The 55668-nt window shown below is 55.0% G+C and carries 59 protein-coding genes, 1 tRNA gene and 1 other RNA gene (2 of these 61 running past the window's edge); 34 read left to right on the top strand and 27 right to left on the bottom strand.

Translation table 11 applies throughout. The annotated features are described in order from the left end of the window. From H7F20_RS12010 to H7F20_RS11995, 4 genes are all read right to left on the bottom strand, one after another. Positions 1 to 254: the start of a DUF418 domain-containing protein gene (locus tag H7F20_RS12010; RefSeq protein ID WP_185786420.1), read on the bottom strand. 898 nt of this gene lie to the left of the window's left edge; only the first 254 of its 1152 coding nucleotides appear in the window; it begins with the start codon at positions 252 to 254; its stop codon lies beyond the left edge, outside the window. A gap of 101 nt (positions 255 to 355) precedes the next feature. Further along, positions 356 to 1477, bottom strand: coding sequence for a helix-turn-helix domain-containing protein (locus tag H7F20_RS12005; RefSeq protein ID WP_185786419.1), 1122 nt, complete (start codon positions 1475 to 1477; stop codon positions 356 to 358). A 47-nt stretch (positions 1478 to 1524) separates the two neighbouring features. Beyond that, entirely contained in the window at positions 1525 to 3744 is a 2220-nt protein-coding gene (locus H7F20_RS12000; RefSeq protein WP_185786418.1) for a carbohydrate binding family 9 domain-containing protein, read from the bottom strand. 129 nt (positions 3745 to 3873) lie between these two features. After that, positions 3874 to 4566, bottom strand: a complete 693-nt coding sequence (locus tag H7F20_RS11995) for a DUF6090 family protein (RefSeq protein WP_185787192.1) — start codon at positions 4564 to 4566, stop codon at positions 3874 to 3876. A 743-nt stretch (positions 4567 to 5309) separates the two neighbouring features. On the opposite strand from H7F20_RS11995, the gene H7F20_RS11990 reads away from it, so the two are divergent. From H7F20_RS11990 to H7F20_RS11980, 3 genes are all read left to right on the top strand, one after another. Continuing rightward, a complete protein-coding gene (locus H7F20_RS11990) occupies positions 5310 to 6122 on the top strand; it encodes a DUF6090 family protein (protein ID WP_185786417.1) in 813 nt (270 codons plus the stop codon). Positions 6123 to 6196: 74 nt separating this feature from the next. Continuing rightward, positions 6197 to 7123 carry a mechanosensitive ion channel family protein gene (locus H7F20_RS11985; protein ID WP_185786416.1) on the top strand — a complete coding sequence of 309 codons (927 nt, stop codon included), beginning with the start codon at positions 6197 to 6199 and terminating at the stop codon, positions 7121 to 7123. A 45-nt stretch (positions 7124 to 7168) separates the two neighbouring features. Continuing rightward, positions 7169 to 8017 carry an alpha/beta fold hydrolase gene (locus H7F20_RS11980; protein WP_185786415.1) on the top strand — a complete coding sequence of 283 codons (849 nt, stop codon included), beginning with the start codon at positions 7169 to 7171 and terminating at the stop codon, positions 8015 to 8017. A gap of 105 nt (positions 8018 to 8122) precedes the next feature. Here H7F20_RS11980 and H7F20_RS11975 read toward each other — a convergent pair whose 3' ends face one another. Then, positions 8123 to 8869: an NIPSNAP family protein gene (locus H7F20_RS11975; RefSeq protein WP_185786414.1), complete on the bottom strand. Its 747-nt coding sequence runs from the start codon at positions 8867 to 8869 to the stop codon at positions 8123 to 8125. Positions 8870 to 9128: 259 nt separating this feature from the next. Between H7F20_RS11975 and H7F20_RS11970 the strand changes: the two genes are divergently transcribed. The 3 genes from H7F20_RS11970 (at position 9129) to cls (ending at position 11903) form a co-directional block, all read left to right on the top strand. Further along, complete coding sequence (locus H7F20_RS11970; protein ID WP_185786413.1) at positions 9129 to 9632, top strand: hypothetical protein; 504 nt, start codon at positions 9129 to 9131, stop codon at positions 9630 to 9632. A gap of 124 nt (positions 9633 to 9756) precedes the next feature. Beyond that, entirely contained in the window at positions 9757 to 10479 is a 723-nt protein-coding gene (locus H7F20_RS11965; protein WP_185786412.1) for an energy transducer TonB, read from the top strand. A 23-nt stretch (positions 10480 to 10502) separates the two neighbouring features. Further along, on the top strand, positions 10503 to 11903 hold the full coding sequence (gene cls, locus H7F20_RS11960) for a cardiolipin synthase (RefSeq protein ID WP_185786411.1): 1401 nt from the start codon (positions 10503 to 10505) through the stop codon (positions 11901 to 11903). A 5-nt stretch (positions 11904 to 11908) separates the two neighbouring features. Here cls and H7F20_RS11955 read toward each other — a convergent pair whose 3' ends face one another. The 4 genes from H7F20_RS11955 to H7F20_RS11940 all read right to left on the bottom strand — a co-directional run bounded on the left by H7F20_RS11955 (position 11909) and on the right by H7F20_RS11940 (position 15744). Continuing rightward, entirely contained in the window at positions 11909 to 12556 is a 648-nt protein-coding gene (locus H7F20_RS11955) for a hypothetical protein (RefSeq protein ID WP_185786410.1), read from the bottom strand. 104 nt (positions 12557 to 12660) lie between these two features. Next, positions 12661 to 14025, bottom strand: a complete 1365-nt coding sequence (locus tag H7F20_RS11950) for an MBL fold metallo-hydrolase RNA specificity domain-containing protein (protein WP_185786409.1) — start codon at positions 14023 to 14025, stop codon at positions 12661 to 12663. Then, positions 14022 to 14876, bottom strand: coding sequence for an ATP cone domain-containing protein (locus tag H7F20_RS11945; protein ID WP_185786408.1), 855 nt, complete (start codon positions 14874 to 14876; stop codon positions 14022 to 14024). The genes H7F20_RS11950 and H7F20_RS11945 overlap by 4 nt, the downstream gene beginning before the upstream one ends. A gap of 22 nt (positions 14877 to 14898) precedes the next feature. Beyond that, positions 14899 to 15744, bottom strand: a complete 846-nt coding sequence (locus tag H7F20_RS11940) for a universal stress protein (protein WP_185786407.1) — start codon at positions 15742 to 15744, stop codon at positions 14899 to 14901. A gap of 111 nt (positions 15745 to 15855) precedes the next feature. On the opposite strand from H7F20_RS11940, the gene trxA reads away from it, so the two are divergent. Next, positions 15856 to 16155: a thioredoxin gene (trxA, locus tag H7F20_RS11935; RefSeq protein ID WP_221898770.1), complete on the top strand. Its 300-nt coding sequence runs from the start codon at positions 15856 to 15858 to the stop codon at positions 16153 to 16155. A 6-nt stretch (positions 16156 to 16161) separates the two neighbouring features. Here the strand turns inward: trxA and H7F20_RS11930 are convergent, their stop codons facing one another. Then, complete coding sequence (locus H7F20_RS11930) at positions 16162 to 16620, bottom strand: doxx family protein (protein ID WP_221898769.1); 459 nt, start codon at positions 16618 to 16620, stop codon at positions 16162 to 16164. Positions 16621 to 16840: 220 nt separating this feature from the next. Here H7F20_RS11930 and H7F20_RS11925 point away from each other — a divergent pair, with 220 nt between their 5' ends. The 3 genes from H7F20_RS11925 to H7F20_RS11915 are packed head-to-tail and all read left to right on the top strand — an operon-like array spanning position 16841 to position 19893. After that, positions 16841 to 17941, top strand: coding sequence for an efflux RND transporter periplasmic adaptor subunit (locus H7F20_RS11925; protein WP_185786405.1), 1101 nt, complete (start codon positions 16841 to 16843; stop codon positions 17939 to 17941). Further along, a complete protein-coding gene (locus tag H7F20_RS11920) occupies positions 17938 to 19200 on the top strand; it encodes an FtsX-like permease family protein (protein WP_185786404.1) in 1263 nt (420 codons plus the stop codon). Before H7F20_RS11925 ends, H7F20_RS11920 begins: the two co-directional genes overlap by 4 nt. Positions 19201 to 19209: 9 nt before the next feature. Further along, positions 19210 to 19893 carry an ABC transporter ATP-binding protein gene (locus H7F20_RS11915; protein WP_185786403.1) on the top strand — a complete coding sequence of 228 codons (684 nt, stop codon included), beginning with the start codon at positions 19210 to 19212 and terminating at the stop codon, positions 19891 to 19893. A gap of 29 nt (positions 19894 to 19922) precedes the next feature. Here H7F20_RS11915 and H7F20_RS11910 read toward each other — a convergent pair whose 3' ends face one another. Both H7F20_RS11910 and H7F20_RS11905 read right to left on the bottom strand, forming a co-directional pair. Beyond that, positions 19923 to 20213, bottom strand: coding sequence for a chaperone modulator CbpM (locus H7F20_RS11910; RefSeq protein ID WP_185786402.1), 291 nt, complete (start codon positions 20211 to 20213; stop codon positions 19923 to 19925). A gap of 4 nt (positions 20214 to 20217) precedes the next feature. Continuing rightward, positions 20218 to 21108, bottom strand: coding sequence for a DnaJ C-terminal domain-containing protein (locus tag H7F20_RS11905; RefSeq protein ID WP_185786401.1), 891 nt, complete (start codon positions 21106 to 21108; stop codon positions 20218 to 20220). A 207-nt stretch (positions 21109 to 21315) separates the two neighbouring features. On the opposite strand from H7F20_RS11905, the gene H7F20_RS11900 reads away from it, so the two are divergent. The 8 genes from H7F20_RS11900 to H7F20_RS11865 all read left to right on the top strand — a co-directional run bounded on the left by H7F20_RS11900 (position 21316) and on the right by H7F20_RS11865 (position 28963). Further along, positions 21316 to 21398, top strand: a tRNA-Leu gene (locus tag H7F20_RS11900). A 374-nt stretch (positions 21399 to 21772) separates the two neighbouring features. Further along, positions 21773 to 23026, top strand: a complete 1254-nt coding sequence (locus H7F20_RS11895) for an FAD-binding oxidoreductase (RefSeq protein ID WP_185786400.1) — start codon at positions 21773 to 21775, stop codon at positions 23024 to 23026. Between the two features lie 123 nt (positions 23027 to 23149). Beyond that, a complete protein-coding gene (locus tag H7F20_RS11890; RefSeq protein ID WP_185786399.1) occupies positions 23150 to 24052 on the top strand; it encodes a MerR family transcriptional regulator in 903 nt (300 codons plus the stop codon). 19 nt (positions 24053 to 24071) lie between these two features. Beyond that, a complete protein-coding gene (locus H7F20_RS11885; RefSeq protein WP_185786398.1) occupies positions 24072 to 25532 on the top strand; it encodes an NAD(P)/FAD-dependent oxidoreductase in 1461 nt (486 codons plus the stop codon). Between the two features lie 8 nt (positions 25533 to 25540). Continuing rightward, the gene (locus H7F20_RS11880) at positions 25541 to 26380 is read left to right on the top strand and encodes a phytoene/squalene synthase family protein (RefSeq protein WP_185786397.1); all 840 of its coding nucleotides are present in this window, start codon (positions 25541 to 25543) and stop codon (positions 26378 to 26380) included. A gap of 2 nt (positions 26381 to 26382) precedes the next feature. Then, positions 26383 to 26832, top strand: coding sequence for a sterol desaturase family protein (locus H7F20_RS11875; RefSeq protein ID WP_185787150.1), 450 nt, complete (start codon positions 26383 to 26385; stop codon positions 26830 to 26832). 6 nt (positions 26833 to 26838) lie between these two features. Continuing rightward, complete coding sequence (gene crtD / locus H7F20_RS11870; RefSeq protein ID WP_185786396.1) at positions 26839 to 28311, top strand: 1-hydroxycarotenoid 3,4-desaturase CrtD; 1473 nt, start codon at positions 26839 to 26841, stop codon at positions 28309 to 28311. Beyond that, positions 28304 to 28963: a carotenoid biosynthesis protein gene (locus tag H7F20_RS11865; protein WP_185786395.1), complete on the top strand. Its 660-nt coding sequence runs from the start codon at positions 28304 to 28306 to the stop codon at positions 28961 to 28963. The genes crtD and H7F20_RS11865 overlap by 8 nt, the downstream gene beginning before the upstream one ends. On the opposite strand, the gene H7F20_RS11860 is transcribed toward H7F20_RS11865, so the two are convergent. The 3 genes from H7F20_RS11860 to H7F20_RS11850 all read right to left on the bottom strand — a co-directional run bounded on the left by H7F20_RS11860 (position 28940) and on the right by H7F20_RS11850 (position 32577). Beyond that, complete coding sequence (locus H7F20_RS11860; protein WP_185786394.1) at positions 28940 to 29530, bottom strand: DUF3291 domain-containing protein; 591 nt, start codon at positions 29528 to 29530, stop codon at positions 28940 to 28942. The genes H7F20_RS11865 and H7F20_RS11860 overlap by 24 nt on opposite strands. A gap of 143 nt (positions 29531 to 29673) precedes the next feature. Then, complete coding sequence (locus H7F20_RS11855) at positions 29674 to 30243, bottom strand: TlpA disulfide reductase family protein (RefSeq protein WP_185786393.1); 570 nt, start codon at positions 30241 to 30243, stop codon at positions 29674 to 29676. 63 nt (positions 30244 to 30306) lie between these two features. Further along, positions 30307 to 32577: an aconitate hydratase gene (locus H7F20_RS11850; protein WP_185786392.1), complete on the bottom strand. Its 2271-nt coding sequence runs from the start codon at positions 32575 to 32577 to the stop codon at positions 30307 to 30309. A gap of 386 nt (positions 32578 to 32963) precedes the next feature. On the opposite strand from H7F20_RS11850, the gene H7F20_RS11845 reads away from it, so the two are divergent. Continuing rightward, positions 32964 to 33443, top strand: coding sequence for a hypothetical protein (locus H7F20_RS11845; protein WP_185786391.1), 480 nt, complete (start codon positions 32964 to 32966; stop codon positions 33441 to 33443). A gap of 190 nt (positions 33444 to 33633) precedes the next feature. On the opposite strand, the gene H7F20_RS11840 is transcribed toward H7F20_RS11845, so the two are convergent. Genes H7F20_RS11840 through H7F20_RS11830 form a run of 3 tightly spaced genes read right to left on the bottom strand, consistent with a single transcriptional unit; the run spans position 33634 to position 36920 of the window. Then, positions 33634 to 34587: a MoxR family ATPase gene (locus H7F20_RS11840; protein ID WP_185786390.1), complete on the bottom strand. Its 954-nt coding sequence runs from the start codon at positions 34585 to 34587 to the stop codon at positions 33634 to 33636. 1 nt (position 34588) lies between these two features. Next, entirely contained in the window at positions 34589 to 36043 is a 1455-nt protein-coding gene (locus H7F20_RS11835; protein ID WP_185786389.1) for a peptidylprolyl isomerase, read from the bottom strand. Beyond that, positions 36027 to 36920, bottom strand: a complete 894-nt coding sequence (locus H7F20_RS11830; RefSeq protein ID WP_185786388.1) for a peptidyl-prolyl cis-trans isomerase — start codon at positions 36918 to 36920, stop codon at positions 36027 to 36029. The genes H7F20_RS11835 and H7F20_RS11830 overlap by 17 nt, the downstream gene beginning before the upstream one ends. Before the next feature lie 116 nt (positions 36921 to 37036). On the opposite strand from H7F20_RS11830, the gene H7F20_RS11825 reads away from it, so the two are divergent. The 3 genes from H7F20_RS11825 to H7F20_RS11815 all read left to right on the top strand — a co-directional run bounded on the left by H7F20_RS11825 (position 37037) and on the right by H7F20_RS11815 (position 39209). Continuing rightward, complete coding sequence (locus H7F20_RS11825; protein WP_185786387.1) at positions 37037 to 37489, top strand: SRPBCC family protein; 453 nt, start codon at positions 37037 to 37039, stop codon at positions 37487 to 37489. 61 nt (positions 37490 to 37550) lie between these two features. Then, positions 37551 to 38690 carry a class A beta-lactamase-related serine hydrolase gene (locus H7F20_RS11820; RefSeq protein ID WP_255444073.1) on the top strand — a complete coding sequence of 380 codons (1140 nt, stop codon included), beginning with the start codon at positions 37551 to 37553 and terminating at the stop codon, positions 38688 to 38690. A 3-nt stretch (positions 38691 to 38693) separates the two neighbouring features. Continuing rightward, positions 38694 to 39209: an SRPBCC domain-containing protein gene (locus H7F20_RS11815; protein ID WP_185786385.1), complete on the top strand. Its 516-nt coding sequence runs from the start codon at positions 38694 to 38696 to the stop codon at positions 39207 to 39209. Between the two features lie 6 nt (positions 39210 to 39215). On the opposite strand, the gene rny is transcribed toward H7F20_RS11815, so the two are convergent. From rny to H7F20_RS11795, 4 genes are all read right to left on the bottom strand, one after another. Beyond that, positions 39216 to 40784, bottom strand: a complete 1569-nt coding sequence (gene rny / locus H7F20_RS11810; protein WP_185786384.1) for a ribonuclease Y — start codon at positions 40782 to 40784, stop codon at positions 39216 to 39218. 127 nt (positions 40785 to 40911) lie between these two features. Next, positions 40912 to 41018: non-coding RNA, 6S RNA (ssrS, locus tag H7F20_RS11805), on the bottom strand. Positions 41019 to 41071: 53 nt separating this feature from the next. After that, positions 41072 to 41368 (bottom strand): cell division protein ZapA, encoded by a 297-nt coding sequence (locus H7F20_RS11800; RefSeq protein ID WP_185786383.1) that lies wholly within the window; start codon positions 41366 to 41368, stop codon positions 41072 to 41074. A gap of 17 nt (positions 41369 to 41385) precedes the next feature. Then, positions 41386 to 41676: a hypothetical protein gene (locus H7F20_RS11795; protein WP_185786382.1), complete on the bottom strand. Its 291-nt coding sequence runs from the start codon at positions 41674 to 41676 to the stop codon at positions 41386 to 41388. A 191-nt stretch (positions 41677 to 41867) separates the two neighbouring features. On the opposite strand from H7F20_RS11795, the gene H7F20_RS11790 reads away from it, so the two are divergent. Both H7F20_RS11790 and H7F20_RS11785 read left to right on the top strand, forming a co-directional pair. Then, positions 41868 to 43556, top strand: a complete 1689-nt coding sequence (locus H7F20_RS11790) for a M23 family metallopeptidase (protein WP_185786381.1) — start codon at positions 41868 to 41870, stop codon at positions 43554 to 43556. A gap of 127 nt (positions 43557 to 43683) precedes the next feature. Beyond that, positions 43684 to 44322, top strand: coding sequence for a hypothetical protein (locus H7F20_RS11785; RefSeq protein WP_185786380.1), 639 nt, complete (start codon positions 43684 to 43686; stop codon positions 44320 to 44322). Positions 44323 to 44355: 33 nt separating this feature from the next. On the opposite strand, the gene H7F20_RS11780 is transcribed toward H7F20_RS11785, so the two are convergent. Then, positions 44356 to 45507 (bottom strand): cysteine desulfurase family protein, encoded by a 1152-nt coding sequence (locus tag H7F20_RS11780; RefSeq protein ID WP_185786379.1) that lies wholly within the window; start codon positions 45505 to 45507, stop codon positions 44356 to 44358. Between the two features lie 113 nt (positions 45508 to 45620). Here H7F20_RS11780 and H7F20_RS11775 point away from each other — a divergent pair, with 113 nt between their 5' ends. Next, complete coding sequence (locus H7F20_RS11775) at positions 45621 to 46127, top strand: hypothetical protein (RefSeq protein WP_185786378.1); 507 nt, start codon at positions 45621 to 45623, stop codon at positions 46125 to 46127. Positions 46128 to 46149: 22 nt separating this feature from the next. Here the strand turns inward: H7F20_RS11775 and H7F20_RS11770 are convergent, their stop codons facing one another. Both H7F20_RS11770 and H7F20_RS11765 read right to left on the bottom strand, forming a co-directional pair. Further along, entirely contained in the window at positions 46150 to 46701 is a 552-nt protein-coding gene (locus tag H7F20_RS11770; protein ID WP_185786377.1) for a Smr/MutS family protein, read from the bottom strand. Next, a complete protein-coding gene (locus tag H7F20_RS11765; protein ID WP_185786376.1) occupies positions 46685 to 46885 on the bottom strand; it encodes a hypothetical protein in 201 nt (66 codons plus the stop codon). Before H7F20_RS11765 ends, H7F20_RS11770 begins: the two co-directional genes overlap by 17 nt. Before the next feature lie 102 nt (positions 46886 to 46987). Here H7F20_RS11765 and H7F20_RS11760 point away from each other — a divergent pair, with 102 nt between their 5' ends. From H7F20_RS11760 to H7F20_RS11745, 4 genes are all read left to right on the top strand, one after another. Continuing rightward, entirely contained in the window at positions 46988 to 47239 is a 252-nt protein-coding gene (locus H7F20_RS11760) for a DUF2752 domain-containing protein (protein WP_185786375.1), read from the top strand. A gap of 10 nt (positions 47240 to 47249) precedes the next feature. Next, on the top strand, positions 47250 to 47582 hold the full coding sequence (locus H7F20_RS11755; RefSeq protein WP_185786374.1) for a CCC motif membrane protein: 333 nt from the start codon (positions 47250 to 47252) through the stop codon (positions 47580 to 47582). Positions 47583 to 47645: 63 nt separating this feature from the next. Continuing rightward, a complete protein-coding gene (locus tag H7F20_RS11750) occupies positions 47646 to 47924 on the top strand; it encodes a CD225/dispanin family protein (RefSeq protein ID WP_185786373.1) in 279 nt (92 codons plus the stop codon). Then, positions 47911 to 48321 carry a DUF2752 domain-containing protein gene (locus tag H7F20_RS11745; RefSeq protein ID WP_185786372.1) on the top strand — a complete coding sequence of 137 codons (411 nt, stop codon included), beginning with the start codon at positions 47911 to 47913 and terminating at the stop codon, positions 48319 to 48321. The genes H7F20_RS11750 and H7F20_RS11745 overlap by 14 nt, the downstream gene beginning before the upstream one ends. 21 nt (positions 48322 to 48342) lie before the next feature. On the opposite strand, the gene H7F20_RS11740 is transcribed toward H7F20_RS11745, so the two are convergent. Next, positions 48343 to 50544 carry a RecQ family ATP-dependent DNA helicase gene (locus H7F20_RS11740; protein ID WP_185786371.1) on the bottom strand — a complete coding sequence of 734 codons (2202 nt, stop codon included), beginning with the start codon at positions 50542 to 50544 and terminating at the stop codon, positions 48343 to 48345. Between the two features lie 241 nt (positions 50545 to 50785). Between H7F20_RS11740 and H7F20_RS11735 the strand changes: the two genes are divergently transcribed. From H7F20_RS11735 to lptB, 4 genes are read left to right on the top strand one after another with little or no spacing between them, the layout of a single operon-like run. Then, positions 50786 to 51751, top strand: a complete 966-nt coding sequence (locus tag H7F20_RS11735) for an SIS domain-containing protein (protein ID WP_185786370.1) — start codon at positions 50786 to 50788, stop codon at positions 51749 to 51751. Next, positions 51751 to 52587, top strand: coding sequence for a twin-arginine translocase subunit TatC (gene tatC / locus H7F20_RS11730; RefSeq protein WP_185786369.1), 837 nt, complete (start codon positions 51751 to 51753; stop codon positions 52585 to 52587). Before H7F20_RS11735 ends, tatC begins: the two co-directional genes overlap by 1 nt. Continuing rightward, complete coding sequence (locus H7F20_RS11725; RefSeq protein ID WP_185786368.1) at positions 52571 to 52918, top strand: carboxymuconolactone decarboxylase family protein; 348 nt, start codon at positions 52571 to 52573, stop codon at positions 52916 to 52918. The genes tatC and H7F20_RS11725 overlap by 17 nt, the downstream gene beginning before the upstream one ends. Before the next feature lie 59 nt (positions 52919 to 52977). Beyond that, positions 52978 to 53718: an LPS export ABC transporter ATP-binding protein gene (lptB, locus tag H7F20_RS11720; protein ID WP_185786367.1), complete on the top strand. Its 741-nt coding sequence runs from the start codon at positions 52978 to 52980 to the stop codon at positions 53716 to 53718. A 2-nt stretch (positions 53719 to 53720) separates the two neighbouring features. Here lptB and H7F20_RS11715 read toward each other — a convergent pair whose 3' ends face one another. Then, positions 53721 to 54440, bottom strand: coding sequence for a phosphatidylcholine/phosphatidylserine synthase (locus H7F20_RS11715; protein ID WP_370588508.1), 720 nt, complete (start codon positions 54438 to 54440; stop codon positions 53721 to 53723). Positions 54441 to 54623: 183 nt separating this feature from the next. Here H7F20_RS11715 and H7F20_RS11710 point away from each other — a divergent pair, with 183 nt between their 5' ends. After that, positions 54624 to 55668 carry the 5' portion of a DUF4105 domain-containing protein gene (locus H7F20_RS11710; RefSeq protein WP_185786365.1) on the top strand. 152 nt of this gene lie beyond the right edge of the window, so the window shows 1045 of its 1197 coding nt (coding positions 1-1045); it begins with the start codon at positions 54624 to 54626; the stop codon falls past the right edge of the window.

The following is a 55668-nucleotide window of genomic DNA, read 5'->3' as shown; positions in this document are numbered from 1 at the left end:
AAGTGGATACCTTTTGCTTCGGCCCGGGTCATCTGGATATAAAATCCGAAACCGAATAAGATGGAGAAAGCCGTTATGAACTTCTTTGAGATCAGAAAATGAGATAGAAATGTCAGGATGTCATCCCATTGACCGGTTATGGTATCCGGGCCTGCGTAAGGCACATTGGCCAACAGCACCCCCAGTAAAGCAAATCCTCTTAAGGCATCAACTGCCTCGATTCTTGCCCCTGCTGCAATTGGTAGTAGTTTCATAATCGTAAATTTTTAGATTCTTTACCTCAATGACAACGGGGTATGAGGGGTTGTATCAGTTCAGCAACCCTCCATATGTACGGATTTCCGGAATCAGGACATTATTCCCTCCTGAAGTAGCCCGGGGTATGCCCGGTTAGTTTCCGGAAGGCGGCATACATGGCAGAACGCGACTTGAAACCGGAGTCCGAACCAATCCCCTCCACAGACAAGTGATTGAAGGCGGGATCCTCCAACTTGGACCTGGCCGCATCCACCCTGAAGCCGTTGACCCACTCGGCAAAGTTATTATTGAAGTGTCGGTTGATGCACCCTGAAATCAATCGGGGGGAAATATCCACGGCCTTGGACAGCTCATGGAGGGTCAGGTCGTGCTGATTGTAAATCTTGGTGGATTCCATAAAACCTTCCAGTTTTTGGCCCAATGCCGCATAGTCTTTATGATCGGTTTCGGCATGCGGATCTTTCCTGTTCCCATATTTTCCTGCAGGCCCGGGAGGCTGCTGCCACAAAGTTTTTTGTTGGTAGGCTTTATAACTCAGGAAGTATATAAAGATGATGATCAACAGCCAGGTAAAGGAAGTGACATCGCTGCCTCCTCCCCCGCCAAAGGCAATCCTCCCTAATTCCAAACCCCATACCAGCACAATGGGGCTTACACCCAAAACAAACTGCCAGAGCCAACGGATCTGCAACATGGCCAGGTCCGAAAAGGTGTTTTTGACCAGCGTTTTATAATTCTGGATTTCGCGAATGGCAAGGGCCATGCCGACGAGAGTGAGCACAAAAGCATAATACTGCATGGTCATGAACACCCCTTCAACGGTCTGAAAGTCGAGCAGTTGATAAATGGTTTCCCCCCTGAAAACAAACAGGAAAATATTCAGCGGGGTAATGGCAATGACTGCGAAAGCCAGGAAATAATGAACCTTCAGAAAATATAGGTAGTGGTGGGCCCGGCCGATTTTCTCAAGGACATAGTGCAGAAAGAGTACCGGGAAGAGCATCTTAACTTCAGGAAGGGTAAAATACCCGCCGGTGGGATACCCCCAGAGGTCTTCCACAGGCACGAAAGTAAATGCCTCGAAGACGAAGGCCAGAATAAAAAAGCCCAATATGCTGTTAGCCCGGCTTCTGTGCTTATTCGATAACAAATAAAGCATCCCGAGAAGCAGGCCCTGGAGAATGGCTGCCCAAACCAAGGTGTAGATTACACGTTCCATGGTACCATCCCTTTTATTCCGTATCCATAGTTTATTGGACGTTTGTCCTAAAATATGAAAGTATGTATATACTTCAACAGCACGCTCCGGTTATCGATCCGGGGCAGCGCCGGAACAAAACCCATCCGGTCCGTATTCAGGCCGGAATTGAAAACCACCCACAGGTCCTGCCCTTCCCGGAAGTTCCATCGGAAACGGACATTGAATGAAAACAGGTCCTGGGCACCGTTGTATTGCAACAGCGCATTGGTCGAAATATGGCGGTCCAGGGCGGTCCCAACCCGCAGGCGGGCAATGTGGAAATTCAGCAATTCGTCCCGCTGGTCAAAAATTCCGTAGTTGTAGCTGTACTCCAGGTTCAGCTGGAAATATTTGGACTGGTACCAGGAGGGGGTGAGGGTGATCGCGTGCAGCCAACCATCGTAAAAAGTCCCGGTTTCGAGCACTACCCCCGTCCGCAGGGTACGGTCCACGGCCATGCTGTAGGTGCCGGTGACCCGGTAGAAGTCATAGGCCCCCGGGGGGATGACCACGCTTTCCGCCAGGGGGAAGTCCGAGAGGATATTTTCATAGACCTTCTTGACCAGCAGGCCGCCGTTATCGAGGTTCCGCCTCGAAAAGGACCACTCCGTCCCGTATTCCGAAGAAAGGACGTCATTGCTGACATTTTGCAGGTAGGCATTTCCCAGTACCTCCAGCTTGTGCCAGATAAACGGGCCTTCTTCCCGGAACCAGGTGTTGGAGAGGGCCGCAGTCCCGAATTTAAAATCGTTCCGGTCCACGAAGCCCACCCCCGGGTTGTAATTGGGCCCGGAAAGGATGGCCCCCACCGTGTACCCAAAGCCGCGGCGGCGCCTGCGGTTCATTTCCAGGGCAAGGCGCCCGCTTTTGAAGCCGGATGTCGCATCATCCTCGAAGCGGCTGTCGAAGGTCTGGGCCCACTGCAGGGTCAGGTAGTCGTCCCCCGCCACCCGGATCAGCCCGTCCACCCCATAGGCCAGGTTGCTGTTGCCATCCGCATCGAGCCGGCTGGTGAACATTCCGCCCAAATAGCTGTTGCGGTTAAAGACGCGCCTGCGCACCCGAAGCACCCCGAAATTTTCGGAAGGGATGGTATCCTGCTGTTGGGTCTGCATGTCCAGCACCGCCAGGTCCCAGGTCTTCATTCGGCCGATCAGGCGTACGCCTCCGTAGATAGGCACCTGCTCCCCGTTATTGGTCAGGCCGATCCGGCGGCTGAAAAACAGCCGGCTCTGCCCCCCGGTGCGAAAATCAAATATGGATGCCCGCTCCTGGAAAAACTGCCTTTTTTCCGGAAAGAAGAGGGAAAAACGAGATAGGTTTACCAGCTGGTCGTCCGCCTCGGCCTGGGCAAAATCTGTGTTGATCGTAAAGTCGGCCGTCAGGTTATTGGTGATGGAGAACTTCACATCCCCCCCGACATTCCCCAGTAATTCTTTGTTCTCCACATAGGCGGTCCCCGCCTCGTTCAGCACATTGGTCTGTTCGTGTCCGGCCAGCAGGTAGGGGGTTACATAGAGCGTTTTGATGGGCTTGATCCCGGTAAGGACGATCTTCTGGGCGAGGGAGGGCCGAAGGAAAGCGTAATTGGTCTTGGGCGGTACGGCGGGGAATACCAGGCGTTCCAGTTTCCGGGCCACCTTGCGCTGCACGGTCAGCCCCATGATCACGCGGCCATCCGTATCCTGGAAGCGCAGGCTGCTGAACGGGATCCGGATTTCGGCAAACCAGCCCTCTTCGGTAACCGTGGTCTCGGCATCCCAGAAGGTATTGAAATCGCGGTTCAGCCAGGAATTGGACGAGATGGTGCCTCCGGTACCGTCATTGGAGATCTCCAAATCGTTGCGGATGCCTGCAGGCGTGGTGGTAAAGACGTAGCCTGTTTCATTATCGTTGTAGGTATCTAACAGAAGCTCCAGGTGGTCCGAGCCGGAGATCCGGTCCCGGTATAGGGAGGTGGCACGTACCCCGTTGGGGTCGCTGTCGTAGGCCCGCATGGAACAGTAAAAATAGGTGTCGTCGTAGGCCAGGCGGATCTCCGTGCGTTCCGTGGGGGCATCCCCGGCATTGGGTTCGTACTGTACCATGGGAAGGGGCGGGATGGCCTCCCAGGCGGCCTCGTCCACGCGGCCGTCAAAGGTGATCCCGTCGATCCGCTGTATCGGTAACGGATCGCTGGTTTGGGCCTGCAGGACAGAGGTAAAAAGAAAACACCAGGTCAGTAGTAAAAAACTCCTTGGAAACATAACATATCAAGGTAGCGAAAATAAGCAGATCGGTACAGGAAAAACCAATGTTTCTTCGGGTCACCTGAGAACCGGATTGAAGCATCTTCAGGACTTTGGAATACGTCCAGACGGAAGGGCTCAGGAGCCTTATAATTCTGCCTGCTTCAATGCCAGCTCTTCCTGCAACATGTCCCTGAGGCGAAGCATCCTGCGGTATCTCCGCTCCTGGAAATAAAGGAACTCCTGCCGTTTATAATCGGTGGTCCTGAGCACGCTGAGGTAGACGGCATTTCCTCTGAGCCCTTCAAAATCCATTGGATACATGGACCTTCCCAGATCTACGTAAATATCCGAGATATGGGTCTCCCGGAATAACCGGGTGGTGAGCGGAATTACCGTCTCGCTTTCGTACAGGTTGTTCCGGCTGTTCAGTTCGGCCAGCCAGTCCGTATTGACTTCGTAGGTCCAGGTAAGCAGTTCTTTCAGGGAATCAGTTTGCAGGAAGTCCAGTCCATGGGCTTTTGCGTTCTGATAGGCGTGTGCCCTGGCCAGACCATGACCGCGGCTGTGTGCCCGGGTAAAGTAGGTCGCAATACTGTCACTCCAGGGTAAATCCCCCTCCAGATACGTCAGAAGAAATGCAATGGCTTCCCGGGATGCCTTATTTTTACCGATCATGTCTTTCTGGTGTTCCAGATCTCCACCTAAGGTTGTGGCCAGTTCATCCAGAATGGTGTATTCTTCCAGTGCTTTCTTGCGCAATTCATTCCAGTTATTAATCTGCAGTGCAATCAGGATCCCGATGACCACCAGGACGATCTCACCAATTGCATAAATCATATATCGGCCGAAGCGGTTTTCAGCCAAAAGGCGCTGACGGAGCATGCGGAAAAAACGGAACATGGCTGGCTGTTGGTTGTTATCTGCATCAAGGTAAAGAAAACCAGGGGATTTCTTCAGGGCGCGAAATTGGACAATTTGCCTGTTACTTTAAATACCCATGGGGATATTTACCTAAATTGGCACCTGTTGCTTATGGGACAAGCGTCATTGTTTCAATCCCGATTATCACGACTTCAAAATAATAGCCTTTTCACCATGCCTGAACGGGTAGCTTATTACCGACAATTTGATTTTTATCTGTTCCTAATGGCAAGTGGTCTGTTCATCTTCGATTACCTGGAACACATTCTGAGGACCGATACAGTATTCCAAAAACACCCGTGGTACTGGCTGGGGTTTTCAACGGCTTCTTACATGTCGTTCCTTTTGGTGGTGTTTGGCCTCAAGTATGGCCTTCAGAATTTAACCAAATCTAAAAACGTACTCTTTGAGGTCCTGGCAATTGCCGTCTGGCTTTTACTCCACATACATATTACCGGGCCTCTTTTCAATAAGGTTTTCTGGCCATTCACAGATATGATTTTCCAGTTTCAATTCAATGGGTTTTTTATGGTCCTGGGATTGTACTTCGTAATTCGGGTACTCCTGAACATCGTTCTCCGAAAAAAGGTCTTTTACTCAGGATAAAGGTCTTCCTGCAGACAATCATGGGACCTTTTCCCATAACCAAGCGACATTATATGATCAAACTCTTCAACAAAATCAGAATGGGCCTTTTGGGCCAAAGCAAAACCAGGCAGTACCTGTTGTACGCCCTGGGCGAAATCGTGCTTGTCATGATCGGTATCCTACTGGCCCTGCAGGTGAACAACTGGAACATTGAACAACAGAATAACCGGGAGGAGCAGGAGTTGCTTGCGCAACTGGAAGTGGACTACCTGGAGAACCTGGCGGAAGTCAATGAAAAAATATACATGCGCAACGGGATGCTGGCCTCCATACAGGCACTTTTCGGTTATATCGACCATGGAATCGATACGGTTTCCCTGGATTCCGTCGGCATGCACTTAAGCCGGGTAGGCCTTACCCCCACTTTCGACGGGGCCAATGGGGTTACCAACCAAATCCTCAACTCCGGCAAATTGCACCTCATCCGAAACCAGGAATTAAGGACGAACCTGACCAACTGGCAGGGAACCACCCAGAAGGTCATTGAAGAAGAACAACTCATGGTTCAGGCGATATCATCCAATTTCAGGCTATTCCTCATACAGGGGTATAACCTGAGGGAGCTCCGGGAAAATGGGCTATCCGATAGATACAGCCAGTCCTTTATGCTCAGTAAGAATCGCTATTCAGAGGACTTTGATCCTATAACCAGGAACTACGAGCCGGAGGAATTCCGAAGGCTTCTGAGGGATTATGTGTTTTCCAATTACCTGATCCAGATCGACGGGATGTGCCGGGTAACCAATCAGCAGGCCATGGGCCTGAGGGAAAAAATCGAGCGAATCCTCGAGATTATCCGGTCCGAAATGGAGCCCATGCGTTAAGTCCGCGGCCCGGACCCGTCCCTGAAGAATTTTCCCTAAATTGAAGGTCAAACCATATCACCCCAGGGCACTGCATGGAAATAATCGACCTATTCCGGGAATGGACGGAGGCACATCCCATAGCAACCGCAGTCCTGCGGTTTGTCGTCTGGGTCATCCTCATCGTGATCGCCATGGGCCTGCTGAGGCGGTTCCTGCGAAAAAACCTGCCCAACACATCCGTCCGCTACAAGTCCCAGAAGGGCGTCGAGGTTATCGGCTACATCGTCATCCTCCTGCTGGGCATCTCCTATTTTACAGGGAATATAAAGGACTTTACCCTGGCCATTGGCCTCCTTACCGCCGGAATCACCATTACGCTGCAGGAACTCATCCTGAGCATCGCCGGCTCCTTCTACATTTTTTTTGTAAAGGTTTATCAGCCCGGGGACCGCATCCAAATAGCGGGCATCAAAGGGGATGTGATCGATATCGACAGCATCTACACCACCATGATGGAGATTGGGGAATGGGTAAGCAGCGACAACTACAGCGGCCGGATCGTCAAGCTGAGCAATGCCTTTGTTTTCAAGGGCCCCATATACAACTACTCCAGGGACTTTCCCTTTATCTGGGACGAATTTGACCTGCCCATCCGCTATGGCTCGGATATCGAACTCGCCAAGGAAATCATCATCCGCATTGCCTCGGAACAGTTGTCCGAATATGTCAACAGCTCCATTGCCCAATGGAAGACGGTAGTCAACCGTTATTATATCGAGGATGCCCTGGTGGAGCCTGCCCTGGCCCTGACACTGACCGACAACTGGATCCGGTTTAACCTCCGTTACATAGTGGATTACAAAAAACGGCGGTATACCAAGCACCTGCTCAACAGCCTGATCGGGGAGGCCATCGAAAAGACGAACGGGAAGGTGGTGTTGGCGTCTTCCACCGTGGAAATCATCCGTATCCCCACGGTGCAGATGGGGGAAGGAAAAACCGGGAATGGCGAACGCTGAAACCCGGACTCCCAGAGGAATATGGATTAGACAAAAAAAGGAAAGATGATCAATACCCGGCAAATCACCGTCAAAGACCTCCAGTTCGATTGCCTGGTGGCCGGGGACCCGGACCACGAGGCAGTACTGCTGCTCCACGGTTTCCCGGAAACCTCTTTTATGTGGCGACGGCTTATGGCGGCTTTGGTTTCCCGGGGCTACTACTGTATCGCCCCCAATATGCGGGGTTACAGCCCGAATGCCTGCCCGAAAGGGGTCAGCGCCTACAGGATCGGGAACCTCCGGCAGGACGTCCTGGATATCGCAGTTGCTTTTGGACGTGAGAAGTTCCACCTTATTGGCCACGACTGGGGCGCGGCCATCGGCTGGCATGTTACCGGCCACCACCCGGACAGGATCCTGAGCTGGACCGCCCTGTCCGTACCCCACAACCGCGCCTTCAGCAAGGCATTCCGGCAGGACCCGGATCAAAAGAAAAGAAGTGGGTATATCAGGTGGTTCCTGATGCCCTGGGTGCCGGAAATGATGATCCGCAAAAAGGATTTCCGGAAATTCAGGCAGCTTTGGAAACGAAGTGCTCCCGAGGAGGTCGAAAACTACCTCAGCGTCTTCCGCAGGCGGGAAAGCCTGACTGCCGCCCTCAATTACTACCGGGCAAACATCGGGCGGGGCAAGAACGAGCCCCTGGGGGATATTACCGTCCCCACCCTGTTTATCTGGGGGAAAAAAGACGTTGCCATCGGGGCCTTTGCCGCCGAATCGAACGCCGGGTACATGAAAGGGGATTACACCTTCCTGCCCCTGGACGGCGGGCACTGGCTTGTGCAGGGGAATTACGGGGAGGTGGAAGCAGCCGTGCTGGGCCATCTCCAACAATACGGCCAGCTGGATTAGACCAGTCACGCCCCATTAGGCAGATTAGGCTCCGGCTAACCGGCCCGTATAGCATTTTTCATGCCTGGACCTTCGCGGAAAGTTCCCGATCCGGGACAGGACGGACTATAACTGGGAATACGGAAGCGGCTTCAGGAACACCCTGGTAATATCGTCCATCGCATTAAAGTACTCCTCGAGTTTGGTGATCCGCTGCCATTCAGGGTGGGGACCGAAACGCGCCCATGCCGCCGCATGGTCTGCCTTGTCCTTAAAGGCCAGCATATAGGTCAGGCAGGGCATTTGTTCCCCGGCGATATTGGATCCGAAAAAGACCACCGGCAGGCCCACGTCCTTGAAAATCCCGAATTCGCTTTCGTTGAACATCTTAACCTTGCGCCTCAGGGCATCCTCGTTGTAACTCTCGTAGATCCGCAGTTCAAACAACCCCGCCTCCCCTTCCGGTGCCGTCAGAACCGGAAAACCGGTAGTGGATTGGATCAGGTTGGTGGAATACCGCTTGTAGGGCATGGATTGGGGGTCAGCCGTCAGGTAGCCTTCGGCGTCCGCAAGGTATTGGGCATCCTCCAGCAAAGCGGTTTTGGAACCCTGGAACGCCTGTATATCGTCATAGGCAATCAGGAGGTATACCTTTTTCGGCAACGCCTCCCCGGTCTCTTCAAAGGCCCCGATATTGCGGATTCCCTGCCGGTTCAGGGCCGGGATGAGCGCATTTTCAAAATATTTGTGGAGCACATCGGCGGGACGGAAAAATTCGAGCTCGTAGGTGCGGAATTCATAGACCTGCTGCTGGGCCAAAAGGGATCCGGAACATGTCAACAGGGCGAAAATCCATAGGGTCAGTCTGCGCATGATTTAAAGTTTGAAGGTTTTCAGAAAGATAGTACATTCCCATAAGATACAGGGACCCATTCTGTTGACAAATCCTGGGGGGACTTGCCCAGTGCGACGACTGATAAAGGATTTCAAGATTGTGCCGGCACCTGAGAATTTTTGACAGGGTTTGGCTGCGAAACCGTCCCGGTAGTGCATTTCATCGAATAAATCTGCATTTCATATACGATTCATTTGTTTTAAATCGTTGTATTTTCCTACTTATTATGTAGTCTTTATGAAGTCGCGTATCCGAATTTTCGCAACACTGGCTTTAGTTGGCTCCCTGCTGATCCAATCCTGCTCCAAACCCGATACCGGGTACCCGGATCAGGAGACGTTTATCCGATTCACCATTGACGGGACGGAGTACTTTTTCGAGAACCTCACCACAAGCCGTTACGCCGACAAAAGCAATTCCAATGGTACAGCGCGCATCTACCCGGAAGCCAACTCTGCCCGGATCTACCCGGAAAACACGCCGATAACGCTCTACCTGCCCCTAAATGTGACCAAAGGGGCGCATGAGGTAGCCCTGGACGGGAAGCCTACCGAATACCGGGTAGCCTTTTCCACGGGACGGGAGGGGGTGGAAACCGACTTTGCCCACGAAGGCCGCATCATCATCTTTCACGTTTCCGACCAGTATGTGGAGGGTACCTTTATCGCCCATGTGACTTCATCGGTCAGCAAAGAGGAAGTTACCCTGGCCGATGGCCGCTTCCGCGCCCATTTCGATTAGTGCCCACTCCATGGCTGCGCCAGCGGCCCCGACTTCCATTCCCCCCAGGCGTTCCCCAACCTGATGAATATCATGTTTTTGTGTGCAGGATGCTTGTAACTTAATGGTATAAAAACGTTTAGCCATGCAAGTCAAGAAAAATCCAAGCGCCGACCTCGACCGGGACCGCGGTCTGTTTTTCGTGATAGGTCTGACCATTGTGCTCTTCATCACCTGGAGGGCCCTGGAATACAAGAGCTACGATGATCCCCAGGAACAACTGATAGAACTGGTGAGCCTGGACAACCTCCAGGAGGACGTCCCCCAGACAGAACAAATCCGGACTGCTCCCCCCCCTCCCCCCCCGGCAGCACCCGAAGTGATCGAGGTGGTAGAGAATACCGAGGAAATTGAGGAAACCGTCATCGAGAGTACGGAAATGACCCAGGAAACCGTAGTGGCCGATGTGGAACTGGAGGCTTCCGACATCGAAGTGGTCGAAGAGGAGGAGGAAATCATCGTCCCCTTTGCCGTGATCGAGGAGGTCCCTGTTTTCCCCGGCTGTGAAAACGTCCCCAAGGCAGAACAACGGGCCTGCTTCCAGCAAAAAATCCAGGAATTTGTGGCCGACGAATTCACCTATCCCAAAACCGCCCTTGAGCTGGGCCTCGAGGGCAGGGTGTATGTACTCTTCTCAATCGGTTCCGACGGACAGGTCACCGATATCGTGGCCCGGGGACCCGACCACCTGTTGGAGAAAGAGGCCAGGCGCATTATAGCTGCCCTGCCAAAAATGAAACCGGGCAGGCAGCGCAACCGGAACGTCAAGGTTCCCTATAGCATTCCCATCAATTTTAAATTGATGTAATTTAGGGGGAAACCCTATCGCCTGTGTGGTATATCGTCCTGATTGCAGGTTACATCCTGCTCGCCCTGACCATCGTGGTAAGCCTGCTGCTCAACGGCGTGCGTCCGTCGAAAACCCTTGCATGGCTCCTGGCTATTTTCACCATACCCGTCGGGGGCATGCTGCTGTACCTCCTGGTGGGCCGCAACCGGCGAAAATTCAAGGTGTACAGCCAGCATCGACGAACCCCTGTCCCGGGTCCTGCAGACTCCGAAAAGTGGCCGGGAGGCGGTCCCTCCGAGATGATTCGCCGGATCATCGGGATCAACACGGATTTTCCGCTTACCCTGCACAACCGGGCGGAATTGCTGAAAGACGGGCAAATCACCTTTGAGCGGATTTTTAAAGCCCTGGAAACCGCACGGGAAACCATCCATGTCCAGTACTATATCTTTGAAGAGGGGGAACTGGCCGATCGGCTGCTGGAACTCTTTACCAGAAAAGAGGCCCAGGGGGTGGAGGTCCGCCTGCTGTACGACAGCATTGGCAGTTTTTCCCTGAGCAAACCCTATCTGAAGCGATTGCGGGAGGCGGGAATCGAACCCCATGCCTTCCTGCCGTTTCGCTTTGGTAAATTCCTGAGTTCCCTGAATTACCGCAACCACCGGAAAATTATTGTTGTGGATGGCAAGACCGCTTTTACGGGCGGCATCAACATCTCGGATAAATACCTGAAGGGGGACCAGAACCTGGGCATGTGGCACGACATGAACCTGATGTTGCAGGGCCCGGCTGCCGCCCACCTGGACACGGTGTTCCTGAACGACTGGGAGCTGGTAACCGGGCAGCACCTGCCCCTGCCCGACCCGGCTGCCTTGCCCCCCGAACTTTCGGGAAGTAGCCCCGCCCAGATATTGGCAACCGGGCCCGACGACGATTTCCCCCTGATGGAACAATTGTTTTTCCTGTTGATCAACAACGCCCGCCACCACATCTATATCACCAACCCCTACCTGATTCCGAGCCAGGCCATCCAACTGGCCCTGCAAACCGCTGCCCTTGGCGGGGTGGATGTACGGATACTGCTGTCTGCCAGGGCCGACAGCCGGTTGGTGACCTGGTGTATCCGCTCCTATTTCCACCGGTTCCTGAAATCCGGCATCCGGATTTACCTCTACCCAAAAGGCTTTTTGCACAGCAAGGTCATTACGGTGGACGACCGGATCGCCACTGTGGGCACCGCGAACATGGACAACCGGAGTTTCCAGCACAACTATGAGGTGAATGCCGTTCTGTACGACCCCGAAATAGCGATCAGCCTGAAGGAGGACTTCCTTTCGGACAGCCGGCAAAGCCTGCAGCTGGACTACGAGTCGTTCCGGCAGCGGCCCTGGCTGCACCAACTGGCGGAAGGCGCTGCAAGGGTGCTCAGCCCGGTGCTTTGAAAGCCTCAGAAGATATCCGTGCCCAGCAGGAGGTGGTTTTTCTTCAATTCGCCCCGGATCAGGCGGATATAATCCCGGATCGCACGATCCGGGTTCCGCGGGTTGGAGATCAGCACATTACTTCGCCAGATCAGGCTGCGCTCCTTGCCCACACAGATGCAATAGAGGGAGGTTTCCGTATGGTAGTCTGTTGCCCCGTCGTAGTCTGCCTGCCCGGTGTAGATCCCCTGGTGGAGTACATAGTCTTCGCCGAAACCTTCGTAGGTATTACCGATTTCCCGCAATTTGCGCACCAGGGATGTGTGCATTTCCGATCCGACTACCTTGGTAAACAGGATGGCGTCAAAGTCCTTGTCGAGCAATTGTTCCTCTACCCGGTCCAGCTCTTCTTCCGACTGCTCGGTTTCGGTAAAAGCCACGTCGAACAGGTCTATACTCCGGAAGGTTTCAATCCCGGCATCGGTGAATACCTCCTGTAACCGGGTTTCAAATTCCTGCCGGACTTCCCGGTCCGCAGTCATTCCTACAATCAGCAGTTTGTTGGAATGGAACAAGACGGTATCCGGGTCTTTGTACTCCGCCTCCAGTTGGACGGAACTGCAACCCTGTAAAAGCAGGGTACCGATCAGCAGGGGGAATATCCAGGTTTTCATGGCAAAGGGTTTTCAGGGTATCGGCTCGCAACTGAAACGCGCGCTATACGATGTATAAGGTAAGGAGAAAACACCGGGATGGCGATGATTATTGTCAGGAGGGGTCAGAGAATAATCTCTTCGTTCATTTCCGGAAGCTCCGCAATCCAGCCCCGGGTATCCCGGAGTTTTACCCGGAGTGCATCACGGGCAGTGGGTTCCCCATGGATCAGAAAGACGCGGTCCGGGGCTTTTTCGAGTTCGGAAATCCACCAGAGGATTTCGGATTGGTCCGCATGGGCGGAAAGGGACTCATAATGGCGGACCATTGCTTTAACCGGCACGTACTTTCCAAATATTTTCAATTCATGGGCCCCGTCCAGCAGGTTGCGCCCCCGGGTGCCTTCTGCCTGGTACCCCATCAGGAGGATACGCGTTTCGGTACGGTCCAGCAACTGGCTCAGGTAGGCCAGCACCCTTCCCCCGCTAAGCATCCCGCTACCGGCAATGACCACCTTGGGACGACTGTCATCGATCGCATTCCAGGTATCCCGGTAGCTTTCGATCAACGTGAATTCGGCCTTCATCGCATGAAAATCCTTTGGGGACAGTTTGTGCCATTCGGGGAAACGGCCGAACAATTCCAGTACATTGCTACCCATCGGGCTGTCTACATAAACCTGTATGCGGGGAATCCGGTTGCGCCGGCGCAGGTTTAGCAACAAGAGCATGACCACCTGCAGCCGCTCCACTGCAAAACAGGGGATGATACAGGTGCCGCGGTCTGCAATGGTCCCGTTGATTTCCGATGCAAGCGCTTCCTCCATATCAAGGCCGGGGTGGAGTCGGTTGCCATAGGTGCTCTCCAGCAGCAACACCTCTGCCTGCCGGGGGCGTTCCGGCGGGAACAGGAGCGGGTCAGCCGGCCTTCCAATGTCGCCGGAGAATACCGCACGGGTTGCCCCCAACTCCATTTCTACAAAACAGGCTCCCAGGATATGCCCGTTATACCGCATCCGGAACCGCCATGCTTTTGGGGGCAGGGAATACCACCGGTCCTTATCCGTTTGCACGAATAGCCGCAGGCAGGCCTCCACATCCTCAGGGGTATAGAGGGGCTCGGGCTCCGCATGCCGGCTGTACCCTTCCTCCCGGGCCCTTTCGGCTTCCTCTACCTGTATTTTGGCACTGTCTTCCAGCACGATCCGGGCAATTGCCAGGGTGGGGGTCGTCCCGTAGATCTCCCCTCTGAAACCGTCCCTTACCAGGCGTGGCAACAACCCGACGTGATCCAGGTGCCCATGGGTGAGCACTACCGCATGAATCCCCGCCGGATCGGACGGCCAGGTTGCCCGGTTGAGCAGGCGGAGAGCCTTGAGCCCCTGGAACATCCCGCAATCCACCAGCACCTTGTGCCCGTCGTATTCCAACAGGTATTTGGACCCGGTAACGCATCCGGCCGCACCCCAGAACTGTAATTTTGCCTTCATGGTTTTTTCTTGTGGTTGCAAAGGACCTCAAATTCGTCCAGGATCCGGGATTTCCGGCTTTGGGAAACGCCCAGGTGGTCCAGCAGATAGGGAGCCTCCAGCAATTGCCGGCCCAGGACAACTTCCCGCTTCAATAAGAATTCCTTTTCCCTTGCGCTCAGCAGGACGCTTACCGTTATCGGATAAAGCCGGTGCCGGTCAATCCGGTCTTTGAGGCCATTCCCCCTGGGGTGGTTCCAGCTCAGCAAATACATTCCTGCACATTTGCCATAGGCCAGCGCATCCGAGGTAAATCGGGTGTTGGTGACGACCCAGGCAGGTTTCAACCGCAGCTCCGGGGAGGCAGATACGGTTTTTCCGGCCGCCACGTCCCGGTACCTGGAGTTGATGTAGAGCGGGACGCGGACCGTGCAATTCCTGCCTTCCTCTGAATGGAATTTGCATTCGATCAGCGTCAGGGAACCGCCGTTGCGGGCTACAATGTCAATTTCATGTTTCACACAGGCCCCCTGGTAAACCTGATTGGTCACGGTATGGTAGCCTGAATAGTTCAGGAGCGAACTCACGAATTTCTCAAAGGGGAACCCGGTGGGCCCCAGTTCGTAAATGGCCTTTTTCAGCTTGTACCGCGCAGCGAAGGATTTTTCGTGACCCTTTAACAGCGCAAAAGCCCTGTTGTAGATTTCCCGGGTGGTCATGCCCGTGTAGAGTTCAGCAGAAAGGGTACGGACAATCTCATCGATGGTTGCCGGGTCCGCCCCGCTGCGGGAGAGGGAACGCCGTAGTTTTTTCTCGGAAAACGGAACCTCTTCACCGGATGTTTTCTTGATTCTGGTACGCGTTCTTGCCATAGGATGTGTCTTTTAGGGACCGCTAGTCCCCTTCTGCGGGCGGCAAAACAAGGAAGGGAATACGCGTATGCAGGCCTATGCGGTCCACCACAGGGCGGACCAGCAGGTTTTCAAGGGCCGTATGCCGGTTGCGCACCATCACCAAAAGTTGTACGGGTTGCCTGCCGGCAAAACCGTTGATGGCCTCCACCAGGCTCTGCTCCCGGGTTTCGGTAAGGTCCAACCGGTCTTTGAAGCGCGATTGCAACTGTTCCCGGGCTTTTTCCCGCTCGGGGGTCCCGTCCAGTTCCGTATAGGCGTGCAGGGCGTGCAAGCGCGTCCCCGGGCGCCTGAGTATCCGGTCGAGGGCCGCAAGGGGAAGCCTGTCGTAATCGGCAGCGTAATCCGTAGGGAACAGGACGTCCCGTATGCTTTCCACATCGGCATTTTCTGGTATTACGAGCACCGGGCAATCCGCGCGGTGGAGTACCTGCACGGCGTGGGTACCGAAAAGGACTTCCCTGGCCCCGGTGGCCCCCTGGGTACCCATGGCAATAAGGTCGAGGTCCTCTTTTGCGACCATTTCGTTCAGTTCAACATCCAGCGTATTGAATGCAGCATGGGTATAGAAGGTACAGTCCGGCCCGGTAACGGGTTTCAGGGAATCCCTGAATTTCGCCAACCGCTCCAGGACCCGTTGCTTGTAGGAATCGCCCAGGCCAATTTGCCCGGGGCTGTGAATGAGGTATTCGGCCCTGAGGAAGGAAGGCGTGTAGGTGTGTACCAGGAAAACGCAAAGGGATTCCTCCCGGAAGAGCTCCAGCACAAAACGGGCCGCCTTTTCGGCATTGCGTGAAAAATCGGTAGGAATGGCGATGCGTAAACTCATGATCTGCCTTTAAAGTACATAAAAATACGCCATCGGCCGTCCGGTAAATATGATATGGGTCAGCAAAGTTCGCACGGAAGTTTTGTAATTTCACTTGAAAATCGCAAAGCAATGAAGGCTTCATTTTCGGAAATCATCCGCAGCGAAACACCCGTGTTGGTCGATTTTTATGCAGACTGGTGCGGGCCCTGCAAAATGCTTTCCCCCATACTGAAGGAGGTCAAGGACGCCCTGGGCGACCGCCTGAAAGTAATCAAAATCGATGTGGACCAGCACCAGGCGCTTGCAGGCCGGTACCAGGTGCGCGGGGTGCCAACCATGGTGCTGTTCAAGAAGGGAAAGGTTCTCTGGCGCCAGTCGGGGGTCCTGCCCAGGGATGCGCTCCTGAAAGCCATCAAACCGCTGCTTTGAGCCTCATCACCCCGGGGTCCCCTCCGAGCGGAGCAACACCAGCAGGACGCCGACAAATACCACATTCTTGATAATGTACTGCCCCACCAGTGTCAATCCGAAGGGAAATTCCGTAAAACATAAACCAGGAAGCAGAAAAAGGGGCGCAAAGGTACAACTGATATGTACCAGGGCCATCCGCAGGACACACTTCCGGCAAATCCCTGCAAAGAACAGGATGCCGATGGCGGATTCCCAGGCAGCCAGCAGGAGCAATCCCCAGCGGGGGCCAATCAGGCCGAACGACAGTATTTCGATGGTGTTTCCCGCCAGGTCCTCTGCAGGGCTAAGCCCGCTGAAGAATTTCAAGAGGCCAAACCAGAGATAAACCAGGCCGAGGCCCATGGATATAATGGTATACCGGTTTATACGGGCGGTGAGTTGTGTCGTGAGCCGGGTTGTGAGGAGCGCGGTGCGATGTCTCATACGTGCGTTTTGAGTCTTAAACTACAGGTACTGGTGGCCTGAATGTATGATTTTTGTCAGTTCAGGACCGGGGGCTTTAGATTTTTAATCCTTTGTTAATCTTTGGTAATCCCCTGTTAACCATTCAAAGGGGCCTAAAGGCCAAACACTTGATTTTGCTGAGAAATATCATGGCAGGGCTTTGCTGGTTTGACTACATTTAAGGATCATTCACCTGACTATGTGCAACCTGAAGCGCGTTTCCCCGGCTGTCTTTATTCCGGGGCTCCTCCTGGCTATTGGCTGTGCCGGCGATCCGGACGGTATCCACCCGGAAACGGCGACCATCACGGAATCGGTCTATGCCTCACTGACCGTCCAGCCCGACAGCATGTACAAGGTGCATGCGGCTGTCAGCGGCATCCTCGAAAAAAACCTGGTACGCGAGGGAGACCTGGTGACCGCCGGTACGCCCTTGCTGAAAATCACGGACAGGACCCCGGAACTCAGCAAGGAGAACGCCCGCCTGCAAATGGAACTCGCAACCTCCAATTACCAGGGGAGCACCACCCCCCTGAAGGACCTGGCGGCACAGATCGAATCGGCCCGCCTGAGTTTTGTCGACGATTCCATCAACTACCGGCGACAGGAAAAATTGTGGTCGCAGCAAATCGGTTCCCGAACGGCTTTTGAAAACAGGAAACTCGCGTACGAGCGATCCCGGAACCAGCTCGAGCAGCTGCGGAATGAATATGCGCGCCTTAGCCGTGAACTCCGGACAAAAATGGAGCAGGCGCGGAATTCGTTTGAATCCTACCAGGCCAATGCCGAGGAATTTACTGTCCGGAGTTTTATAGACGGCGAAGTTTACGCCCTTTTTAAGGAACCCGGCGAACTGGTGATACCGAACGAACCGCTGGCCACCCTGGGGAAACCGGATTCCTTTGTGCTGGAATTACTGGTAGACGAGGTGGATATTGTCCGCCTGGAAGTGGGGCAGGAAGTCCTGGTGAGCCTGGATGCCTACCCGGATTCGGTCTTCACGGCCAGCCTTTCCCGTATTTATCCCCAGAAGGATGAACGCAACCAAACCTTTTTGGCCGAAGCCCGCTTTCTGTCGCCACCCGGGAAATTGTATCCGGGGCTTTCCGGCGAAGCGAATATTGTGACGGCCCGACGGGAGAACGCGCTGACCATCCCCAGGAACTACCTCATGGAGGGGGATAGCGTACGCACGCCGGAGGGGCCGAAAAAGGTTTCAACCGGCCTTCAAACCCTTGACCGGGTGGAAATCCTTTCCGGACTGGACAGCGGGAGCGAAATCCTGAAACCTCAGCCATGAAACAATGGGGACTCATACTGGGCATCGCGCGGACCCACCTGCACACCAAGATGAAATCGACGGTAACGGCTTCCCTGGGGGTGACCTTCGGCATCGGCGCCTACATCACCCTGGTCAGCTTCATGACCGGGCTCAACGGGATGCTGGACAGCCTCGTGCTGAACCAAACCCCCCATATCCACCTGTATAACGAGCTGGAACCCTCCGACGTGCAGCCCATAGAGCGAAGCCCGGCATTTTCGGACGACCTGCTCCGCATCCGCTCCGTCCGGCCGAAAACCGGACAGTTGAAGATCCACAACGCCCTGCCCATCCTCGATTACCTGCGGCATGACCCGCGGGTACTGGGCGCAACCCCCCAGCTGCTGGCCAATATCTTTTACCTGTCCGGGTCCCTGGACCTCGGCGGGCAATTGATTGGGGTGGATATCATGGAGGAAGCCCGGTTATCCAATATGGCCGACTACATCGTGGAAGGGAGCCCGGAAGACCTGCGGAACACGGAAAACGGCATCCTCCTGGGTATCGGCCTGGCGGAAAAGTTATCCCTGGCGGTGGGCGACCGCGTCCAGGTGGCCACGGCCGAGGGCGGGGTCTTCCCGCTGAAGATTGTCGGGTTGTACCAGAGCGGGCTGGCCGAAATTGACAACGCCCGGAGTTTTGCGCAGATAAACACGGTACAGCGCATCCTGGGAAAACCACAGAATTACCTCACGGACATCAATATCAAACTACACGACATCGGGCTGGCCGTCCCCATGGCCCGGGAACTGGAATCCCAGTTCCGGTTAAGGGCCCGGGACATACAGGAAGCCAACGCCCAGTTCGAAACGGGCACAAGTATCCGGAACCTGATTACCTATGCGGTCTCCGTTACCCTGCTGATCGTCGCAGGCTTTGGTATCTATAACATCCTGAACATGCTGATATATGAGAAAATGAACGATATCGCCATCCTGAAGGCTACGGGGTTTTCGGGCAATGACGTGCGGGACATCTTCATGAGCCAGGCCATGCTGATCGGCCTGATGGGTGGGTTGCTGGGCCTGCTGATCGGATTGGGCCTGAGCCACCTGATCGATTCCCTGCCCTTTGATACGGAAGCTTTGCCCACCATTTCCACCTTTCCGGTCAACCACAATCCGGTCTATTACCTGATAGGCATCGCCTTCGCTTTGCTATCCACCTTTATTGCGGGGTATTTGCCCGCCATGCGGGCCCGGAAGATCGATCCGGTGCGCATCATCCGCGGAAATTAAAACACAGCCATGACCCCGGTACTCGAAGCGAGACATATCGACAAGTTTTTTAAGAAACCCGTGGAATTCCATGTGCTGAAGGATATCAGCTTCCAGATACCACCGGGGGAATTTACCAGCATCATGGGGAAATCCGGATCGGGGAAATCCACGCTGCTCTATATCCTGTCCACGATGGATACGGATTACCGGGGGGAATTACTGCTCAAAGGGGAATCGCTCAGCGGCAAACCCCCCAACCGGCTCTCCCGGATACGCAATGAGCACATCGGCTTCGTCTTCCAGTTCCATTACCTGCTGGGGGATTTCAGTGTACTGGATAACGTCATGCTCCCGGCGCGCAAACTGGCCCGGAAAAGCGAGGCGGAAATCAGGCATGATGCCCATGAAAAACTCAAGACGCTGCACATTGGCCACCTGGCCGATAAAAAAGCTTCCCGGATTTCGGGAGGTGAAAAGCAGCGCGTCGCCATCGCCCGCGCCCTGATCAACGATCCGGCGATCCTGATGGGGGATGAACCCACCGGCAACCTGGACAGTTACAATTCGGAGAACGTATTCCAGATTTTCAGGCAACTAAAGGAAGAAAGAGGGTTATCCCTGCTGATTGTCACCCACGACGAGGACTTTGCGCGGCGAACGGACCGGATCCTGGAAATGGACGACGGCCGGATTGTCGGCGGCAACCCCTGATACCCGAAAACGTATTCACGCCGGAAAAATCATTCATACCGGTTGACTTTGCGCCGCAATTGCAGGAGTTCCTCCTGCAGACGCTCCAGGCGGTCGAGCAGGTGTTGTACCGCCTGCAGCCCCTGCGGCCCGATATCCAGGTCCCGGTGCAGGCGTACCATCCGTTCGAGGCGGTGCAATTCGCTGTGGGGAATGGCAGGGTCCTGCCCCACCTCGACAATCCGGACGAGTTCCACTTTCTGCAGCTCAAAGACAAATTGTTCATCGAGGGAATGCCCCTGACAAAAATCCCGAATCAAAATATACCGTTCCTGGTCCATGCCTCTAAAGGTTAGTTTTTTTCAATGACTCGAACAGCTTCCGCTGTTCCTCATCCAGTTTCGTGGGCAGGGCTACCTGGTAGGTGAGGATCAGGTCGCCGAACTGGCCTTCCGCTTTATACCTGGGAAATCCCTTACCCTTCAGTTTTACCTTCGTATTGTTCTGGGTCAGCGGCTTTACCTTCATTTTCGCCTTGCCGTCAAAGGTGTCCACGGTGATATTTCCGCCCAGGACGGCCGTGGTCAGGGGCAGGTCCACGGTGCGATACAGGTTGGCACCCTCCCGCCGGAACGGAGTGGAATTGCGCAGGGAGAAGGTAATAAACAGGTCGCCGTCCGGACCGCCATTGCGGCCCTTGCCCCCATACCCGGCGATTTTGATTGTCTGCCCGTCCTCGATCCCCGCCGGGATGGTGATCCGGATGTTCCTGTCCCCGACCGTCAGGGTGCGTTTATGGGTTTTATACACGTCCCGAAGGTCGAGTTCCAGGTTGGCTTTCAGGTCAGGTCCGCGAAAACCCTGCCTCCGGGATTGCCGGCCCCCGCCAAAACCCCCGAACATAGATTCGAAAAAATCCGAAAAATCGTGTTCCGAACCCTGGCTGTAGGTGTAGCTTCCAAAGGGTTCCCCGCTGCTCCGGGAGCGACCCGCCTTTTCAAATTCCTCGGCGTGTTGCCAGTCCTTGCCATATTTGTCGTACTTCTTCCGCTTTTCCGGGTCGCTCAGAACCTCATGGGCTTCGTTGACCTGCTTGAATTTCTGCTCCGCCTCCCGGTCATCCGGATTCAGGTCCGGGTGGTACTTCCGGGCGAGTTTCCGATAGGCACTCTTAATTTCCTTCTGGGAGGCTTTCTGCCCGATGCCCAGGACCTTATAGTAATCGATGAATTCCATAGCTGCCCAGATGGGGTTTGAATTTTAAAATACGGATTTTCCCGAAAAGGAAAATATCGGAATCCATTGGTAAATGTACAAATACGGCATTGGGACCGGGCTGATAATTGTCATGCCCCCTGCCGGGTAACCGCACCGGAGGAGATTTCCATAAAAAGGTTTTGCCGGGTGGCAAAAAGGGGGTTATATTTGTGCCGCTTATTCCAGGGCCACGTGGCGGAATTGGTAGACGCGCTACCTTGAGGGGGTAGTGTCCTCAGGACGTGCTGGTTCGACTCCAGTCGTGGTCACTTAAAGCAACAACCCCGCTCTCGTTTGAGGGCGGGGTTTTGTTTTCAGGTGTGGGCATTGTCTGGAGCACCAAGCGAAGCGAAGGTACTCCAGTGTTGCGGCCCGCAGCGGCTCAATCATCACCTCCCAAACGCCACCGCACCGGCTCGCTCCTCACTGTAAAAGGTCTACCGGACCTTTTACAAACGTTCGGCCGTATTTTCAGGCGGGGGCATTGTCTGGAGCACCAAGCGAAGCGAAGGTACTCCAGAGGAGTAGCCAACGAAGGAGCGCCAGCGAAGCGCGAACCGAAGATACCCCGGCTGAGACCCTTGAAAATCCCATCCATTTTCAAGGCGTTTCATTACCTTAGGCCCCTCAAGCCGTTTTTCCAATGGGAAAGAAAGTTGTTGTGATCGGGGGAGGCATTATGGGCCTCAGCTGCGCTTACTACCTGCATAAGGAAGGGCACCAGGTCACTGTAATGGATCAATCGGGCATGGATGCAGGGGCCTCCTATGTGAATGCCGGTTACCTTACGCCCAGTCATATCGTGCCCCTCGCAGCTCCCGGGGTGATGTTGAAGGGCCTGAAGTGGATGTTCAACAGCAGCAGCCCCTTCTACATGAAACCCCGCCTGGACAAGGATTTCCTGCGCTGGGCCTGGTATTTTTACCGGTCGGCCACCACGGATAAGGTGGAAAGGGCCATGCCCCTGATCGCGGATATCAACCTGCTGAGCCGCGAATTATACCAGGAAATGCACCAAAGCGGCGACCTGGGTGATTTCCAATTGGAACAAAGCGGCCTCCTGATGCTCTACAAATCGCTTCCGGCAGCCCATGCCGAAAGGCGGGTGATGGACCGGGCGATCGAACTGGGCCTTGAGGCAACTGCACTGAACCGGGCCGAGCTGGACGTCCTGCAACCGGGCCTCAGCCCGGACATAGAAGGCGCCATTCACTACCTGTGCGACCGGCATACCACCCCTGGCGAAGTCATGCCGCTTCTACAGAAATACCTGAAAAATGCGGGGGTCCGCTTGTTGGCCCATACCCCGGCAGAGGGCTTTCGCACCGAGGGCAACCGGCTGCTTGCGGTAACTTCCGGGAGCCAGGCTATCGAGGCGGATGAAGTAGTCCTGGCAGCCGGATCCTGGAGCTCAGGGGTCGCAAGGCAACTCGACCTGAGAATTTCCCTTCAGGCCGGTAAGGGCTACCGGATCGACATCCACAGGGATACCCCGATCAAATACCCCGCCGTACTCATGGAATCCAAAGTGGCGGTTACCCCCATGCGCGGATTTACCCGGATTGCAGGGACTATGGAATTTTCGGGAATCAACCACGAGATACGGCAGAACCGGGTGGCTGCCATCGCAAGGGCCGCGGGCGACTATTACGAAGGGCTGGAGATCCGGCAAGAAGAAAGGGAGCAGGCGGCCTGCGGCTTGCGGCCGGTTACCCCGGATGGCCTGCCCTACATCGGCAGGGTGGCCCATTGGCAAAACCTCTCCCTGGCCACCGGACACGCCATGATGGGATGGAGCCTGGGCCCGGTGACGGGTAAACTTATTTCGGAGGTCATCTCGGGGAGCCCCACCTCACTTTCCCTTGAAATGCTGAGCCCTGAACGCCGTTTTACATGAGTCACTGGCCTCTTGCCAGGGCCTGCCCCAATCACCAAAGTATATTTTATCGGAATTTTAACGAGTGCCTGCTCGGGTATTGCCTTTATTTTAATACTTTTGTTTAAGTTTCATAATGAATGAATGAACAGCGTTAAAAAATCGTTCGGCATACGCGACCTTGAGAACCTCACAGGTATCAAAGCGCATACCATCCGGATCTGGGAGAAGCGCTACAACCTCCTGGAACCGGAACGCACCGCGACAAATATCCGGACGTACAGCCTGTCAAGCCTGCAGAAACTACTCAACATTACGCTGTTGTACAACAACGGCCTGAAGATTTCCAAGATTGCCAAAATACCGGAGGGGGAAATTCCGCAGCACGTGCGTGCGCTGGTTGCCGAAAAAAGCATCAAGAGCCATGCGATAAACGCCTTCAAGCTCTCCATGATCAATTTCGACCTGGCCCTGTTTCAGAAAACATATGCCGGGCTCTCCGCGGAAAAATCATTCCGGGAAATTTTCTGGGAGGTTTTCCTGCCTTTGTTGGAGGAATTGGGCTTGCTTTGGCAGACGGATACCATCAGCCCGGCCCATGAGCACTTTATTACCCACCTGATCAAGCAGAAAATTTACACGAGTACCGAAAAGCTGCACACCATTGAGCCGACGCGCAGGGAAAACACCTTTGTCCTGTATTTGCCGGAAAATGAAATCCACGAAATCGGCCTGCTCTTCCTGAACTACGAATTGCTGATGCACGGGTTCCGGACCATTTACCTGGGCCCCACCATCCCTTTGGAAAACCTGGCAGACCTGTCCGTGTATGTAGATAACCCCATCTACGTCTCCTACTTCACGGTAAAACCCGAAAAAGACGAACTGCAGCAGTACCTGGACGACTTTAAATCCCACCACCTGGACAAATCCGACAGCCAGCTGTGGATTTTGGGCAGGCAGGCTGCCCTGTTGGAGGGATACAGGCTCCCGAAAGGTGTGAAGGCATTCACCAGCATAGAGCATTTGCTGAAGCAGGTTGATTAAAATTGCAGACACTTAATTGATGCAAAAAAAAATAGCTGTTATCGGATCGGGATTTTCAGCCCTTTCGGCCTCCTGTTATCTCGCCAAAAAAGGCTATCGCGTAAGCCTGTATGAGAAAAACGAACAGGCAGGCGGACGGGCCTCCCAACTCCAGCGCGACGGGTTTACCTTTGATATGGGTCCCAGTTGGTACTGGATGCCCGACATTTTTGAAAAGTTCTTTGCCGATTTCGGTAAAACGCCAGCGGATTATTACGAACTCAACCGACTGGACCCGGCCTACCAGATATTTTTTCAGGACGAACCGGTTACCATAGGGGGTGGTATGGATCAAATCTGTGAGGAATTCGAACGGATTGAACCCGGCAGTTCCCGCCCATTGCGAAAGTTTATCGGCAAGGCGCGCACCAACTACGATATCGCCATCAACAAAATGGTTTACAAGCCCGGGGTATCGCCCCTGGAACTCGTTTCCCCGGAAACCGTGCGCAGGATGGGGCAATTCTTCAGTACCATCAGCCGGGAGGTACGCAGGGATTTCACCAACCCCAAACTGATTTCCATCCTCGAATTCCCGGTGCTCTTCCTGGGGGCAAAGCCTTCGGTGACGCCCGCCTTTTACAATTTCATGAACTATGCCGATTTCGGACTGGGCACCTGGCACCCCAAAGGCGGGATGTACCGGATTGTTGAAGCCATGACCCGCCTGGCCCAATCCCTGGGCGTGGAAATCCATACGGATTCACCTGTGGATGCCATCCGTGTGGAAAACGGCAGGGCACGCGCGATTTCCATCGGGGGAAATGACATCCCCGCCGACCTGATCCTGAGCGGTGCGGACTACCACCATACGGAAACCCTTTTACCCGAATCGTTGCGGCAGTACTCCGAATCCTACTGGGACAAGCGGGTGTTTGCGCCCTCCTCCCTGCTGTTCTACGTGGGGTTCGACCGGAAACTGGATAAGGTGCTGCACCATAACCTATTCTTTGACACCGACTTCGAAAAGCACGCCCGGGAGATCTACGATAACCCGAAATGGCCGGATTCCCCCTTATTCTATGCCAATTTCCCTTCTGTCACAGACCCCGGAATGGCCCCGGACGGCAAGGAAACGGGGTTCTTCCTCGTGCCCCTGGCCCCCGGCCTGGAGGACACAGACGAATTGCGGGAGTCCGGTTTCAATCGAATCATGGACCGATTCGAATTGAGAACGGGCCAGCAGGTGCGAAATAATATTATATTTAGGCAGAGTTTCTGCGTGAAGGATTTTTCAGAACGATACAATTCCTATAAGGGGAACGCCTACGGGATGGCCAACACGTTGCGGCAAACGGCCTTTCTCAGGCCCGGCCTGAAGAGCAAAAAGGTGGATGGGCTTTACTTTACAGGCCAGTTGACGGTCCCGGGCCCGGGTGTCCCGCCGGCACTTATTTCCGGGAAGCTCGTTTCCGAGATGATTGACAAACACAACAGGTAACGCAACAGATGAAGGCACTATTCGACACGGTATCCGAAGCATGCAGCAAGCTGACCACCAATCGCTACAGCACTTCCTTTTCCCTGGCCACCAAAATGCTCGCCAAGGGGATCCGGCAGGATATTTACAATATTTACGGCTTCGTGCGCTTTGCCGACGAAATTGTGGATTCCTTTCACGACTACGACAAGGAAACGCTCCTGGACCGGTTTGAAAAGGACCTGGGACTGGCACTGGAAGAGCGGATCAGCCTGAATCCGATCCTGAATTCCTTCCAGGGAACCTACCACAAATACGGCATCCCTCGCCACCTGGTGGACTCCTTCCTGAAAAGTATGCGCATGGATCTGTCCAAGAAGGTATATCGCAGTGAGGAAGAATACAAGGAATACATCTATGGCTCGGCCGATGTCGTCGGGCTGATGTGCCTGTGCGTTTTCGTAAAAGGGGACGCGGAACGGTATGAGCAACTCAGGGATTCGGCCATGGCCCTGGGATCCGCCTTCCAGAAAGTCAATTTCCTGCGCGACCTGAAAGCCGACCACGACGGGCTGGAGCGCACCTATTTCCCGAATACGAACCTGCTGGAGCTCGACGAAGACTCCAAGGCCCGGATCGTGGAGGAAATCGAGGAGGATTTCCGCCAGGGCTACAGGGGCATCCTGCGCCTGCCGGGCGACTCCAAGTTCGGGGTTTATATGGCTTACCGGTACTATTCCAAGCTGCTGCATAAATTGCAGCGGACGCCATCCATGGAATTGCGCAATGCGCGCATCCGGGTACCGAACTATCAAAAAGTGGGGTTGTTGGCCCGCTCTTATGTGAAATATCGATTAAATTTAGTGTGATGATGAAGGAACTGATTTGGATCGGAATTTTCCTGGCCACCTTTTGTTTTATGGAGTTTATGGCCTGGTTTACCCATAAGTACATCATGCACGGTTTCCTCTGGAGCCTGCACCGGGATCACCACAGGAAGGACCATGATTCCTGGTTTGAGCGCAACGATGCGTTTTTCCTGTTCTACGCGGTGGTATCCATGTCTTTTATAGCTATGGCCGTAAACACTGCGTTTTGGCAGGGCTGGCCCATAGGGCTGGGCATCCTGGCCTACGGTATCGCCTATTTCGTTGTCCACGATATATTCATCCACCAGCGCTTCAAGCTCTTCCGGAATGCCAACAACTGGTATGCCCGCGGCATCCGTCGTGCACACAAAATGCACCACAAGCACCTGGGCAAGGAAGAAGGCGAATGTTTCGGAATGCTGTTCGTCCCCTTCAAATATTTTAAAAAATAACCCGGTATGCCACAAGCTGGCATAGTCGGGGCCGGAATCGCCGGTCTCGCGACAGCCATTCGTTTACGCGCCAAGGGGTATCAGGTCGATGTCTTTGAGGCCAACCCCTATCCGGGAGGGAAGGTCCATGCGGCGTCCCTGGGCGGGTACCGCTTTGACCTCGGCCCTTCCCTCTTTACGCTGCCCGAACTGGTAGATGAACTTTTCGAGCTTTCGGGAGAACAACCCGGGGAGCATTTCCGCTACCACCAAATGGAGACCACCTGCCACTATTTCTGGGACGATGGCACCCGATTTCAGGCCCCGGCCGGGCGCGAAAACTTTGTCCGTGAAGCATCCCGGGTATTTTCGGAACCCGAGGCCCGCATCCGGTCGTACCTGCAGGCAGCCGCAAAGAAATATGAACTGACAGCACCTGTTTTCCTTGAAAAATCCCTGCACCGCATCGGCACCTATCTCTCAGCAGCCACCCTGAAAGCCCTTGCTTCCAGTGCCGGTTTGGGCATGCTTCAGTCCCTGGACCAGGTCAACCGGAACAATTTTGAAAACCCGAAACTGGTCCAACTCTTTAACCGGTATGCCACCTACAACGGCTCCGACCCCTACCGGACCCCGGGCATCATGTCCATGATCCCGCATCTGGAAATGGAAATGGGAACCTACTACCCGCAGGATGGCATGCACAGCATTACCCGATCGCTATACGAACTGGCCCTCCGCAAGGGTGTCCGCTTCCATTTCGGAAAAGCCGTTCACCGGCTGGAAACCCGGGGCAATAGCGTCGTTGCGATTCAAACCGGGGACGGGAGGCACCCGGCCGATGTATTCGTCTCCAATATGGATGTGGTCCCGACCTACAGGAAGCTCCTGCCCGACGAGCCGGCCCCGGAACAAACCCTGTCGCAGGAACGCTCCAGCTCTGCGCTGATCTTTTATTGGGGCATGCGGCATTCCTTCCCGGAGCTGGACCTGCACAACTTTTTTTTTAGCCGGGATTACCGGGAGGAATTCCGGTGCCTCTTCGAGGAGAAAGGCCTTGCCGGGGACCTGACCGTTTATGTGAATATCACCTCCAAGGAAACCCCTTCCGACGCCCCGGCAGGATGCGAAAACTGGTTTGTGATGGTCAACGCCCCCGGGGATTATGGCCAGGACTGGAAAAAAATAACCAATCAGGCCCGGGGCATCATCCTTCAAAAACTCGGGGAAATCCTGGATACGGATTTGGAAAAGGCCATCGAAGTGGAAGAGGTACTAACCCCGGCAGGCATCGCCGACCGGACGCAGTCTTACCGGGGGGCCCTGTACGGCGCTGCGAGCAACAACCGCCTGGCGGCCTTTTTGAGGCACCCCAATTTCAGTTCACGCCTGAAGAACCTTTATTTCACGGGCGGGTCCGTCCATCCGGGCGGAGGGATTCCCCTTTGCCTCCTTTCGGCCCGGATCACGGCAGAATGCATTCCTGAGAAAAATGGATAATCCGCTCCTTACACAAAACAAACGGACCCTCCTGGCCATCGGGGTGGTTTGGCTTTTCCACCTGAGCGGCCTGCTGGGTATTTTCCTGGGATACGGTTCCTGGTTTATCCCCAAAACCCCGATTAACCTGTTGGTGAGCGGACTCCTTTTTGCGTGGGTGTTCCCGGTGCGGACTGGCAGAAGCTTCTGGCTTTTTCTGGGTTTTGCAGGGACCGGTCTGGCCGCGGAATGGGTTGGCGTGCATACCGGGTGGTTGTTTGGCAACTACAGTTACGGGGAGAATTTAGGCTTTAAGGCCTACGGGGTGCCCCTGCTGATCGGCTTGAACTGGGCGGTACTTGGGATGCTGTCGGGCGCGATTGCCACCCGGACAACCGCATATCCGACCACGCGGGTACTCCTGGGTGCAGCGCTGATGACAGGCCTGGATGTCGCCCTGGAACCTGTGGCCCCCGTTTTTGACTTCTGGGCCTTTGATGCCGGCTCCGCCCCTTTGAAAAACTACCTGTCCTGGTTTGCGCTCTCTACCGTTTTTCAGATGGCCTATCAGGCTTCCGGTATCCGGGGGAACTTCAGGTTTTCCCTGAACCTTTTCCTTGCACAGCTGCTGTTTTTCGCAACCCTGGCGCTACGGGAGATCCTGATGGGATAGGCCGTCCAGGGGGGGGACGCCGGGCCAGCTGCCCTCAGATTTAAAGGGTGAGAAACGGGCAAAAAGTTCCTCCTGGTACCAATCCAGTTGGCGGGTTTTCGCGATGGCTGTCTGGTGGGCCGCACTGCCATAGGCAAAAGCCTTCATCGCAGCTTCCCCGTCCCAAAGGCTGAAGGTGGCCATTTGCAAAAGGGGAACCTCCCCGATCCCCTTGTGGAAAAGCAGGCCCTGTGCCCGGTTGAGGGGCCGCTGTGATTGCGGCACATAATTCCAGAATCGCCTCAGGTAGCGCCTCCGGATGGTGGCGCGGGTAAGCACCCCAAGATAACCGGTGGCGGCGATATCGGGATTGTCCCCTTCAAACGGGTTTTCGCCCCCCCAGGTACCTTTGGCCCTTAGCGCGTGCATATACAGGTGCCAGTCATAAACAGATCGTTCGGCATATGATTTCGCCAGGGGATGGGAATCAAAATAGCCCTGAGCGGAGGACAGGTCTTCCCAGACCTGCAGGACGGCATAGACTTTCCAGTCCGGCGTCAGGCGATAGCCGGCAGCTCCTGAGCCCATCAGTTTAAAAAAACGAAGCCCGGGAACCTGGGAGAGCGGCCGGATAGCCCGCCGGTTCTGGGCAAGGGCCCACAGAATGTCCCTCCAGCCAGAAAATTGATAAAAAGACAAAGTGGTGACCAAGGGCAAAAGCTTAATTCCGATCAGGGATAAGGTTGTTGAAGCAGCTGATCCAGCAGTTCCCGCACCCGGGCCGAGTCCCAATCCGAGATTCCTTCTTCGGCTGCCACGATGAAACCCTTCTTGTCGATCAGGTAGGACCTCGGGGGATCCGAGAGGTCTACAGGGGCAGGGTCACCCACCACCCGGTAGGTAACCGGGAAGGTAAACCCGTGTTCCTGCATAAAGGCTTCGACCGGTTCCCGCTCCTCGTCGGTTATGATATAGAACCGGACGCGGTCGCCGTAATCCTCGTACAGCGACTGGATGCCCCGGAGCTCGGGCAGGCAGGGAAGCCGCCAGGAAGCCCACAGGTTGATCAGGGCCACCTGCCCCCGGGCCTCCCTGAAATTAAAAAATTCCCAGTTGGCATCCTTCAGCCGCCAGTCATAGGAGGGGATACGCTCACGTTCACGCTCTTCAATCGGGTTGGGGGCGAATGCAAAAAGCTGCATCAGCCAGACTTTTGAATAGTTCCCCAGCGGGGTTACAAAGAAAGACAGGACAAAGCCAATGAGCAGGATATTCAGCAGGGTTTTACGTCTGATTTTCATAGGCAGCGATTAGGGGGATCAAAAAAGCCCCCGTTTCCGGGGGCATTTCATTGGGTTGCCGGATCAGGCGTTTTCCTTTTTGATCACATTGAGCGCAGAACCTTCCCGGAACCATGCGATCTGTGTTGGGTTGTAGGTGTGGTTTGCCTTGATGGTATCCTTGCTGCCGTCCGCATGTACCACTTCGATGGTCAATGGCTTATCGGGTGCAAAGGAATCAATATCCGTAAAATTAAAGGTGTCGTCTTCCTGTATCTTGTCGTAATCGGTCTCATTGGCAAAAGTCAGTGCCAGCATCCCCTGCTTTTTGAGGTTGGTTTCGTGGATCCGCGCAAAAGACTTGACCAGCACGGCTGCCACCCCCAGGTGTCGCGGCTGCATGGCCGCGTGTTCCCGGGAGGAACCTTCCCCGTAGTTGTGGTCCCCCACCACGATGGTCTTGATCCCTTTGGCCTTGTACGCCCGCTGGGTATCCGGTACCCCGCCATACTCGCCGGTAAGCTGGTTCTTGACAAAATTGGTCTTTTTGTTGAACGCATTGACCGCGCCGATGAGCGTATTATTGGAGATATTGTCCAGGTGGCCGCGGAAACGAAGCCAGGGGCCGGCCATGGATATATGGTCCGTGGTGCATTTGCCAAAGGCCTTGATCAGGAGTTTCATCCCCTGCAGGCTTTCCGGGGCGATGGGCAGGAAAGGGTCGAGTAGCTGCAGGCGCTCAGAATCCTTTGCCACTTTCACTTCAACGGAACTGCCGTCTTCCCTGGGCGGGATATACCCGGCATCCTCCACGGCAAACCCTTCCGGGGGCAATTCATAACCCCGGGGTTCGTCGAGCATCACCTCTTCCCCGTCCTCGTTGATCAGTTTATCGGTTATCGGGTTGAAATCCAGACGGCCGGCAATGGCAATGGCTGTGACCAGTTCGGGGGATCCGACAAAAGCCAGCGTATTCGGGTTCCCATCGGCCCGCTTGGCAAAATTCCGGTTAAAGGAATGCACAATCGTATTCCGGGGTCCGTCCGTAGCATTGTCGCCGTACCGGTCCCACATCCCGATACAGGGGCCGCAGGCATTGGCAAATACCGTGGCCCCAATATTGTTGAAGGTGTCTATAAAGCCGTCCCGTTCGATGGTGTAGCGCACCTGTTCGGAGCCCGGCGTAATGGTGAAGTTGGATTTGGTCTTCAGGTTTTTATCGGTAACCTGTCTGGCCAGGGAAGCCGCCCTGGAGATATCCTCATAGGAAGAGTTCGTGCAGGAGCCGATCAGGCCGTATTCCACCTTCAGGGGCCAGTCGTTTTTCCGCGCTGCCTCGCCCATTTTCGAAATAGGGGTTGCCAGATCCGGCGTGAACGGCCCGTTCAGGTGGGGTTCCAGGGTATCCAGGTTAATTTCGATTACCTGGTCAAAATAGGTCTCCGGATCGTCATACACCTCCGGGTCGGCCGTCAGGTAAGGGGCAATTTCGTTTGCGGCGTCCGCCACATCCACCCGGTCGGTGGCGCGCAGGTAGCGATCCATGGACTGGTCGTAGCCGAAGGTCGAAGTAGTGGCACCCACTTCGGCCCCCATGTTGCAGATGGTGCCTTTACCCGTACACGACATGGAGGTGGCTCCTTCCCCGAAATACTCGAGGATTGCTCCGGTTCCGCCTTTTACGGTAAGGATATCCGCCACCTTCAGGATCACATCCTTTGGAGCCGTCCAGCCCGAAAGGCTGCCGGTTAACTTGATCCCGATGAGTTTCGGGAATTTAAGTTCCCACGGCATCCCGGCCATCACATCCACCGCGTCGGCCCCGCCGACGCCAATGGCGATCATGCCAAGCCCCCCGGCATTTACCGTGTGGGAATCGGTCCCGATCATCATCCCCCCGGGGAATGCATAGTTCTCAAGGACCACCTGGTGGATGATCCCGGCTCCGGGCTTCCAGAAACCAATCCCGTATTTATTGGAAACCGATTCCAGGAAGTCGAATACTTCATTGCTGGTTTCGTTGGCACGTACCAGGTCCTTCTCGGCGCCGACCTTCGCCTGGATCAGGTGGTCGCAATGCACGGTGGTCGGCACGGCAACATTGGGTTTCCCCGCATGCATGAATTGCAGCAAAGCCATTTGGGCAGTGGCATCCTGACAGGCCACCCGGTCCGGGGCAAAATCCACGTAATCCTTTCCCCTCACGAATGCCTGGGAGGTCTTGCCGTCCCATAGGTGCGCATACAGGATTTTCTCTGAAAGGGTTAGTGGCCTGCCGACCAGTTCTCGCGCCTTGTCGACGCGCCCGGGAAAGGCCTTGTAGACCTTTTTAATCATATCTATGTCAAATGCCATGTGCTATTGGTTTTTGCTTGTTTGCCTAACTCCAAAAATAGTAAAATCAAAAGGGAATTGAAAGACTTATTGCGATAGAAATCCGGCACTATCCGGTACTTTACGGGCATTCCGTCAAAATTCTGGTTGACTGAAAGCATTCGGTAAAAGGTTCGTCCCGACCTCAAACTACAAAATCACTCCTAAAATATATATTTATTTGATTTACAGTTGAATAGAATTTTTGCTGAATGAAAATAAGGGCATTTTTAACTGATTTCCGGTAGCTGATTTAAAATAAAGCGATCACTTGGGCGATAAAATCAGGTTGTTTATAGTTTTTATCCCCATTTATACGCCAGTTTTTCAGCATCTGAATATCTTTGGTAAAAACAACGAGATCCCCTATGAAAATTAATTTGCCCCATTACCTTATGATTTGCCTCTTCTGCAGCGTTATGGTCGGATGCAGCAAAGGTGAGGACGCCGACGTAAATAACAGCAACCCCGATCCGGACCCCGACCCGGTTGAAAGTGTGGTGTACGATCTGACCAGCGCCAACGATTCAGGCGTTACCGGCACAGCGACCCTGATCCGGAACAGCAACGGTACCTCCACCATCCTGATTGAACTGGAGAATGCACTGGAGGGCCTCCACCCGGCAGCCGTTCACGAAAACAGTGTTTCTGAAGGCGGCCCCATCGCGATTACGCTAAATGATTGCGAGTGCCAGGTAAGTGAAACCGTGATCACCCAGTTGGACGACGGTACCAGCATCAGCTTTGACGAGCTCATGGTCTTTGATGGCCACCTGCTGATCTACCAGAGCGAACAGAGCATGGACCGGGTAATTGCCCGCGCGAATATCGGCTCCAATGCCTTCTAGATAAACCCGCACAACAAATAAATGAAGAACCCGGCTTTTCAGGCCGGGTTTTTTATTTGGTTCCGTTTGGGGACAGTACAGGTTCGATCATTCTTAAATTTGAATTACATCGTACCGAAAAATCTGCAAGACGGACCGACCGAAAAAAGAAGCATCCTCCCGAACGGGTCACCTGGGGACCATCCCCGGATCAGAGCAATTGCGCAACTATGTCCTCGTCCGAAATTCCTTCTGCCTCGGCCTTGTAGTTCCTCAGGATCCGGTGCCTCAGGATCCCCATGGCAACGGCCTGAACATCGGCGATGTCCGGGGAAAACCGACCATCCACTGCAGCGTGTGCCTTGGCGGCCAGTACCAGGTTCTGGGACGCCCTGGGACCGGCACCCCAATCCAGGTACTGGTTGACCAGTTCGGAGGCCCCCGCCTGCCCGGGGCGGGTTTTATGGACCAGTTCCACCGCGTACCGGATGACGTTGTCCGGTACCGGGATCCGGCGGATCAGGTGCTGTACCTCCAGGATTTCATTGGCCTGGAATAAGGTGCGCACCTCCGTGGTACGGTCGTCCGTAGTGGTCTGCACCACGGTGATTTCTTCCTCCACGCTGGGGTACTTGAGTTCGATCGCGAACATAAAACGGTCGAGTTGCGCCTCGGGCAACGGATAGGTGCCTTCCTGCTCAATGGGGTTCTGCGTGGCAAGCACAAAATAGGGCTGGTCCAGCTTGTACTGCTTACCGGTAATGGTGACAGCCCGTTCCTGCATGGCTTCGAGCAGGGCTGCCTGTGTCTTCGGGGGTGTCCGGTTGATTTCATCCGCCAGGATGATGTTGGCGAACACCGGCCCTTTCACAAACACGAAATTCCGGTTCTGGTCCAGGACTTCACTCCCGAGGATGTCACTGGGCATCAGGTCCGGCGTGAATTGGATGCGCTTGAAATCGAGCCCCAGGGTCCTGGCAATGGTATTGACCATGAGGGTCTTGGCAAGGCCGGGCACTCCGATCAGCAGGGAGTGTCCTCCGGTATAGATGCTCCAGAGAATCTGGTCGATCACCTGGTCCTGGCCCACGATGACGCGGGCGATCTCCTTTTTCAGCTCCCGGTGCTTTTCTACCAGGCGTTCGATTGCGGCTACGTCCGACATGCTACTGCTTTAGCCAGTTATTCGAGAAGTCGCAATCCCGATAGGTTTCATTTACGCTGATGTAGGTATCCTCGATCCGTTCGGCAATCCATTCGGTGATTGCCTTATACTGTTTGTCGCGCAGGGCTAGCTCCTGGATTTTCAGGTAGTCCCTCGCGAAATCCGCCTGGTGTTCATCGTAGCGGTTGGTCACCTGCAAAATCTTGTAGCTGGGTGGCCCACCCCGGGGATCTTCTTCCAGCAGGGGCCTTGAAATTTCATTGTCTTTCAGGTTCCGGACCTGGTTGTAGAGGGCCGGGTCCATCCGCGTCAATTCGAAACGGGTGTCGAAGGTTTCCGGGTTGCGCAGGAGCCCGCCTTCGAACTTGGTCTCCTTTTCGTCCGAAAAATTCCGTGCCGCCTCCGCAAAGGTGTACTTTCCATCCATCACCTGTTTGCGGATGGTATCCAGTTTTTTGCGCGCTTCCTCCATGGCGGCGGAAGGTACTTCCGGCCGCATCAGGATATGGCGCACATCCAGTTCCTGACCGCGTATTTTCTCCACCAGGAGGATGTGGTAGCCAAACTGGGTTTCAAAAGGTTCGGAAATCTCGCCTTCCCTGAGGCTGAAGGCCACATCCTTGAACTCCTTCACAAACTGCGTTTGCCTGGTAAGGCTGTAAAATCCGCCGGTGGTCCGGGAACCCTCATCTTCGGAATGCAGGATCGCCTTGACCCGGAAATTCGCGCCGTTGTCCTCCACATCGGCCTTTATTTTGTTGAGCTCGTCGATGACCTTCTGCTTCTCCGCCTGGGGGATTTCCGGTTTGATGACGATCTGGGCAATTTCCATCTCGGCGCCGAAAACCGGTTTCTCGTCCTCTGGGATCGCCCGGTAGAATTGCCGGACCTCCTCCGGGGTCACCTTGATGTCACCGACCACCTTTTGCTGCATTTTCTGGGAGAGCATCTGCAGTTTATTGATCTGGAAGAGCTCTTCACGGAGGTCCTCCGCCGATTCCTTGTTGTAAAATTCCAGCAGCTTTTCCATGGAACCGAGCCGCTGCTCCAGTTGCTGCAGGTAGCGGTCGCTGGTCGCATAAACCTCTTCGTCCGACACCAGAATACTGTCCTGGACCGCCTGGTGGGCATACAGCCGATCCTCCATCAACTTGCCCAAAAGGCTGCAGAAGGATATTTCATCGTTGGTGGCGCCCTGGTTCTTCAGGTCGATCAACGTCTTTTCCACATCGGAATCCAGGATCACGTAATCCCCGACAACAGCTGAGATCCCATCCAGTTTCCTCCGTTCCCCGGAAGTCGCGGGCGGGTCCAGGGAAGCGATTTCCTGGGGGGCGACCTCCTCCCGGGGCGGCTCGATCTGCGTATCCGGGACCGAATCCCGGACCTGGGCCTGCAGGCCTGAGAGGCCTATGGTGAAACAAATGGCAAGCAAAAATTTATTTGCGGACTTCATATATCTGTAATTCCTTTTGTTGAATGGCTTCATCGATCAGTTCGTTTTCAAGTCGCTGCAGGTACCCCAGTTTCCTGCGGTTCAGCAGCACCTGCCGGATGGTAGGCTCTATATAGGAAAGCGGGGCGATGTCATTGACTTCCATGACATCCCGCACTTCAGCCAAATATACCCCGGCATCATCCTCGAGTTCAAAAAATTGTGATTTTTTTAGGTATTGATCCTGGTTTTCAAAGGTCAGGGGCGGTATTTCCTCGATGACCCGGGATGCAGGAACCCAGATGGAATCGTTGAAATTCAGTTTCCTGAACTGTACCCCCACGGAATCCAGGAACCGCTGATCTGCCGCATCGAATCGCCTGAGGCGTTGGGTTACCTCATCCCGGTTGATGAACTGCCTGGGGAGTTCCAGGAAGCGGAGCTGCACAATTTTCTCCTGAAGGCGGAAATTCTCTTTTTCACTTTCGTAGAATTCACGCAGCTCGGAGGAGCCGATCAGCGTGTCGGCCTCCTGGGCAACCAATGCCTCCTTGTAGGCCCTGGTATAGAGGTCGGCCCGGTAATCGGATACCAGGGATTCAAATTGTTCGATCTGGGCAGGCGGCAGGTTGATGCGGGCCTTTTGGAGGAGGAGCTGCTTGGTGGCCCAGCTGTTGATCAGGTTGTTCACGAACGAGGTGCTGTCCGAAGGGCTCAGGTCGGAATCGACCAGGCCGGTGATATCTTCCCGGTACAGGTACTCCTCACCCACGCGCGCCAGCGGGGTTTTCTCCGTTTCTTTCCTGAACAGGGAGTCGCATCCCGGGAAAAGCGCGAGGAGTGCCATGGACAGGATTAGCATCCGGAAGGTCGGGGTAGCAAATATCTGGGTGCGCATCGGGCAAAAATAAGAATAACAACCGCATGGGCAAACCAGCCCGCTTTGGATTAACAGATTTTTATCAGGCAAGCCTGATCCTAAAATTTTAGTAAATTGGGATTTAAAAATCCATCGTGAAATATACCTGCGAAATTGCCATTGATCTTCCGAGGGACAAGATGGTGGCCCTCCTGGACAATCCGGAAAACATGAAACACTGGCAGCAGGGCCTGAAATCCTACCGGGTCCTTTCCGGGGTGCCGGGGCGGGAAGGGGCCCAGATGGAATTGGAATACCAAATGGGAAAAAGGCACCTGGTCATGGTGGAGACGCTGATCAAGCACAACCCGCCACATGAACTGCACACCACCTATGACACCCGGGGCGTCCACAACATCCAGAAAAACTATTTCGAGGAGGTAGGTGAAAACAGCTCCCGCTGGATTTCGGAGTCGGAATTCCAGTTTTCATCCCTGCCGCTGAAATTGATGGGGTGGTTCATGCCAGGGGCCTTTAAAAAACAATCGATGAAGTACCTCGAAGACTTCAAGCGATTTGCGGAAACCGGCGAATCCGTTTCCGGTTAAAAATTGAAAAGGAATAACGGACCCAGCCAGCAATAGGAATATGATACGCCTTCATACCTGTTTGAAAAAGTTTGCTTCGCTGACCATCCCGGCTGCTTTACTGCTGTGTCTGGGATGTTCTGAAGCGGGTCCCGATGCAGACCCGTTGGAAAAAATCCTGTCCGCCGGGGATCCCGCGATTGTCCGGGTCATGGAGAACCCGGAATTGTACGAGTTGCAGATCCGGTACACCCGAATTTTCCGCGAAGGCGATTCGGTGCGTTTCGAAGTCCATGATTTCCGGGTAGATCCCGGACAATACCACTACCCGGCGAGTACGGTCAAATTTCCCATCGCCGTCCTCGCCCTGGAAAAATTGGGCCGTATCGACAGCATCGACAGGGATACGCGGTATTACGTGGAGGGGGACACTCTGGAGGACTCCTTCGCAGGGGATATCCGTGCAGTTTTTGCCATTAGCGACAACCACGCCAACAACCGGTTATTTGAATTCCTGGGACAGGATGCCATCAACCGGGGACTTGCCTCCCGGAACATTGGCCCGGCACGGATTTCCCACCGGCTGGGGTACCACCGGGACGACACCACGACCCGCCCGCTTGTCCTCTACCGAAACGATTCGGTTACCGCCCAGACGCTGCCAATTGAAAATAATCCCATTCACCGGCTCGAGCTAAACGGCATCCGGAAAGGAACGGGCTATATGTCCGGGGACAGCCTCATCGGGAAGCCCTTCGATTTCAGCCTGAAAAACTACCTGCCCCTCCCGAGCCTGGACGGCATCCTGAAACGGGTAATCTTCCCGGAGGCCTTCCCGGCTGATCAGCGGTTTGACCTGTCCCCGGATCAGCGTACCTTCCTGCTGGAGGCCATGTCCCGGTTACCCCGTGAGGCGGGATACGATCCCGAGCTTTTCCCGGATGGATATTGCAAATTCTTTATGTACGGGGACACGGAAGAGCGGATTCCGGAATCCGTCCGGATCTTCAACAAGGTGGGTTTCGCCTATGGCACCCTCACAGATTGTGCCTACATCACCGACCGCGAAAATGGGGTGGAATTTCTGCTGGCGGCAACCCTCCTGGTCAATGAGAACGGTATTTTCAACGATGACCAGTACGAGTACGACGAGGTTGGCATCCCGTTCCTGGCCGCACTGGGACGCGCCGTCCACCAATATGAAATCCAGGCAAAAAAATAGAGGATGGAAGGCCTTTCGTTTTCGGAATTCACCAAAAAAATCTACATACAGGCACCTGTGGAGGAGATTTACCGGTGCTGGGCCACGGAGGCAGGGCTCTGTGCCTGGTTCCTCAGGGAAGCCGCCTTTCACCATGGGGCCGGTACGCGGCGCGGTAGCCATGATCTGGCCCGGGTCGGCGACCGGTACGCCTGGAAATGGCATAACTCCGACGCGGAGGAAACAGGCACCATCTTCGAGGCAGAGGATGGCCGTAGTTTGGGTTTTGAGTTTGCCGGGGAATGCCGCGTCCGCGTAAGCCTGGAAGCCTCCGGCGGCAGGGCACTTGTCACCCTCAGGCAATACGGCATCCCCACAGACGAGAAAAGCAAGCTGGTCTATCACTACGGCTGCAGTACCGGCTGGACTTTCTGGCTGGCCAACCTGAAGGCCTGGCTGGAACACGGCATCCTGCTGAATGAAAAGGAAACCGACCTGCGGGAGGACCCACTGGCCGGTTTCGAATTCGTAAATATCTGATCGCTGTTATTTTGCCACGTTCACCGATCGGGTCTCCCGGATAACGGTGATCTTGACCTGGCCCGGATAGGTCATATCCGTTTGGATTTTCTGGGAAATTTCAAAGGAAAGCTGGGCAGCCTTTTCATCACTGACCTTCTCGCTCTCCACAATCACCCGCAATTCACGGCCTGCCTGTATCGCGTAGGCTTTCTGTACCCCACTGAACCCAAAGGCAATTTCTTCCAGGTCCTTGAGCCGCTGGATGTATGAATCCAGCACCTGCCGGCGCGCACCCGGCCGGGCACCGCTGATGGCATCGCAAACCTGTACAATCGGTGCAATCAGGGATTTCATCTCCACTTCATCGTGGTGCGCCCCGATGGCATTGCAGACCTCCGGCTTTTCCCCGTACTTTTCCGCCCACTGCATCCCGAGGATGGCGTGGGGGGTTTCCAGTTCGGCTTCCGTATTGGGGACTTTCCCGATATCGTGCAGCAGCCCGGCCCGTTTTGCAAGTTTCGCATTCAACCCAAGCTCGGCGGCCATGACGCCACAAAGTTTCGCAACTTCCCGGGAATGCTGCAGCAGGTTCTGCCCGTAGGAAGAACGGTATTTCATGCGGCCAACGGTACGGATGAGTTCAGGGTGCAAACCGTGGATCCCCAGGTCGATGACCGTGCGTTTCCCCACTTCCACGATTTCCTGCTCGATCTGCTTTTCGGTTTTGTGCACGATCTCCTCGATACGCGCCGGGTGGATACGGCCATCGGTAACCAGTTTGTGAAGGGAAAGCCTGGCGACTTCCCTGCGGACGGAATCAAAACAGGAAAGGATGATGGCTTCCGGGGTATCGTCCACGATGATCTCCACCCCTGTAACGGCTTCCAGGGCGCGGATGTTCCTGCCTTCCCTTCCGATAATGCGGCCTTTCACATCGTCCGATTCCAGGTTGAAGACGGATACGCAGTTTTCAATGGCCTCTTCCGTGCCGATCCGCTGAATGGTATTGACGATGATTTTCTTGGCTTCCTGCTGGGCGGTCATCTTGGTTTCCTCCAGGGTGGTCTGCAGGAAGGCCATGGCATCCGACTTGGCAGTTTCCTTCAGGGATTCCAGCAATTGCCCCTTGGCCTCCTCGGCCGACAGTCCTGAGATCACCTCAAGCTGCTGTACCTGGCTCTTGTGGAGCTTCTCGAGTTCCCCCTGCTTCTTTTCAAAAAATTCCTGCCTGCTCGCTACTTCCCGCAACCGGTTTTCAAGCTCTTCGTTCAACTTTTTGTTTCGGGCCAGCTCGCTGCTCACCTGGGATTCCTTGTCCCGGGTCCGCTTTTCGGCTTCGGTGATTTTCTTGTCTTTGCCAAGGATGACTTTCTCGTGCTCCGCCTTAAGTTCCAGGAACTTTTCCTTGGCCTGGTAGATCTTTTCCTTTTTGATATTCTCCCCTTCGGCCCGGGCATCCTTCAGGATGGCAGCAGATTCCTTTCTGGCGGCTGCAAGGGTTTTGGATGCCTGCCCCTTCTCCAGGAGCTTGGCAATGGCAAAACCGATTCCCAATCCGATGACCAGGGCGATGGCTATCGTTGTAATGTCCATGTTGCTTTTAATTTAGTTTGCGATATCGGCAGTGGCGCTCCCCAATTCAAAAAGAGGGCCTTCGCAACAACCCCCGGACACCAGGCCCGAAGGCAAAAAAAAGCCCACATTGATTGAAGTTTTGTACAAACTCCTATAAACAGGTTTAGGGCTAACAGGCTGCTCAAGGATCCTTTCTGGAAGGCCTGCTTTTACAACCTAAACTCACCCTTTCTAATTAAAGTAATGTTGAGTTTGTCAAAAAAATAATACCAATGTGGGCAGTATCGTTTGATATGTTAAAGAACTTATTGCGAGCTCAGCGTGGAAGCGATCAGGCCGTTGAGCGACCGGAGCCTTTCAACTACCTCCTGGTTGTCTTCCTGCTTCTCAATGCCGCCCTGTTCGATCTTTGAGGCAAATTGCAGGGCACACATAGCGAGTACATCCTGCTTGTCCCGAACGGCGTAATTTTGTTCAAATTTCTTGGCCAGCTGTTCGATGTTCTTTGCCGCCTTACGCAGGCCCTCTTCCTGGGCCGGATCGATGGTGAGCGGGTAAACGCGATCCGCAATGGATAGCTTTATCTTGAGCCTTTCGGTCATAAATCTGAACTAGGTTGCTATTCAGCCAATTGAACGATGCATTGGTCCAATTCCCTGATCAGCGCATTTATTTTGAGCTTGGCTTCTGATTTATTGGTTTCACTGCCCAGCATCGAATTCGCCATTTTAAGGGAGTTGTATTTCTCCTCCCACTTTTCGGCGGCTACCCGGGCGTCCTCGCGCGCCTGTTTCAGCGCTGCGACTTCCTCCTCCAAGTTCCTCCTGCTTTGTTGCAGCAATTCGAGCTTCCGCAACAGCTTGCTGATCTTGTTCTCGAGGGAGTCAACGATTTCGACCAATTCGCTCACCTGGCAGATTTCAATGCATTTACACAAAGTTAACACTCCGGGGGCGACTTCGCAATAGTTTTCGCAACTATTCCGGGTAGACCCCGGGCCGGGCCACTGGTGGTGGGGGTTGACCCGATTTTTACACGAATCGGGGAGGCTGTTGCAATATTGCGGCTCGAATCCGTAATTTCGCAGGGAATTCCTTTGCTATGAATCGTTACTTCCTGACCTTCCTGTTGTTGTCGCAATTGGTTTCCCAGGCGCAGTATGCGCCGGCAGAATCCCAGTTTGATCCGCCCCTGGATATCCCAATCATCCTGGCGGGGACCTTCGGGGAACTCCGGTCCAACCATTTCCATTCCGGTATCGATATCAAGACCCAGCAGCGCGAAGGCCTTCCGGTGTATGCGATTGCCGATGGGACGGTGAGCCGGATCAAGGTAGGGCACTGGGGTTACGGGAAGGCGCTTTACCTGGCCCATCCCAACGGGTATACCTCGGTGTATGCCCACCTCCAGAAATTCGGCCCGGGAATTGAAGAGTACGTTAAGGGGCTGCAATACAAACGCAGGGACTATGAGGTGGAAACCTTCCCCGACTACGGGGAACTGACCGTCAAAAAAGGGGACATAATCGCCTATACGGGGAATACCGGCGGGTCATCCGGCCCGCACCTGCATTTTGAGATCCGGAGCAGTGTGGATGAAAAACCGGCAAATCCCCTCCTTTACGGGATCGAGGTCCGGGATGCCACCAACCCCACACTGGAGGCCGCATTTGCCTACCCCCTGTCCCCGGAGGCCCATGTAAACCGAAGCGCGCAACGGGTGGAATTGTCGTTCCGGCGGCAGGCAGACGGTACCTTCCTGGCAGACACCCTGGTTGCCTCCGGCACCATTGGCCTGGGGGTTCAGACCTTTGACCGGCAGGATATGGCGGCCAACCACAACGGGGTTTTCCGCATCCGCCAACTCGTGGACGGAGAACCCTACACCGACCTGGATTTCGAAAGGTTCTCCTTCGGGGAAACGCGCTATATCAATACACTGATCGACTATCCCTACTACGCGAAATCCAACCGCCGCATCCAGAAATGCTTCCGGGACGCCGGAAACAAACTGAGCCTGTACAACACCCTCAACAAGGATGGGAAAATCTCGGTGGCCCCGGGAAGCCGGCACGAGGTCCGCATTGAAATCCTGGACGTGGCGGGCAATGAAACCGTGCTTCTGATCCCGCTAAAGGGCATGTCTGCCGATATGCAGGCCCCGGATATGCCCCGTACCCCCTATTACATCCGGGCAGAGAAACCGGCAAGCTTTGACCTGGAGGGGGCACAGGTTTTTTTCCCCGCGGGCAGCTTCTACGACAATATGTTCCTGGAATTGGAACGGGTGGGCGATACGGTAAAGCTCCACGACCCTACCGTTCCCATGCACCGGAACTTTACGCTTAGCTTTGATGTTTCGGGTATACCGGAAATGCAACGGAGGCGCATGTTTATCGCCCGCCTGGACGCCCGGGACAACCCGCAGTTCTGCCAAACATACAAACGGGGCAACACCTTCAGCATGCGAAGCCGGGAACTCGGCAGGTTTACCCTGGCATCGGACAGCATCGCACCCACCATCCGGCCCCGGAATTTCAAGCACCGGCAATGGCTCACAAACTACAGGTACCTGAGCCTGACCATTGCCGACGACCTGAGCGGCATAGCCTCCTACAGCGCCACCCTCAACGGCCAGTGGATCCTGATGGAATACGAACCCAAAAACCAGACGATCACCTATAATTTCGACGACCGGATAGGCGATGCGCGGGAGTGCGAACTGGAGGTGGAAGTCACCGACAACGCAGGTAACACCAGCCGGTATTCCGCCACCTTTTTCCGGCGCTGACCCTCCCGTGCCAACCCGCTTAGCTTTTGGGAAATACAGTGGATTTTTCCGTATTTTTGCACTGTGATTCCGCCCAGGCGGAATCGGTATTCGATTGTGAAACTACCCATACCCTAGCATTGTGATTATGAAAGAGATCCTGGCCCTGCTGACACTTGCCCTGTGCGTCACGGGGGTGACTGCCCAAAAAAATATCTTTCAGAGCAACCGGTTTGACCAATTGAGCAGCGACCACCGGGTGCTGGCCATCATCCCGTTTTTCACCCACCTGGACCTGGACCAGGAACTCAGCCGGGGTGAACAGCAGCGACTGGAACAAAAAGAGGGGTATGCCGTTCAGGATGCCCTGGAAACCTACTTTGGCAGGGGGAAAAAGCGGAAAAAATTCAGTGTGGATTTCCAGAACAGCAAGGATACAAACGCCCTGTTGGCCCAGAATAATATATCCTACGACAACATCGACCGGTATACGATCCGGGAACTCGCCCAAATCCTCGGGGTCGACGGGATAATCAGCGGGAACCTGGATGTCAATGTACTGCTCTCGGATGGCGTGCCCTCCGATTTCAGCTTCCTGGACTACATCCTGGGGGACGCGGATTACGGCCGCATCGGCATCAAGATCAGCGATGGGGATACTGGCAAGCTGCTCTGGAAGTACGAACAGGAAATCAGCCGGAAGTCCGGCAAGGACACCGACGACCTGATCGACAAGATGATGAAGAAGGCCGCTCGCAAATTCCCCTATGACAAGGAAGGCAGGTAAGGTACCCGATTTAGTGGTTGCCGGGTATCCCTCCTAACGGGACTGCGCAAATTCCCTGAGTACTTTAACGGTATAATCCAATTCCTCCCTCGTGGTGAAATGGGAAAAAGAGAAGCGAAGGGAAGGCCTGGCCATTTCTTCGGGGCCCAGGATCTCGGCCAGCACATGGGAAACGCCTGAGCTGCCGGACTGGCAGGCACTGCCCCGGGAACAGGCAATTCCCTTGAGGTCCAGGTGAAAGAGCAGCAGTTGCCCCTGTTCTTCGCTGAGGGGCAGGCGTACGTTCACCAGGGTATAGGTACTCTTTTCGGGGTCGGCAGACAGGCCGTTGAAAGCCACCCCCGGTATGGATTCCCGAAGCTTTTCAATAAAATACTGTTTGAGCCCCCGGACGTATTCCTGTTCGGCATCCAGGTTGGCGTAGGCCGCCTCGAAAGCCGCCTCCAGCCCCAGGATATTGTGGTAGGCTTCGGTGCCAGCCCGGTATCCGCGTTCCTGCGAGCCGCCCACGATCAGCGGCCCCAGGCCGGTCTCCTTGCGGATATAGGCAAAGCCGACCCCTTTTGGTCCGTGGAATTTATGGGCCGCAGCCGTGGCAAAATCCACATGTACCGACTGCATGTCCCAGGGGAAATGCCCGATGGATTGTACGGTATCCGAATGGAAAAGGGCCCCGTACCGGATGCAAAGGCCTGAAACGGCCTGCAGGTCGATCAGGTTGCCGATTTCGTTGTTGACGTGCATCAGGGAAACCAGTTTGCGTGAATCGTCTGCCTGAAGCAGTTGTTCCAGGGCGTCCAGTTCCGGGTTTCCAAGTGGGTCCAGGGGGACGAATTCCAGGCGGATCCCGGTCTCGGCCGCCAGGGCTTCGGCCGTGTGCAGGACGGCATGGTGCTCAATCCGTGTGGTGATCAGCGTACGGACGCCCAGATCGCGGACTGCACATCGGAGGATCATATTATCCGCCTCTGTCCCCCCGGAGGTAAAGATGATTTCACCCGGCCTGGCGCCCAGACCCGCTGCGATCGTTTTCCGTGCCTTTTCGATGCCCGTTTTAGCGGTCCGCCCGAAGGAATGCGTCGAGGAAGGGTTTCCGTAGCACCCTGCCAGGGCTTCCTGCATACAGGTAATGACCTCTTGACGGATACAGGTTGTTGCGGCGTTGTCCAGATACACTTTTTCCATGTTGCCCACTGCTGATTTTTAACGGGTCAAAAGTACCCAATTAAGTTAAATCCTCCTAAAATTACCGCCTGCCGCTTGGGATAATCAGGGGCATTTCCGGTATCTTTGGCTTTGTGAAAAAGACACTGTCCATACTTATTGCCGCCGGGATATTGGGTTGTTCCACCGGGGATTTGGAAATTGAGACGATCGATTTCGATGAGGCGAATGTGCAGTTCTGCGGTACCCTGACCACAGAAACAGAGCTGTTTTTCAAGCTGAACGATTCCGAGGCACTCATCCTGCAACTCGAATCCGGCCTGCTGGCAAATACCGATTCCGGGGGGGAGATTGAGTCCCTGATCCCCGGTGACTCCCAGCTGACCTACCGCGTTTTCGACGGGGATGTCAGCAGCTCCTATTTTTGCGGGGAAATCCCCCCGGCGACCCCGATCGTCATCGATGAAATCGAGGCAGAGGCGGGCAGCGTCCTGATCACCACCCTCCGGGATGCTTCGGACACCACCCGATACGAACACGAAATCCGGCTGGCGGGCATCAGCTTCGTGAATTCCAGGGGCGAACGCCTGACCAACCTCAGCGTGGACGATTTCGGTACACTTACCACCACGTCCAATTAAAACGAACCCATTCCAAACGATACTATAAAAAGGCCTCCTGGGGGATGTAAACCTCGGTTGCGCCCAACCCGTAGGTCCGGTAATCGGCTTCCCGTATCTTCAGGTGGTCGTAACGGCGGAACAGGGTATGCAGTTCGGCCTTGAGCACCCCTTCCCCCACCCCGTGGATAAAGACGATTTTCTGGATGCGCTTGCGGAGAGCAAATTCCAGCTGGCGCCTGGCCGTTTCCAACTGCAGGTCGAGGATTTCGTAAGTGTCCAGTTGTTTCGGGGCGGGATGCAGTTTTTCGATATGCAGGTCTACCTCCAGGGCAGGCCCGAACCGCGCTTTCTTGCCCTTGCGGCGGGTCGGGCCGGGCTTCGGGTCGGATTCCCCGGAAGACCGGGAAGCCTCAGGGGGTACCGGGAAAACGGTTCCCCCCGGGATGCGGACCAGGGATCCAGGGGAGGCGTCCATCTCAAACCCGTCGGTGGTGCGGACACGGATTCTGCCCCCGATCACGGCCTGGACCACGCCTTCCAGGTCTTCATCCACCCATTGCACCCGGTCCCCCGGTTTAAGATCCCCCTCCATGGTCCTTGGTATTTCGGGGGTCTTTTTCGTCGGGAACGCCCCGGCTGAGGCCGTAAAGCCCAAAGAGCAAAAAGGCAAATCCGATGGCCAGACCCACCTCCTGTCCCAACCAGTAAGGGCCTGCAAACAGGCAGATGGCACCGGCAGCAGCCGCTGCCAAATAAATGGGGGCTTTTATTTTCATTGCCCAAAAATAATAGTAATTTACCGATCGGGAATCCCGGGAATGGCCTTTTTCCATATGACACCATCTGCTATTTTTTCGGAAGCCGATATGCTGCCCTGCATGAGCAAACAACTGCTGGGCATTTCCTGTCCCGGCTGCGGGTTGCAGCGGGCCGTTGCCCTGCTGCTGAAGGGGGAACTCGTCAATTCTTTCATGATGTACCCCGCCCTGCTGCCCATGATGGCCCTTTTCGGTTTTATCCTGGCAGACCGCTGGATGCGGATCCCGAACGGTACGCGGATCATCAGCCTCCTGGCAGGCCTGACGGCTGCAGCCATTCTCATCAATTTTTTCGTTAAACTCACCCTGTAAACCACCAACCATGGAACAAAAGAAATTGCCGAATGTAACCCTCGCCATTGTCCTTTCGATTCTCGGCTACCTCTGCTGCTGTATCTGGGGGCTCCCCTCGGTTATTTTTGGCGTGATTGCCTACCTGCTGTTGCGGTCCGATTATAAAAAGTACGAGGAAAACCCCGAGGTTTACATCAATTACAACCAGTGGAAGACTGCCCGTATCCTGGCAATCATTGCCATTGTGGTGGGCGTACTGTATTTCGGATTTATCCTGTTCCGCGTCCAACAGATGGGTGGCTGGGATGCCATGATGGAACAATCCCGTGAAATGATGGAACAATGGGGTATCGAAGAATAACCCGAGGGAGCCATCCGCCTTCCGGATATTTTTGCAATTAAACCAATGACCTAACAGACCGATATGGAAAATCAACCTCCGAAACCGAACAACTACCTGGTACTGGCCATCATTTGCACAGTGTGCTGTTGCCTGCCGGCAGGCATCGTCAGTATTGTCTATGCAGCCCGCGTGAACGAGACCTATGCCCGGGGCGAATACACCCTTGCCGAGCAATATTCCAGCAGCGCACGGACCTGGGGAATTGTCGGTCTGGTCATCGGCGGGATTGGTGTGATCATCTACCTTGCCCTGTTTGGTTTTGGCATTTTTGCCGGAATCATGGAGAATGCGCGCTACTGATCTGAAAATACCGTGGTACGGCTATGCCGGTATGGCCGGCCTGCTGGTCCTGGTATTGCTGTATTACGGGATTAACCCGGAACGCGGCGGCTTCCCGGCCTGTCCCTTCCATGAACTAACCGGATTTTTCTGCACGGGTTGCGGAAGCCAGCGGGCCCTGCACGACCTGTTGCACCTGGATGTGGCCGGTGCCCTGGGCCACAACCTGCTATTCCCGCCCGTAGTGGTTTTACTGGCCTGGCATGTGGTATCCCGGATGGCAGCCCGGTCGGGCCGTCGGGCCTGGAAAAGCCCCCTGGACTATTCCCGGGCTCCGTTGCTGGTACTCGGTATCGTCCTCGTTTTTACCCTTCTCCGGAACCTCCCCTGGGAACCCTTCCGGTTACTGGCACCCTGATAAATAGAAAAGTGAAGGCAATCAGTTGGCTACCTCGCTCATGAATTTGAGGCGGTAAAGCCGGAGTTCCTCGTCTTCGTATTCCCCCTCGAACTCTTTCAGCGCTTCTTCGATATCATCCGATTCCGCCTCGAGGAAGTAGTCATGGATCTCCTCCTGCTGGTCTTCATCCAGGATATCGTCGATGTAATACCCCAGGTCCAGGCGGGTGCCGCTGAAGACGATCTGCTCCATTTCCCGAACGAGTTCGGGCAGTTCCAGGCCCTTGGCCGCCGCTATATCGTCCAGGGGCAGTTTCCGGTCGACATTCTGGATGATGTACAGCTTGAGGCCGGAGTTGGCCCCTGTGCTTTTTACGACCAGGTCCTCCGGCCGGGTGATATCGTGCTCTTCGACATAGTCGGAGATGAGCTTCATAAAGGGTTTGCCGTATTTCCTGGCCTTGCCTTCGCCCACCCCGTGCACATTCACCAGTTCGTCGTGGGAAACGGGATATTTGAGGGCCATGTCCTCCAGGGAGGGGTCCTGGAAGATCACAAACGGGGGCACGCCGAGTTTGGCGGCCTCCTTCCGCCTGAGGTCCCGCAGCAGCTTCAGCAGCGTATCGTCCCCGGCCCCGGAGCGCGGGCGTACAGTCCCCCCCGAAGGGCTTTCCGGTGCCTCACTGTAGCGGTGGTCGCGGGTCATCATAAAAGAAGTTGGGTTCCGGAGGAATTTTTCCCCCTCCTTCGTTACGTGCAGGATGCCGTACTGTTCGATTTCCTTCCTGAGCAGGCCCGCCACGAGCATCTGGCGGATCAGGGCCATCCAGTGGTGCTTGTCGCGGTCTGCCCCGGAGCCAAAAACATCTTTCCCCTGGGTCTTGTGGGAGGCGATCAGCGCATTGGATGACCCCGTCAGCGTTTTGACGATCTCCTTGGATTTGAACTTTTCCTTGGTCTCCTTCACGGCCCGGATGACCTTGACCACATCGTCCCGGGCTTCCGTCTTCTCTTTGGGGTTCCGCACGTTGTCGTCCATATCGGCTCCCTCCCCGTTGACTTCGTCGAATTCCTCCCCGAAGTAATGCAGGATGAATTTCCGGCGGGAGATAGACGTCTCCGCATAGGCGACGATCTCCTGCAACAAGGCATTGCCGATCTCCTGTTCGGCCACCGGCTTGCCGGCCATGAACTTCTCGAGCTTTTCCACATCCTTGTAGCTGTAGAAGGCCAGGCAATGGCCTTCGCCCCCGTCCCGGCCTGCCCGGCCGGTCTCCTGGTAGTAACTCTCGATGCTTTTCGGGATGTCGTGGTGGATGACATAGCGCACGTCGGGTTTGTCGATCCCCATGCCAAAGGCAATGGTGGCCACCACCACGTCCACCTCCTCCATCAGGAACATGTCCTGGTACCTGGAGCGGGTTTTGGCATCAAAACCGGCGTGGTAGGGTACGGCACTGACCCCGTTGACCTGCAGGACCTGTGCGAGTTCCTCCACCCGTTTCCGGCTGAGGCAGTAAATGATACCGGATTTCCCGGCGTTTTTTTTGACAAAACGGATGATATCCGCATCCACGTTCTTGGTTTTTGGCTGCACCTCGTAATAGAGGTTCGGCCGGTTGAACGATGCCTTGAACACCCTGGCTTCGGGGATTCCAAGGTTTTTAAGGATGTCCTCCTGTACTTTCGGGGTTGCCGTTGCCGTCAGCGCAATGATCGGGATATCCTTTCCGAGCCGGTCGATGATGGAGCGCAGGTTACGGTATTCCGGCCGGAAGTCGTGGCCCCATTCGGAGATGCAGTGGGCTTCGTCGATCGCGACAAAGGACAGGGTTATCCCCTGCAGGAAATCCACATATTCCTCCTTGGTCAGGGATTCGGGGGCTACGTAAAGCAGTTTGGTGACGCCGGAGGTGATGTCCTCCTTCACTGTTTTGATCTCGCCCTTGGTCAGGGAGGAATTCAGTACATGTGCCACCCCGTCATTGTCGGAGACGCCGCGGATGGCATCCACCTGGTTTTTCATCAGCGCAATCAGGGGCGAAACCACAATGGCAGTGCCTGCCCCGATAAGCGCCGGCAACTGGTAGCAGAGTGACTTGCCGCCGCCGGTGGGCATGATTACAAACGTGTCATTGCCCTGGACCACATTTTCAATCACGTCCTCCTGCAAGCCCTTAAACTGGGAGAATCCAAAATATTTCTTCAGGGAAGCCTTCAGATCAGTCTCATTCAAAATCATGCCTCATGGTATTTCTGCAAACATCATAGCCCCGGTGTCCGGGTACGCTTCAATCGTCAAATAAAACATGCTGGTAATAGCAATTCATGTGCCGGATGTGAAATGCGGGGGAATTAGAAATGTTTCTGACTAAGTTTGTGTAATTTTGTTTTCTTAAATATAGCACAATCTTTTAGAAACAATCCCAATTTTATGCACATTTTAAGGATTGTGAAAGGCTATTGTTAATTTATGCAAAACGTTGAAGGACAGTAAGGCTATACTCGAAATAGCACGCCAAACAATCGCCATGGAAGGCGATGCCATCCACCACCTTGCCAGCCTGCTCACGGAGGATTTCTCCCGGGCGGTTTCCTGCATCCTGGAAGCCGAGGGTCGCGTGGTGATCACCGGCATCGGCAAAAGTGCCATCATCGCCTCCAAAATTGTGGCCACCCTAAATTCGACGGGCACCCCGGCCATTTATATGCACGCTGCAGACGCCATCCACGGGGACCTGGGGACCATCCAGAAAAACGACGTGGTGATCTGTATTTCAAAAAGCGGCAATACGCCGGAGATCAAATTGCTGGTCCCCCTGATCAAGCAGGGAGGGAACCCGTTGATCGGGATGACCGGGAACCCGGATTCCTTCCTGGGCCGCCGTGCCGATTTCCTGCTGAACACCTTCGTTGAAAAAGAGGCCTGCCCGAATAACCTTGCCCCTACCACCAGCACAACTGCCCAGCTTGTGATGGGCGATGCCCTGGCCATCTGCCTGCTCGAACTCCGGGGCTTCAGCAGCCGGGACTTTGCCCGGTACCATCCCGGGGGGACCCTCGGCAAGAGACTCTACCTGCGCGTAGGTGACATCGTCGCCCAGAACCAGGTCCCGAGGGTTTCGGAAGAGACGCCTTTGAAGGATGCCATCGTTGAGATCTCGGAAAAAATGCTCGGGGTTACCGCGGTGATGGACGGGGAACGGATCGCAGGGATCATCACGGATGGGGATTTGCGCCGGATGCTGAACAAATACGATAATATCGGCGAACTCAGGGCCCGGGATATCATGAGCACGGGGCCCAAAACGATCGACTCGGACGTCCTGGCCGTCAAGGCGCTCCGGATGATGGAAGAAAATGACATTTCACAGTTACTGGCCACACAGGACGGCAGGTATGTCGGGGTCGTACATATTCACAACTTAATCAAGGAGGGAATACTCTGATGGCAAAAACTCGCAAGGACCCGAATGAAATGTCTTTCCTGGATCATCTGGAAGAGCTGCGCTGGCACCTGATCCGATCTACCCTGGCCATCGTGGTGCTGGGAGTGGTCGCCTTCCTGATGAAGGACTTTATTTTCGACACCGTCATCTTCGGCCCGAAGAAAATGACCTTCCCCACCTACCGCCTGTTCTGCAATATCGCCACGCGGATGGGGCTGGAATCGGCTTTTTGCGCGGATTCCCTGCCGTTCACCATTCAGAACCGGACCATGGCCGGGCAGTTTTCCGCCCATATCTGGACTTCTATCTGGGCCGGGTTTATCGTAGGATTCCCGTATGTCCTCTACGAATTGTGGCGGTTCATCAGCCCGGGGCTCTATGAAAAGGAACGCAGGCACTCCCGGGGCTTCATCCTGGTGGCGTCCGCCCTGTTCTTTATGGGCGTGCTGTTCGGTTACTATGTGGTGGCCCCTCTGTCCATCAACTTTCTGGGTACCTACCAGGTGAGCAAGGAGGTACTGAACGAAATCGACATCAGTTCCTTTATTTCCACCGTCCGGGCTGCCGTCATTGCCTGCGGCCTGATGTTCGAGTTGCCAATAATCATCTATTTCCTGACCCGTGTGGGCCTGGTGACTCCGGAAGTCCTCCGGAAATACCGGAAAATCGCCCTGGTGATCGTACTGATCGTCTCTGCGGTGATTACCCCCCCGGACGTGGCCAGCCAGATCATCGTTGCTGTACCGGTGCTGGTGCTCTACCAAATCAGTATTTACATCTCCTCTGTCGTGCTGAAACGACAGGCTAAAGCCGAAAAGGATGCCAGATCAAGTTGATGAATTCAACGCCTACCGCGAACGGATGAACGAGAAGTTGCTCGAAAGCAACAGCCGCCTGATCAAGCGGATGTTCAACCTGGATACCAATGCCTATGCCCCCGGCGCCCTGGACGTGAAAACCAAGGAGCTGCTTGGTCTGGTGGCATCCACCGTCCTGAGGTGTGACGACTGCGTGCGCTACCACCTGCAAACCCTTTACAAACACGGGGCTACCCAACAGGAGGTGATGGAGACCCTGGGGATTGCTACCCTGGTGGGCGGCACCATTACCATCCCCCACCTGAGGCGGGCAGTCGAATTCTGGGAAACCCTGGAAAACAAGGGTTAAAAAAATCCGAAAATGGTTCCGACCGCACCTTAAAAGCAGTAAGTTTGGCACATCCGCCCATGAAACTAAGAGCCGAAGACATCATGAAATCCTACCGGGGCCGCAAGGTGGTCAAGGGGATTTCCCTGGAAGTGAACCAGGGGGAGATCGTCGGGCTCCTCGGGCCGAACGGCGCGGGTAAAACCACTTCTTTCTACATGATTGTCGGCCTGATCAAACCCAACGGGGGCCGTATCTACCTGGACCAGACCGAAATCACGAAATTCCCGATGTACAAGCGTGCGCAGTACGGCATCGGCTACCTGGCCCAGGAGGCTTCGGTATTCCGGAAACTCAGCGTGGAAAAGAACATCCTCAGCGTCCTGCAGCTCACCTCCTTAAGCAAAAAGGAACAGCACATGCGGATGGAAAGCCTGCTGGAGGAATTCGGCATCGGCCATATCCGGAAAAACCGGGGCGACCTGCTTTCCGGGGGGGAGCGCCGGCGGACGGAAATCGCCCGGGCTCTGGCCACCGACCCCAAATTCATCCTGCTGGATGAACCCTTTGCCGGGGTGGACCCCGTGGCCGTGGAGGATATCCAGCGGATCGTCGCCCAACTGAAAAACCGGAACATCGGCATCCTGATCACCGACCACAATGTGCAGGAGACCCTGGCCATCACAGAGCGGTCCTACCTCATGTTCGAAGGGGGCATCCTCAAGTCGGGCATCCCCGAAGACCTGGCGGCCGATGAAATGGTCCGCAAAGTCTACCTGGGGCAGAATTTCGAACTTCGCAAGAAAAAACTGCTATTCTGAGGTTATTCCGGCCTGACAAACAGGGAAAACAACACGTACATCAGGATAATCAGCGGCACGGCGAGGAACTGCAGGGTCAGCAGGGCCACCCCGGCCAGGATCAGGAAGATATATTTGTACCCGTTCTCCCGGAAGCTCCAGTTGTCGAATTTCAGCGCAAATAGGCGGATCGGGGCATTCAGCAGGTAGACGGAAAGAAGCGTCAGCCCGGAGAGGAACCAGGGGTTGAGGATAATGGCATTGGTCGTTTCACTCCCATTGTACAGCAGGATGAGCGGCAGGGACAGGATGAGCAGTGCATTGGCGGGCGTAGGCAGCCCCTTGAAGCTGCTCACCTGGTTTTCATCGATGTTGAACCGCGCCAGGCGCCATGCGGATGAGAGCGTGATGGCCAGGCCTGCAAACGGCAGCCAGGCATGGGGCCAGTCGCCGAACGACAGGGCCTCTGCAAAAAAACTGCTGCTGCTCCATCCCCCGCTCAGGGACATGCCCAGTAACTGGCACATAACCAGTCCGGGTACCAGGCCGCTGGTCACCAGGTCGGCCAGGGAATCGAGCTGTATCCCCAGGTCGGACTGAACGCCGAGTTTCCGGGCTACCAGGCCGTCCAGGAAATCACAGATAACCCCCATCAGAAAAAAGGCTGCTGCCCATTCCAGGCGGTCCAGGACCGCAAAAACGACAGCGACCGACCCGAATAGCAGGTTCAGTAGGGTAATCATATTGGGAAGGTTTCTCATAGTGGTGGTCCATTACCCGGCATCCGTACCAACCGGTTCCGTAAAATTAGTCAATTCCCGAAAATATCACGGTTGCGATGGGTTCCGATGCAGCGGCTGCATTGCAAGTTGCGGAAATATATTGGATATTTGTCCGGATCCTGACACACCACAGGCACCCGGCAAATGAATCATCTCCGCCTCTTTATACTCACCCTTTGCCTGCTGGGCCTGACTGTGGCCCCGGCGCAGGTGGAACCACTTGGCCCCAACGCCCAGATCAGCGTGATTACCTGCGGGCCCGGCACAGACCTGTATGCCCAGTTCGGGCACAGCGCGTTCAGGGTTCGGGACCCGGACAGTGGCATTGATTGGGTTTACAACTACGGCACCTTTGATTTTGACACCCCCAACTTTTACATGAAGTTTGCCCGGGGCAAACTGCAATACGCCCTTAGCCGGTCCACCTTTGCCGCCTTCCTTTACACCTACCAGTTGGAAAGTCGATGGGTACGGGAGCAACTTCTGGGCCTGGACCCGGGACAGCGGATGGCCCTTTTCCGGTTTTTGGAAGAAAACAACCGGCCGGAAAACCGGTATTACCAGTACGATTTCCTCTACGAGAACTGCGCTACAAAAATCCCGGAAGTACTCACGGATGTCCTGGGAACGAACCTGGTCCTGGACCCGGGTTTCGCCTCGGGCGGTGAGAGTTTCCGGGACCTTATCCAGCAAAACCTGCAGTCCAATACCTGGTCGAGCCTGGGTATTGACCTGGCACTCGGGGCAGTGGTGGACCGGGTTGCGGAACCCTATGAATACCGGTTCCTGCCCGAAAACGTACGCCTGCTGATCCAAAATACGACCCTGGATGGCCAACCGCTGAGTCCGCGGGAGCGGGTCATCCTGGACCTGCCCAACCCGAAGTACGAACTGTATTTGACGGCCACCCCCCTGTTCTGGTGCCTCCTTTTGCTGGTCTTTACCGCCACCATCAGCTGGATTGATTACCGCAACGGTTCGCGCAGCCGCCTGCTGGATTTTCTGCTTTTCCTGCTCACCGGCCTGGCCGGGCTCCTGATCGGCTTTCTCTGGTTCTTTACGGACCATACCTCCACCGTCTGGAACTTCAACATTCTCTGGGCTTTCCCGGTGAATATCGCCCTGGCTTTCGTCCTGCTGAAAGACCAGAGGCCGGACCCCCGACTCCAGGGGTACCTGATCGGCCTTC

It is taken from the genome of Robiginitalea sp. SC105 (assembly GCF_014243345.1).
Classification (GTDB): Bacteria; Bacteroidota; Bacteroidia; order Flavobacteriales; family Flavobacteriaceae; genus Robiginitalea.
Note: the sequence above shows the minus strand (reverse complement) of the source record. Positions and strands in the feature narration are given on the sequence as shown.

Bases quoted from the DNA above. Each gene is read 5' to 3' on its own strand.
- H7F20_RS12005 (WP_185786419.1), bottom strand. From the start codon at position 1,477: ATGGAACGTGTAATCTACACCTTGGTTTGGGCAGCCATTCTCCAGGGC.
- H7F20_RS12000 (WP_185786418.1), bottom strand. From the start codon at position 3,744: ATGTTTCCAAGGAGTTTTTTACTACTGACCTGGTGTTTTCTTTTTACC.
- H7F20_RS11995 (WP_185787192.1), bottom strand. From the start codon at position 4,566: ATGATTTATGCAATTGGTGAGATCGTCCTGGTGGTCATCGGGATCCTG.
- H7F20_RS11990 (WP_185786417.1), top strand. From the start codon at position 5,310: ATGATCAAACTCTTCAACAAAATCAGAATGGGCCTTTTGGGCCAAAGC.
- H7F20_RS11985 (WP_185786416.1), top strand. From the start codon at position 6,197: ATGGAAATAATCGACCTATTCCGGGAATGGACGGAGGCACATCCCATA.
- H7F20_RS11980 (WP_185786415.1), top strand. From the start codon at position 7,169: ATGATCAATACCCGGCAAATCACCGTCAAAGACCTCCAGTTCGATTGC.
- H7F20_RS11975 (WP_185786414.1), bottom strand. From the start codon at position 8,869: ATGCGCAGACTGACCCTATGGATTTTCGCCCTGTTGACATGTTCCGGA.
- H7F20_RS11970 (WP_185786413.1), top strand. From the start codon at position 9,129: ATGAAGTCGCGTATCCGAATTTTCGCAACACTGGCTTTAGTTGGCTCC.
- H7F20_RS11965 (WP_185786412.1), top strand. From the start codon at position 9,757: ATGCAAGTCAAGAAAAATCCAAGCGCCGACCTCGACCGGGACCGCGGT.
- H7F20_RS11955 (WP_185786410.1), bottom strand. From the start codon at position 12,556: ATGAAAACCTGGATATTCCCCCTGCTGATCGGTACCCTGCTTTTACAG.
- H7F20_RS11950 (WP_185786409.1), bottom strand. From the start codon at position 14,025: ATGAAGGCAAAATTACAGTTCTGGGGTGCGGCCGGATGCGTTACCGGG.
- H7F20_RS11945 (WP_185786408.1), bottom strand. From the start codon at position 14,876: ATGGCAAGAACGCGTACCAGAATCAAGAAAACATCCGGTGAAGAGGTT.
- H7F20_RS11940 (WP_185786407.1), bottom strand. From the start codon at position 15,744: ATGAGTTTACGCATCGCCATTCCTACCGATTTTTCACGCAATGCCGAA.
- trxA (WP_221898770.1), top strand. From the start codon at position 15,856: ATGAAGGCTTCATTTTCGGAAATCATCCGCAGCGAAACACCCGTGTTG.
- H7F20_RS11930 (WP_221898769.1), bottom strand. From the start codon at position 16,620: ATGAGACATCGCACCGCGCTCCTCACAACCCGGCTCACGACACAACTC.
- H7F20_RS11925 (WP_185786405.1), top strand. From the start codon at position 16,841: ATGTGCAACCTGAAGCGCGTTTCCCCGGCTGTCTTTATTCCGGGGCTC.
- H7F20_RS11920 (WP_185786404.1), top strand. From the start codon at position 17,938: ATGAAACAATGGGGACTCATACTGGGCATCGCGCGGACCCACCTGCAC.
- H7F20_RS11915 (WP_185786403.1), top strand. From the start codon at position 19,210: ATGACCCCGGTACTCGAAGCGAGACATATCGACAAGTTTTTTAAGAAA.
- H7F20_RS11910 (WP_185786402.1), bottom strand. From the start codon at position 20,213: ATGGACCAGGAACGGTATATTTTGATTCGGGATTTTTGTCAGGGGCAT.
- H7F20_RS11905 (WP_185786401.1), bottom strand. From the start codon at position 21,108: ATGGAATTCATCGATTACTATAAGGTCCTGGGCATCGGGCAGAAAGCC.
- H7F20_RS11895 (WP_185786400.1), top strand. From the start codon at position 21,773: ATGGGAAAGAAAGTTGTTGTGATCGGGGGAGGCATTATGGGCCTCAGC.
- H7F20_RS11890 (WP_185786399.1), top strand. From the start codon at position 23,150: ATGAACAGCGTTAAAAAATCGTTCGGCATACGCGACCTTGAGAACCTC.
- H7F20_RS11885 (WP_185786398.1), top strand. From the start codon at position 24,072: ATGCAAAAAAAAATAGCTGTTATCGGATCGGGATTTTCAGCCCTTTCG.
- H7F20_RS11880 (WP_185786397.1), top strand. From the start codon at position 25,541: ATGAAGGCACTATTCGACACGGTATCCGAAGCATGCAGCAAGCTGACC.
- H7F20_RS11875 (WP_185787150.1), top strand. From the start codon at position 26,383: ATGAAGGAACTGATTTGGATCGGAATTTTCCTGGCCACCTTTTGTTTT.
- crtD (WP_185786396.1), top strand. From the start codon at position 26,839: ATGCCACAAGCTGGCATAGTCGGGGCCGGAATCGCCGGTCTCGCGACA.
- H7F20_RS11865 (WP_185786395.1), top strand. From the start codon at position 28,304: ATGGATAATCCGCTCCTTACACAAAACAAACGGACCCTCCTGGCCATC.
- H7F20_RS11860 (WP_185786394.1), bottom strand. From the start codon at position 29,530: ATGGGCTCAGGAGCTGCCGGCTATCGCCTGACGCCGGACTGGAAAGTC.
- H7F20_RS11855 (WP_185786393.1), bottom strand. From the start codon at position 30,243: ATGAAAATCAGACGTAAAACCCTGCTGAATATCCTGCTCATTGGCTTT.
- H7F20_RS11850 (WP_185786392.1), bottom strand. From the start codon at position 32,577: ATGGCATTTGACATAGATATGATTAAAAAGGTCTACAAGGCCTTTCCC.
- H7F20_RS11845 (WP_185786391.1), top strand. From the start codon at position 32,964: ATGAAAATTAATTTGCCCCATTACCTTATGATTTGCCTCTTCTGCAGC.
- H7F20_RS11840 (WP_185786390.1), bottom strand. From the start codon at position 34,587: ATGTCGGACGTAGCCGCAATCGAACGCCTGGTAGAAAAGCACCGGGAG.
- H7F20_RS11835 (WP_185786389.1), bottom strand. From the start codon at position 36,043: ATGAAGTCCGCAAATAAATTTTTGCTTGCCATTTGTTTCACCATAGGC.
- H7F20_RS11830 (WP_185786388.1), bottom strand. From the start codon at position 36,920: ATGCGCACCCAGATATTTGCTACCCCGACCTTCCGGATGCTAATCCTG.
- H7F20_RS11815 (WP_185786385.1), top strand. From the start codon at position 38,694: ATGGAAGGCCTTTCGTTTTCGGAATTCACCAAAAAAATCTACATACAG.
- rny (WP_185786384.1), bottom strand. From the start codon at position 40,784: ATGGACATTACAACGATAGCCATCGCCCTGGTCATCGGATTGGGAATC.
- H7F20_RS11800 (WP_185786383.1), bottom strand. From the start codon at position 41,368: ATGACCGAAAGGCTCAAGATAAAGCTATCCATTGCGGATCGCGTTTAC.
- H7F20_RS11790 (WP_185786381.1), top strand. From the start codon at position 41,868: ATGAATCGTTACTTCCTGACCTTCCTGTTGTTGTCGCAATTGGTTTCC.
- H7F20_RS11785 (WP_185786380.1), top strand. From the start codon at position 43,684: ATGAAAGAGATCCTGGCCCTGCTGACACTTGCCCTGTGCGTCACGGGG.
- H7F20_RS11780 (WP_185786379.1), bottom strand. From the start codon at position 45,507: ATGGAAAAAGTGTATCTGGACAACGCCGCAACAACCTGTATCCGTCAA.
- H7F20_RS11770 (WP_185786377.1), bottom strand. From the start codon at position 46,701: ATGGAGGGGGATCTTAAACCGGGGGACCGGGTGCAATGGGTGGATGAA.
- H7F20_RS11765 (WP_185786376.1), bottom strand. From the start codon at position 46,885: ATGAAAATAAAAGCCCCCATTTATTTGGCAGCGGCTGCTGCCGGTGCC.
- H7F20_RS11760 (WP_185786375.1), top strand. From the start codon at position 46,988: ATGAGCAAACAACTGCTGGGCATTTCCTGTCCCGGCTGCGGGTTGCAG.
- H7F20_RS11755 (WP_185786374.1), top strand. From the start codon at position 47,250: ATGGAACAAAAGAAATTGCCGAATGTAACCCTCGCCATTGTCCTTTCG.
- H7F20_RS11750 (WP_185786373.1), top strand. From the start codon at position 47,646: ATGGAAAATCAACCTCCGAAACCGAACAACTACCTGGTACTGGCCATC.
- H7F20_RS11745 (WP_185786372.1), top strand. From the start codon at position 47,911: ATGCGCGCTACTGATCTGAAAATACCGTGGTACGGCTATGCCGGTATG.
- H7F20_RS11740 (WP_185786371.1), bottom strand. From the start codon at position 50,544: ATGATTTTGAATGAGACTGATCTGAAGGCTTCCCTGAAGAAATATTTT.
- tatC (WP_185786369.1), top strand. From the start codon at position 51,751: ATGGCAAAAACTCGCAAGGACCCGAATGAAATGTCTTTCCTGGATCAT.
- H7F20_RS11725 (WP_185786368.1), top strand. From the start codon at position 52,571: ATGCCAGATCAAGTTGATGAATTCAACGCCTACCGCGAACGGATGAAC.
- lptB (WP_185786367.1), top strand. From the start codon at position 52,978: ATGAAACTAAGAGCCGAAGACATCATGAAATCCTACCGGGGCCGCAAG.
- H7F20_RS11715 (WP_370588508.1), bottom strand. From the start codon at position 54,440: ATGATTACCCTACTGAACCTGCTATTCGGGTCGGTCGCTGTCGTTTTT.